Source organism: Mesorhizobium sp. CNPSo 4688, from assembly GCF_057784295.1.
On sequence record NZ_JBWLUY010000019.1, the window covers coordinates 1 to 56,879 of the forward strand.

The following is a 56,879-nucleotide window of genomic DNA, read 5'->3' on the forward strand; positions in this document are numbered from 1 at the left end:
GGGCCATACCGCTCGGGCAGATCGCGCCAAGGCGATCCGGTCCTCAGAACGTAAAATATGCCATTGACCACCCGCCGATCGTCGACCCGCTTCTTGCCCAAGCCATGTGGCGGCAAAAGCGGTTCCACGATTTGCCATTCTGCTTCGCTCAGATCGTAGCGTGCCATCATCGCCTCCTAATCAAAGGCGTTGAATCACTGCTTCAATGGCCATGCAAGGGTTGAGTACGCGCCCTAGGATCCATGCCGTGACGCTTGAGCGTCGAGGCTGTGGAGATTTGTTCTGCACCGCTGCAATCGTCGGAAATGTAACGGAATGGATCCTAGGGTCGCCGTTCCGCTTCGCGTTCACTCCGCCCTAGGATGACGAAGCGAAGGGTTTAAGCAGCCTCAGCCCGGCACTTCGCACACGTCCCGCGAAACTCGATCACCGCCTTCTTGGCGGCAAACCCCGTCGAGCGCACCCATTCGTCGAGCCGGTGGTCGACATCATGGTCCGACATCTCCGTCACCTGGCCACATGTATCGCAGATGGCAAAGGCGGTCATCGAGTGGCTGTGATCGTGCGGCTCGGCGCAGGCGACGAAGGAGTTGAGGCTCTCCAGCCTGTGCACGAAACCTGACTTCACCAGGCTGTCGAGCGCGCGGTAGACCTGCAGCGGTGCACGGAAACCGCGCTCGCGCAGCTGGTCGAGAAGCGTATAGGCGCTGAGCGGTCCGCTGGCGGCCTCGAGCTTCTCGAGCACGCTCAGCTGATTCTTCGTCAGCACATCCCTTGCCGCCATGATCCTGTTTCCGATCTTTCCGCACCGCTTGCACGGCATTTCTGTCATGCGCAGTCTCTATCCCCTTGAGATAGCGATGAACCGGGCTTTTTGCCACTGTTTCCGTTATCGCCATCGACACCATGACCGCCACCCCCGGTTGACGGCACAGACCACATTCAAAATACTGACAAAATTCCCAACGAGGGGTAGCGCAGTTGGAAATTCGATCGGGCTTGGGGAAGCAATCATGATCAAATTGACACGACGGACGCTGCTCGTCGGCACGTCGGCGCTTGTGGCCGCCGGTACGGTCTCGTTCCGCGCCCTCGCCGCCTCGCGCACCTACCATGCGCTGCTGGTTGCCTGCACCGACTATCCCAACCTGCCGCAGAAGAACTGGCTGATCGGTCCGAAGAACGATGCCGGCCTGGTCCGCGACTATCTCCTGAAGAACACGCCCGATCCGGTGAAGTTCTCGGCCGAGAACGTCACGTTGCTTGCCAAGGATGTCGAAGGCGCCAACGGTCCGCCGACCCATGCGGCGATCAAGGCCGCCCTTGCCGATCTCGCCGGCAAGGTGCAACGCGACGATTTCGTCTATCTGCATTTGTCCGGCCACGGCGCCCAGCAGCCGCAGGCCAAGGCGGGCGACGAGACCGACGGCCTCGACGAGATTTTCCTGCCCTCCGACATCGACAAATGGATCAACCGCGAAGAGGGCGTGCCGAACGCGCTGGTCGACAATGAGGTCGGCGCCGCACTCGACGCCATCCGCGACAAGGGCGCCTTTGTCTGGGTCGTGTTCGACTGCTGCCATTCCGGCACCGCAACGCGCGCCGCGCAAGTCGACGACGAACTGGAGCGCAAGGTCGAATTCGCCGATCTTGTCGGTGGCGATGACGCGGCCAAGGCTGCAGCCGTGAAGGTCTATGACGACATCTCGGCCACCGCCTCGCGCGGTTTCGACGAGAATGGCGGCCGCAAACCGGCGTTCAACCTGACGCCGACCGGCGCCGAGCCGATCGCCAGGGGCAAGCTGGTTGCCTTCTATGCCGCGCAGACGGTCGAGACGACGCCGGAAATGCCGCTGCCCAAAGGTACCCCCGACGCGCCGCGTTTCGGCCTGTTCACCTTCACCATCCTGTCGAAACTGGCCGAGAACCCCAACGTCACCTACCGCCAGCTCGGCCAGGCCGTTCTCCAGCAATATTCTGCCGACGGCCGCACAAGGCCGACGCCTTTGTTCGAGGGTGAACTCGATGCCCGCGTCTTCGGCACCGACAAGACCGACGCCGTCATGCAATGGCCAATTGCCGTCAAGGATGGCGACGTCGCGATCGGCGCAGGGCTGCTGCAGGGGCTTGCCCCCGGCAGCAAGCTCGCCATCCTGCCTTCGGCGCTGTCGAGACTGTCCGACGCGGTCGGCTATCTCGAAGTGCAATCGGCCAGGAACCTGGAAAGCAACCTCAAGCCAGTCGAGTTCGACGGCAAGCCGGCACTCGCGGCAACAGAGGTACCTGCCGGCGCCTATGCGCGCGTCGCCGAACTCGCCGTCGACTACAAGCTGCTGGTGGCGAAGCCGGCGCCGACCGCAGGGCTCGAAGAGGAAACCGAACTCGTCAATTCGGTTCTGGACGAACTGGCGGCAAAGCCCAATTCCGGCTTCCACATAGCGCTGGTCGAGCCCGGCAAGAGCGCCGATCTGCGTCTGGCGGTGCTGCGCGAAAAGTCCATCACCGGCGCCGCCGCAGATGCGACCGACGAGCCGGCGCTATGGTTCCTGCCGGCGTCGGGCGACATCAGCTTGAAGGACGGCAGCAAGCCGCCGCGCATCGTCATCCATCAGGATGGCCGCGATAAGCTCGCCGAAAACACGGCCAAGAACCTGACCACGATCTTCCGCGCCACCGGCCTGTCGCGGCTCGCCGCCGCTTCCGGCTACCGGCCGGACGAGGTCAGCGTCCAGTTCCTGATCAAGCGCCAGGACAGCGGCGCGATGGAGCCGATCGAATCCTCAACCGTGCCGCGCGTTTCGCCGGGCGACCAGGTGCACATCGCGGCCAGGAACGAGTCCGACGAATTCGTCGACATCAACGTGCTCTATATCGGCAGCGACTATTCGATCACCCACATCGTCTCCGAGCGGCTGGCGCCGATCAACCAGCAGGCCGACCAAGGACTTAAGGAAGGGCTGCTCGCCTTCACCGACACCAGCTTCGGCATGGAGCGGATGATTGCCGTGCTGACCGAGGCGCCGCCGCAGAGCGAAAAAGAAGATCTGAGCTTCCTTGCCCAGGAGGGCGTGCGCGCTGTGACGCGAGCCGCCTCGGGAACACCGGGCTTCTCCGACATGCTGGCCGACATCGGCATGGCGCCGGCGACACGCTCGGTGATGCGACTTGCCGACAAGAGCGGTCCGAAGGGCGCGGTGATGATCTTCCCGATGGAGACGGTGCCGCGCGCCTGAGCTGCAACGGACCGACATCCGTTGTCGGCTCTTGCGCCAAGGCCATGATATATGAACATTTCCCGGCTCGCGGCGCCTCGATGTGCCGCGGCGGGATGCAAAAGATGAGGACATCCGTGACTATCCCCGTGCTTTCCTGGCGTGCAGCGACTGCCGGCCTTGCCGCCGGCCTGTTGCTGGCCGCCAATGCCTCGGCGGACGAAACCTGCGGCTTGTGCGTCAAGCAGGTCGTCACCAATTCCGAGCTCGCCACCTGCTTTCTCGACCAGTATGACCAGATCGCCAAGACCGGCAGCACGGCCGTCGTCGTCGATCTCTCCAACTGCGCCTCGCGCGGCGTGGTCGAGCCCTTGCCGTCACCCAACAAGGCGGCTGCCGAACCGGACGTGCAGTTCATGATTTCGCGCACGCAGCTCGATTGCCTGAAAAAGAAACTGGAGGCGCCCGGCATCGTGCTCGATCCGTCCGCCACCATCCAACTGGACAGCTGCGGATGAAAAAGCCGGGGGGCACTGCAACACAAAAACGGCCGGCCCTGCCGGCATCGAACAAGAAGCCGGAGACCTTGCCGGAAACCACCGAAGGTTTTCCGTGGCCGAGCAGCCACGAGATCAAGAAGGAATCCAACCCGTTCACCGACCGCGACTGGCGCATGCTGGCCTATGCCTGGTCGGGCCTCGCCGTGCGGCTGGCGATCATCTTCACCCTCGCCTTCTCGGTCTTCCAGTTTCTGGCAAACCAGGAACAGAAGCGCGTCGAGCAGACGATGTCGCTGGTCGAACTCTGGGAAAGCAAGGATTTTCAGCAGGCACAACGCGCGCTCAAGGAGCGGCTGGCGGCGCTCAACGCCAAATATGACAATCTGCTCAGCGCCACGCCGTCGCCAACCGAGGAACAGGTGTTCCGGCAACGCGTCGGTATTGAGGCGATGACGGCCGGGGGCGGCACCATGCCGATCGCCGATTTCAACGACAGTTTCGACCGCATCGTCTATTTCCTCAACCGTCTTTCCATCTGCGTCGAGGGCAAGCTCTGCTCGCGCGATGTTGCCGACGCCTATTTCCGCGACTATGCGGTGTCGTTCTGGAGCTACTTTGCCGGCTACATAGAAAAGGAACGCAAGACCGGTTCCGCGAACTATGCCCAGGCGATCGAAAACTATGTGCGCCTCGGCTCGCCTCCCGCTGAATCCAAATAGCGGCGCAACGAAGATGCCGGGCCGCTCCCATCCCTTGCGTGCTTTCCGGTTGCTGATCATGCTCGGTCTTTTCGTGCTGGCGTCAGCAGCCCGTGCCGAAGACCTCGATTTCCACCTCGATCTCAACACCGGCGGTCACAGTGCGAGGGTGACCGACCTTGCCTTCACGCCGGACGGCCAGGAACTGGTCTCGTCGTCGGACGACAAGACCATCCGCATCTGGGACTGGCAGAGTGGAGTGACGCTGCGCACCATTCGCGGCTATCTCGGTAACGGCAATGACGGCAAGATCTTTGCGATCGCCGTTTCGCCGGATGGCAAGACCATCGCCGCCGGCGGCTATTTCGGCGCCGGCATCGGCGACAAGCCGCCCTATGGCGATGTCAGGCTGTTCGATTTCGCTACCGGCAAGATCAAGGCCGTGCTCAAGGGCGCCGACTACGCGATCTATGATGTCGCCTTCTCGCCGGACGGAAGCATGCTGGCCGCCGGCGGTGGCGATGGCTTCGTCTATCTCTGGCGCGAGGATGACAAATCCGCTTCGGGCTGGACGCTGGCCACAAAACTCGATGCCGATACCTGGCGCGTCGAGAAGCTCGCCTTCGCCGCAGCGGGAACCCGGCTGGCAGCGACGACCACCGACAATGGCATACGGCTCTGGGACGTCGCCAGGTCAGAGGAAATCCCGCTGCCCGCCGAGGCCGAACCGCTGCGCGACGTCAGCGTCGCCGCACTCGCTGTCTCACTGGATGGCAGCCTCTTCGCCACCGGCAGCAAGGATGGTGACGTCCAGCTCTGGCAGGCCATCGACGGCAAGTTCGTTCGCGCCATGCCGAAGCAGGATTTCCAGATCGGCGCGCTGAGCTTCGCTACAGGTTCGCGGCTTGTGGCGTCGTGCAGCTATCGCTGCGCTGACAAGCACCGCACGGTGGTCTGGAATACGGACAGCGGCGAGCAAGTTCACGACTATCGCGGCCATGACGGCACGGTCTTTGCCGGCGCCAGCAATGCCGACGGTTCGCTGGTGGCGACCGCCGGCGGCACCCGCAATGCCATCCAGGTCTGGGACCCCGCGACCGGCGAGCGCAAGGCGCTGTTGCAAGGGGTCGGCGAACCGGTGACGGCGGTCGGCATCGATGCGGTGAGCAACTCCATCGCCTGGGGCAATGCCAACCCCTGCCCCGAGCGCGTGTCCTGTCCCGAGTTTCAGGGCACGCTGGATAAGACGCTGGCGCTGCCGACGGCCGAGCGGTTCTTCGAGGACCCCGAAGCGTTGTCGGAACAGGGCGCCTTTGCCCGCGCCGCATTGGCCGACGGTCAGTGGTCGCTTCGCGCCGTCCCCGGCGGCAAGGACGGCCTGGAAGATGCCGTGCTGGAAATCGCGAACGGCGGCAAGGTGGTGCACAGCATCGAGAACGCCGCCACCAACGGCTTCGTCCATTCGGCCTACACCCTGATTAGCAACGGTCTTGGCCTGGTCACCGGCGGCAGCGACGGCACGCTGCTGGAGTACAAGACCGCGACCGCCGCGGTGTCAGGCGAATTCACCGGCCATACCGGCGAAATCAACGCTATTGCCGCCTCCGAGAAGGAAGGACTGCTGATCACCGGCAGCGCCGACCAGACCGTGCGGCTGTGGAACTCGAAGACGCATAGGCTGATCGTGTCGATGTTTTTTGCCGGCTCTGAATGGATCGTCTGGATGCCGCAGGGTTACTATTATTCCTCCGCCGACGGCGACAAATTGATCGGCTGGCAGGTCAATCAGGGCCGCGATCATGAGGGACGTTTCATCAGCGCCGGCCAGTTGAAGAAATACCTCTGGAGCCCGGAAATGGTGCGCCGGGCCATTGTCCTGCGCAGCGCCGAACAGGCCGTCCAGGAAATGCGGCCCGGCATCGACCGCGAGTTGGAAAGGCTGCTTTCGCGCAAGCCGCCGGAATTCGGCATCAAGCTAGCTGACGACCAGAGCAATGTCCGCGAGGGCTATGTCGCCGTCGAGATCACAGGCGCGCAGGAAGCCGGCGCTGATGTCGCAGGCTTTTCGATCCTGTCGAACAGCCGCAATGTCGGCGATGTCACGGCGCGCTCGGCCGATGGCGGCAAAAGCACCATCGTTGAGGTGCCGGTCGAGAATGGCGAAAACACCATCCGCATCACCGGCACCAATGAATTCGGCTACCTGACCGAGCGCAGCGTCACAGCCTTGGCCCGGAAAACCGAGAAGCCCGCAAACAAGGGCAAGCTCTACGTCGCCGTGATCGGCGTCGACAAATATCCCTTCCTCCCCGATGCCTGCGCCGGCCGCGCCTGCGATCTGCGCTACCCCGTCGACGACGCCACCGAATTCCTCAAGGTGATCTCGCAGAAATCCGCACCTTTGTTCTCGTCGATGGAGACGCTTGTGCTGGTCAACCGCGAAGCGCTGGATGAGGCGCCCGACGCCGGCAAGGACGTGTTCAAGGTCGCCAGCGCCGACAGCATCCTGGAGCCGGATTCCGACACCATTGATGACCAGCTTGCCGATTTCCTCGACAAGCCCGGCGAGAACGACACGACCATCATTTTCGTCGCCGGTCACGGCATCAACATCGACGAGGACTATTATTTTATCCCCACCGATGGCCGCAAACAGGATGCCGATCGCTGGAAGCGCTCCTCGCTGGTCGACTGGGGCGACATCCAGAAATCGGTCGAGCGGGCCAAGGGCATGCGCTTCATGCTGCTCGACACCTGCCATGCCGCCAACGCCTTCAATCCGCGCCTGGAAAAGGACGCGCAGGACGCGCGCATCGTCGTCTTCTCGGCCACCGCCGCCAACAACACCGCCGCCGAACTGCCCGAACTCGGCCACGGCGTCTTCACCTATTCGATCCTCGAAGGCCTGCGCGGCCGGGCCAAGACCTCGGATGGCGGCGTGACGCTGTTCGGCCTCGCCGACTACATTTCGCGCGAAGTGCTGCGGCTGACCGCGTCGAAGCAGAAGCCGTTCTATTATGTCGGCGGCGTTGAGAACATTGTGCTGGCCGAGCCGTGAGAGTGAAGCGCCAGCGCCTGGGCACTCCCCTCTGCCCTGCCGGACATCTCCCCCGCAAGGGGGGAGATCAGCTATCGCCTCAGGTTTCGCCAATCATCGACGTCTCAAATGAAGAGCCGGCGACGAGGAGATTAATCTCCCCCCTTGCGGGGGAGATGTCCGGCAGGACAGAAGGGGGTGTCTGGGCGCAGACCGTTGTTCTGCTGATCTTCGCTGTCGCCTTCCTATTTCCGCTCCAAGCATTCGCAGCCCCCATCCCCTGCCCGCCAGGCGACGCCAATTTCCCATCTTTCTATGACGACACCGCGCTCTTCAACGACGCCATCTCTGCGGTCGCCAAAATCGAGCCCTCCAACCAACGTCTCACCGGCATCACCGTGCCGCATCATTTGCTCGCCGCCGATCTGGTCGCGCTCGGTTTCCACGCCGCGTCCGGCTTTCGCTACAAGCGCATCGTCATGCTGTCGCCGGATCATTTTCACAAGACGCAGAAGCTCTTCGCCACCACCACGCGCGGCTTTGAGACCGTGCTTGGCCCGGTTTTCGCCGATACGGCAGCTGTTCGCCTTCTCGAGGCGAACAGCGACATGGTCGAGGAGTCCTGCCTGTTTGCCAAGGAGCATGGCGTGCAGGCCATGCTGCCGTTCCTGCACCACTATTTTCCAGAGGCCGAAATCGTGCCGGTGGCGATGTCGGTCAAGGCCAAACGCGGCGACTGGGACCGGCTGGCGGAGGCGCTGAAGGCGATCGTCGACAAGGGCACGCTGATCGTCGAATCCACCGATTTCTCGCACTATCTGCCTCAGCATGAGGCGCGGCGTTTCGACCAGCAGACATTGAACATGCTCGCCGCCGGCTCGCTCGACGGCATTGCGGCGCTGCAGCAGCCAGCGCACGCCGATTCGGTCGGCGCGCTCTACATCCAGACCAGGCTGCAGCGCGAACTGTTCGGCGCTGCGCCGTTGGTCGTCGCCAACGAGAATTCGCAGGCGCATTCGAGCGACTATGTCGAGCGCACCACCAGCTATGTCGTGGCCCTGTTCGGCGCCTTCGGTCCCGGTTTCAACAACCCTGCCCGGCCCGATGACAAGCTCTATTATTTCGCCGGTGACGTGAATTTCGGCCGCGCCATGAAAAAGGTCCTGGTCCGCGACGGCATTGCCGAGGAGATCGTCGACAGCGTGCTGGCTTTGACCCGATCGCGGCCGCTGATCGTCAACCTCGAAGGCGTCATCCTGCCCAACGTTCCCGAAGCGATCGACGACATGACACTGGCAATGCCAACGGACCTCGCCATCGGCATGCTGAAGAAATTGCAGGTCGCCGCCGTTAGCCTTGCCAACAATCACGCCTACGACCTCGGCCCTTCCGGCTATGCCGAGACTCTGGCCGCACTCGATGCGGCCGGTATCGCCCATTTCGGCCAGGGCGAGACCGAGGCGCTTGCCGATCTCGACATTGTTGGACTGACCGACATCGATACCAATGGCTCCAGCAACACCGACCTTTTGACGCCTGCATTGCTCGACCGGCTGCTACACGACAATGCCGAGCGGCCGGTGGTCGCCTTTGTCCATTGGGGCCGTGAGTACAAGACCGAGCCGTCACCACGCGAGGAGATGCTTGCCGACCAGATGCGGCTGCGCGGTGTCACCGCCATCGTCGGCGGCCATCCGCATGTGTCGAGCGAAGCGATCCTGCCGCTCGCCGGCGGCGATGTGGCCGAGATTTATTCGCTCGGGAATTTCCTGTTCGACCAGAAGGCCGAGCGATCGTCCGGGTCAATGCTGGAACTCAGGGTGTTCAGCCAGGGCACGATCTTTGCCCGGCTGATCCCGCTGCCCAACTATTTCGAGATGGGCTCGAAGTAATCAGCAGCCCTGCAGGTCTTCCGGCAAATAGCACACGGCCGGCTTGGTCTTGGTCTCGAAAAGAGACCGCTTCGGCTTGAAATAGAAGAATGTGGCGGGCTTGCTCTCGCGCGTGCTGCCGTCGGCGAAATGGGCGGCGATGCTGAAGCGATGGATCGACGACATCGACGACCACATCTTCAGCCGCGCCGTGTAGGCGCTGAGATTCTTGTTGCCGCGCACCGGCATGGGGATGCTGTAGTCGGTCTTGCCGATCGGAAATTCGATGTTTTGGTAGCGCAGGGCTTCGGGCGACGCGCCGCCGCCATCGCCGCACTCGGCGAGCGATTCCGGCACCTCGATGCTGACCAGCGAGACGACGACGCGAAACGGCTCGCTCTGCAGAGAGACATTGCCCTGATCGTCGGCCCAGGAATAATCGAGCTTGCCGATCCCGGTGACGCTCATCTTGTCGACGCTGCCGCTGATATAATCGGCAACATCGCCGAACTTGACCTTGTTGGCCACCTGGGCGCGGCAGACGTCAAGCGCGTCCCTCGACGGGCAAGTGAAGCGCTGGGTCTCGAGCGTGGTCGTATCGACGCCGGCCTCGGCCAGCACATTCTTGACCGAGACGTCGACGCCGTCGCCGAAATTGCCGATGTCCTTCGTGAACATGCGGCTCGGCTCGCCGGTCACGTTGTCTTCCTCGTCGGTCCTGGTGAACTGGATCGACATCTTCATGTCCTTGACGTCGCCCCAGCCATTGTTGACGATCGAAAAATCGGGGCGGTATCCGATACAGCCATAGTGCTCGCTGATCGACAGCATTGGTTTGCGATAGGCTTCGCTGGAAGCAACTTTCATTTCCAGGCTGTCAAGCTTGACCCGCGACTGATCGGTGGTCTTGAGGTCGACTTCGGCGAAGGCCGGCGCCTGCTCCCAATCCATGCCGTCATAGACATTGCCGGTACGAACCTGCCCGGTGCCGTTCCAGGCATCGTTGTATTCGTCCGACACTGGATAGATCGCGATGTCTTCGTCGCGCACCAGATGCTGGTACTGCATGTCGGCCTGCTGCGTCATGCGCTGGTCGACTGCAATGCCGATCTCGACCTTGTCTGCGGCGCCGCCGCCGGTTTGCGCCTTCAGCAGCCCGCCCACTCGGGCATCGGCCAGCACGTCGGGACGCGCGCCGCCGATCTCCTTGCCCATCGCCCATTGCGACCAGTAGACGGTGCCGCCCGGCAGCCGGGTGCGGCCCTTCCCGTTCTTCAGCCCATCGGTAAATGAGCCGACGAATATTTCGCCCGTTTTCGTCTCCAGCCGGCCCTCGCCATTTGGCACACCGGCCGTGAATTGCCCTTCATAGCGATTGCCGTCGGCGTCGATGTGGGTTCCGTGGCCGTCGAGCTGGCCGGCGACCCAATGGCCGTCGAGTATCTCGTTTGAACGCAGTTCCAGCCGTCCCCGCCCATCGGGCCGGCCATTCCTGATCTCGCCGAAATAGCTGGAATAGATGGTCTTGGGGTCATAGCTGGCGGAGCCGCGCACGCGCCAGACCAGCCTGCCCTTGCCGTTGACGGTGCCGTCGGCCGCTACCGTCCGATCCGGAGACTGGCCGGCGGCCGGCTCCCAGACGAAATCCAGGCCCAACTCCGGATTGAAATCCCAGACCCGAACGTTCTTGCGCAGCACCGACCGCGTATCGCTCTGATAGAGTATCTGCACCCGCTCGGCCCAGGCGCCATCAGGCGAGGCGGCACCTTGATCGGCCATCGCGGAAAAACATGTCAGTGCGGCCAGCATGGATGCAGCCGCCATCGCCCTGACCCCGAAGATCATTCCTGCCCGCGCCATCGTTCCCAACCCCTTGGATCGCCTAGCGTAAGCGCCGCCGCAAAACTGTGCAAGGGAGCGATTTCGATGCAAAAAACCGGCGACGGGAAGGTCCCGTCGCCGGTTTGGTATTGCCGGTTCTCGCCGCCGTTTGCCGGCGAAAGATCGGGCCTTATTTGTACAGGCTGTTGATCCACTGCACGTTGGCGGCGTTCAGGCGCACGGCGGTGTTGGCATTCGGGCTTTCAGCCACGTTTACGCCGGTGACGACGCGCTGCTTGGCGCCATTGTCATAGGCGTAGACCGAGCTGCCGCTCGACCCCGGATAGGTGTCGCAGTCGTATTGGAAATACTCCACGCCGATGTTTTCGGCGTGCACTTCGCAGGTCGCCTTCCACATCGTGCCCATCGGCTTGTCGCCGGGATACCCGATAATATTGGCGGTGAAATCGCCCAGGTTCTCGTAGTTGGCATAACCCAGCCAGCCGAGATTGGTGCCGATATCCTGCTTCAGCGTGATGATGCCGAGGTCCCACGGAATGACCGAGCCGTAGTAGCCCTGATAATTGTCGATGAAGCCCTGCAGGATATAGACGCTCTCATAGCTGAAAGCGCCGAACGGTGCATCGTCTGCGGTATTGCCGTTGAGCGACGGCACGAAGATGACGTCGTCGAGCCAGGCCTTGTCTTCATTGCTGTAGAGGCAATGCGCGGCGGTGAGCACCGTGCGCGGACCGATCAAGGTCCCCGAGCAGCTGCCATAACCGCTCTTCGCTTTGCCTTCGATATAGCCGATCGCGGTGAACGGGTAGGTCTTGGTGTTCTTGATCTGCTCGCGGTCGTCTGCCCCGAACACCTGGCGGCCGGCTTCGTCGCCGCCCGTCAGCCCGGTCTTGTCGGCATTCGGTGCGTTGGCCGGCGCATTCAGTTCCTTGATGACAAGATCCTTCAGCGTCTCGCCGGCATCGATCTTGATGTCCTTGCCATCGGCGGAACGGCCGACGATGCCATAGGATTTGACCGCCGTTGCCTCGTCGGTCAGAGGCGCTGCCCGGCTGGCTTCATCTTCGGTCAGCTTCGGCGGGGCGATCGGCTTTGCCCGGCCGGGCTGGTAGTCGCCCGTCCCGACATCGCGCATGCTTTCGCCGTTGCCGGCATTCGCGGAACCGGGATCGGCGGCGAAGGCGGGCAGCGTCCACATTGCGGTGGATAGCAATGCGGACACAATGATAGTGCTTGTCAGTTTTGTCATGGTGAGACTCTCCCAAAAGTCAGCAAGGAGTGGATCAAAATACAGAAATATTGTCGAGATCGTGGTGGCGTTAAAGAATCAGTTTGGTTACCCGCCCGTGTCAGATCATCGTTCCGGACGGCCTCGTTAAAGCCCTCCGCCAAACGCATCCGCGTCGATATACTGCCTAAAATAATCCAACATTGGCAATGACAAATCGCTTCCACGTAGCCCGTGGGGGGCTATAGGGTTTGGGTGGGTTCTGCCCGACGGGGCACGATTAGCAAAAGTGGTGTTTCGGTTTTATGACCGCTCGCGCGCCGTTCGATATGGCGCAAGGTGCGAACGGCGTACCGGTTCGCTCAGGCTGATTTTGCGCTAGCTTGGCATCGCCCGCCAGTTTTCATCTCAGGAGGTTTCAAGGTGAACATGTTCCATCGGTTCAGGCCACTCGCCGCTGCATCGCTATTGGGCATCGCGGCTGCTTTTCCCGCCTTCAACGCGCTGCATGCGGCAGACGCCACCGTCAGGCCGGAAGCGGCGGTCTCGCCGATGCAACGCGTCGCGGAAGCCCGGGACAAGGCCAAGGCCGAGAACCCCGACGGTGCCGACCGCGTCTATGGCGGCAAGGAAGCCGACAAGGGCGCCTATCCGTTCCAGGTGGCGCTGCTGACCACCGCGCGGCTGGATCCCAGCCCGGCCTCACAGCCGAACGCGCAATTCTGCGGCGGCAGCCTGATCGCGCCGCAATGGGTGCTGACGGCCGCGCATTGCCTCAACGACAAGGGTCGGCCGATTTCGCCCGAGACGGTCACCGTGCTGACCGGCGCCACCGATCTCACCGAAGGCAAGCGCTACAAGGTGGTCGAGGTCATCGTCAACGAGAACTACAGCGAACAGACGCTGGACAACGACCTCGGCCTGCTCCGGCTGGCCGAGCCGGCTGACGCACCGGCCATCAAGATCACGCGTGAGCCGACGCCCGACAGCGGCAAGACCACGGTTATCGGCTGGGGCAAGATGCAGGACGGGACTTTCCCGACCGCACTGATGGTCGCCGATCTCGATCTCGAGCCGAGCGCTGCCTGCAACAGCGGCATCAAGTCGATCTATGCGCATGACCTCAAGGCGGCGCTTAGCGACCTCTCGCACCGCATGCGTTATTCGGAAAAAGGCATCGATGCCGCCGCCAATGCGATTGCCGCCGACATGTCGGATCCGCTGACCGACAATATGATCTGCGCCGGTACCGACAGCGGCGAACGCGACGCGTGCAACGGCGACAGCGGCGGTCCGCTGTTCATGACCGGCGCCGACGGTCCGGTCCAGGTCGGCGTCGTCAGCTGGGGCGAAGGTCCGTCCGACGGCACCGCCGCCTGCGGCCACAAGAACGCCTATGGCATCTACACGCGGCTGGCCAACTACACCGGCTGGATCGAAGCCAAGATGACGACCCCGGCTCCGGCCGCCGCGGCAGCGCCTAAGGCTGGTCTCGGCACCGCCAAGAAGCCCTGAGGCAAGAACGGTTCATCGTTTCATGAAAACGCAAAACGGCGGGATCCTCCCGCCGTTTTGACTCGTATCGTTTGCCGGCTGTGTTTTTAGCTCACTTGCGCGGCGGTCCCTTGCGTTCCGCCGAAGCCGCCCACAGATTGATGTCGGACTCGCGGGCATAAGTGTCGATCTCGGCGAGCTCGGCATCGCTGAACTCGAGCACCTTGAGCGCACCGACGCAATCCTCGACCTGTTCCGGCCGGCTGGCGCCGATCAGAGCCGAGGTCACCCGGCCCTTGCGCAGCACCCAGGCCAAAGCCATCTGCGCCAGCGTCTGGCCGCGGCGGCCGGCGATCGCGTTCAGCGCCTTGATGTTGGTGATGGTCTTGTCGTTGATGAAGGCGGGACGCAGCGACTTGCCTTGGGCAGCGCGGCTGCCCTCGGGAATGCCGCCAAGATATTTGTCGGTCAGCATGCCTTGCGCCAGCGGCGAGAACACGATCGAGCCGACGCCCAGCCCTTCCAGCGTATCGAGCAGCCCATCCTCTTCGACCCAGCGGTTGAGCATTGAATAGCTCGGCTGATGGATGATGCAGGGCGTGCCGAGCTGCTTCAAGATGTCGGCCGCCTCGCGCGTGCGCTGCGAATTGTAGGACGAGATGCCGGCATAGAGCGCCTTGCCCGAACGGACCGCATGGTCAAGCGCGCCCATCGTTTCTTCCAGCGGCGTATCCGGATCGAAGCGGTGCGAGTAGAAGATGTCGACATAGTCGAGCCCCATCCGCTTGAGGCTCTGGTCGAGGCTGGCCAGCACATATTTGCGGCTGCCCCATTCACCGTAGGGACCGGCCCACATCTCGTAGCCGGCCTTGGTCGAGATGATCAGCTCGTCGCGATAGCCGGCGAAATCGGTGCGCAATATGTCGCCAAAGGCGATCTCGGCCGAGCCGGGCGGTGGACCGTAATTGTTGGCGAGATCGAAATGGGTGATGCCGAGATCGAAGGCCTTGCGCGCAATCGCCTGCTTGGTCTTGTGCGGCGTGTCGTTGCCGAAATTGTGCCACAGGCCGAGCGAGATCGCCGGCAGCTTCAGGCCGGATCGCCCGCACCTGTTATAGACCATTTTCTCATAGCGGTTTTCAGCCGGCTGCCAGCGCATGGGTACATATCCTGGATTGAATGGGTGTCGGCGCGAGCGCGCCGACACCCTTCTACCTCATTTCTTCTTCGCCAACAGCCCTTTTGCGTCCTTGACGCCGAGTGCAGCCGGCCGCTCGCAGGTGGTCTGCATGGCGACGAACTTGCCGGTCTCGCCCGACCGCAACAGGCCGGTCATGACATCGACGGCATGCAGCGCCAGCTCCATCGAGCAGCGATGTGGGCGGCCCTCGGCGATCGACAGCGCCATGTCGGCAAGGCCTGCGGTGCGGTAATTGGCCATCATGCCCTGACCGTGCATTTCGTTCGGCACGCCGAACGGATGCTTCCATTTCGGCAGTTTCTTCACCGGCTTGGCCGCCTCGGTGATGCGCACGTCGCCGCCGAAGAAATTCGGATCCGGCACATAGACCGTGCCGGCCTCGCCATAGAGTTCCATCGGCGCATGGCCATGGCTCCAGACATCCCAGCTGGTGTTGAGTGTAATCACCGCGCCATTCTCGAACTCGAGCAGACCGTGGATGGTCGTCGGCGTGTTGACCGGGATCCTTTCTCCCGCACGCGGCTTTGAGCTGATGATGCGTTCCTTGGCAGGGGTCGTCGCAACGGCCGCCACCTGTTTCACCGGGCCGATCAACTGGATCAGGTTGGTGATGTAATACGGTCCGATGTCGAGCACCGGACCCGCACCCGGCTGGAAGAAGAAATCCGGATTGGGGTGCCAGTGCTCCATGCCGTGACCCATCACGTGGCAGGTGCCGCTGGTGATCTTGCCCAGCGCGCCATTGTCGATGAGGTTGCGCACCAGCTGGTGCGCGCCACCGAGGAAAGTGTCCGGAGCCGAGCCGATGCGCAGACCCTTCTTCTCGGCGCGGCTTTTCAGGTCGAGCCCTTCCTTGATCGACAGCACGAACGGCTTTTCCGAATAGACATGCTTGCCGGCGTCGAGGATCTGCTTCGACACCTCGTAATGCACCGCCGGGATGGTCAGGTTGACGATGATGTCGATCTCGTCGTCCTTGAGCAGTTCGTCGACAGTCTCGGCGCGCAGCTTGAACTCTTTCGCCCGTGCCTTCGCCGCGTCCATGTTGATGTCGGCGCAGGCGCGCATCTCGATGCCGCGAAACAGCGGCGCCAGCGAAAAATACGCTTTCGAGATATTGCCGCAGCCGATGACGCCGATACCCAGTTTCTTTGCCATGATGATTGTTCCTAGTAAGCCTTGACGGAAGCGAGCGAGCGGCTGGCGAAGCGCTCGATGTCGTTGGGGTTGTCCTGTTCCATGACGTAGTATTTGGCCGGGGTCTTGGCGCGAAGTGCTTTGATCAGGCCGGCCCAGTCGATGGTGCCGTGGCCGACATCGGCCCAGCCGTCCTCGTCGAGGCCTTCGCCCGGTTTGGCCATGTCCTTGACATGGACGGCGCTGATGCGCTTGCCGTGCTTTTCGATCCACGGCAGCGGATCGACGCCGCCGCGGACCACCCAGGCGACGTCCATCTCCCAGCCGATATCGGGTGCGGCTGACAGGATATGGTCCTGCGGCACCGAGCCGTCGGCGAGTTTCTTGAACTCGAAATCATGGTTGTGCCAGGCAAAGCCGTAGCCTGCCTTTTTTGCGGTTTCGCCGACCTTGGCAAGGCGCTCGCCAAAGCCGCGCCAGCCGGCGGCATCGGCCGGCCGCTGTTCGGCCATTAGATAGGGACAGATGACCAGCGTGATGCCGAGCGCGTCGGCCGTTTTGCGCACGCCGTCGAAGTCGTTCTCCAGCGCATCGATCGAGAAATGCCCGGTCGGCATAGCAAGCCCGTTCTTGTCGAGTTCGGCACGGAACGCCTTGGGGTCCTCATAGACGCCGCCGAAGCCTTCAACTTCCTTGTAGCCGACCTTGCCCAGCATTTTGAGGATGCCGTCCCAGGGCAGGAAATTGCGGGCGCTGTAGAGTTGGAATGACCAGTTCATCGTCTTTGTCCGTTTCTTGGGTGGTGGGTCTTGGGGGATCGTTCTCGAGGTGTGATTGGAATGATTTTCAAAAATTACAGGCGGTTGCCGGTGGCGGCATCGAACAACGAGGCGCGCGCCGGATCGAAACCGAACTGGACCGGGTCGCCACTGCTCAGCGTCCGCTCCGCCTCGACGCGGAATGAAAGGTTGCGGCCGCCGAGCTTGGTCCATACCAGCGTGTCGGACCCCATCGGCTCGACGATCTCGACGGAACCGCTGGCGGAAAACGGCATCGACTTCGCCGCGTCACCGAACGCGATGTGTTCAGGCCGGATGCCGAGCACGCAGGCGCCGGTGGGACGCTCCGTGCCGTCAAAGGCGTAGCGCTCAAGCGGCACCGAAACACCGTCTGTCTTGAACGTCGGACCGGCCTCCAGTTCCCCTTCAAGGAAATTCATCGCCGGCGAGCCGAGGAAGCCGGCGACGAAGCGGTTGACCGGCCGGTTGTAGATCGTCTGCGGCGCGTCGAGCTGCTGGATGACGCCGCCTTTCATCACCGCAATGCGATCGGCCAGCGTCATTGCCTCGATCTGGTCGTGGGTGACGTAGATCATGGTGTTCTGCAGATTGCGGTGCAGAAGTTTGATCTCGACCCGCAGCTCGGCGCGCAGCTTGGCATCGAGATTGGACAGCGGCTCGTCGAACAGGAAGACGTCGACGTCGCGCACCAGCGCCCGCCCGATCGCCACGCGCTGGCGCTGACCGCCGGACAAGGCGGCCGGCTTGCGCTGCAAGAGCGGCTCGATCTGCAGGATCTCGGCGGCGCTCGCGATGCGCTTGGCGATCTCGTCCTTTGGCACGCCGGCAACGCGCAGGCCGAAGGACAGGTTCTTCTCCACCGTCATTTGCGGGTAGAGCGCGTAGGACTGGAACACCATGCCGATGCCGCGGTCCTTTGGCTCCTCCCAGGTGACGTTCTTGCCCTTGATGAAGATGCGGCCATCGGAAATGTCGAGCAGGCCGGCGATGCAGTTGAGCAAGGTCGACTTGCCGCAGCCCGAGGGACCGAGCAGCACGATGAACTCGCCCTCGGCGACATCGAGGTTGAGCGTCTGCAACACCGACACAGAGCCGAAATTGAGCGACAGGTCCTGGATCGAAACGCTGGTGCCGTTGGCTGCCGTCATACCCATCACCCTTTCACCGCGCCGGCGGCGATGCCGCGCACGAAAAGCTTGCCGGAGATGAAGTAGACGATGAGTGGCACGAGGCCGGTCAGGATGGTTGCGGCCATGTTGACGTTGTACTCCTTCACGCCTTGTACCGAATTGACGATGTTGTTGAGCTGCACCGTCATCGGATAGGTGTCGGGGCGGGTGTAGACGACGCCGAACAGGAAGTCGTTCCAGATGCCGGTGACCTGCAGGATGATGGCGACGACGAAGATCGGCAGCGACATCGGCGCCATGATACGCAGGAAGATGCCCCAGAAGCCGGCGCCGTCGACGCGCGCCGCCCGAAACAGTTCCTCCGGCATCGAGGCGAAATAATTGCGGAACAGCAGCGTCAGGATCGGCATGCCGAAAATGGAATGCACGATCACCAATCCGCTCAGGCTGCCATAGAGGCCGATCTCGCGCAGGATGATGACGATCGGATAAATCATCACCTGGTAGGGGATGAAGGCGCCGACGATCAGGATGACGAAGAATGTGTCGGCGCCCTTGAAGCGCCAGTTGGCGAGTGCATAGCCGTTGACCGAGGCAATCGCGATCGACAGCAGCACCGACGGCACGGTGATGCGCACCGAATTCCAGAAGCCGCGCGAAAGCCCGTCGCAATTGAGGCCGGTGCAGGCCGTCGCCCACGCCTTGACCCACGGCTCGAAGGTGATTTCGAGCGGCGGCGAAAAGATGTTGCCGAGCCGTATCTCGGGCATGCCCTTGAGCGAAGTGACAACCATCACGTAAAGCGGCAGCAAATAGTAGACCGCCATCACGAACAGCGTGCCATAGAGGAAGATGTTGCGGCGCGAGAAGACATGCCGCGGCCGCGGTCCGCTCGGCCCCAAGGCTTCGCGCCCGACGGCACCCGCGCCGGCGGGCAAGGAGACGACCTGGTCAGCCACGCTTCTTGCCTCCGAATTCGAGATAGGCCCACGGCACGATGACGATCACCACCGAGAGCAGCATCATGGTCGAGGCGGCAAAGCCCTGGCCGAGATTCTGGGCGAAGAACATGTAGTCATAGACGTACTTCGCCGGCACTTCGGAGGCGATGCCCGGGCCGCCGCTGGTCTGGGCGACGACGAGGTCGTAGACCTTGACGATGCCCGAGGCGATGATGACCAGCGTGGTGATGAAGACCGGACGCATCATCGGAATGACGATGAACAGATAGGTCTTCCACATCGGGATCCCGTCGACGCGCGCAGCCTTCCATATGTCCTCATCAATGCCGCGCAGGCCGGCCAGCATCAGACACATGATGAGACCGGTGCCTTGCCACAGCGCCGCGATCGAAATGCCGTAGATGACGATGCTGGAATTATAGAGCGGGTCGAAGCTGAAGCTCGTCCAGCCGAGGTCCCGCACCACATGCTGGATGCCGAAATCCGGATTGAGCAGCCACTGCCAGACCAGGCCGGTGACGATGAAGGAGAGCGCGAACGGATAGAGGAAGATGGTGCGGAACGTGTCCTCGAAGCGGATCTTCTGATCGAGAAGTGCGGCAAGCAGGAAGCCGATGACCAGCGAGAACACCAGCGAGATCGCGCCGTAGATCAACAGATTCTCGATCGAGATCAGCCAGCGCGGCGTCGACCACAGCCGGTAATACTGATCGAGCCCGACGAAATTCAGCCGCGGCAAGAGCTTCGAATTGGTGAAGGAATAGAGCACCGTCCACAACGTGCCGCCAACGAAGACCACCGACGCGGTGAGGATCATCGGGATCGAGGCGACCTTCGCATTGAGGTTGCGGAACAGCGGGTTGGGGCGTTCGCTCTTGCTCATCTCGTCAGCCGGCTGGGTAAGGGCGGTACAGTCCCGGCCCTGCTTGCGGCAGGGCCGGGAGCGAGGGGAATTGCCTCCAACGTCAGTCTGCCGCCGCGATGAGGTCGGCGAAGCGCTTCTGCGCCTCTTCCACCGTCATGTCCGGCTTGGCGAAGAATTCGGCGAAGAGATCTTCCTTCTGCTTCTGGGTGTCCTGCGACATCAACTGGTCCGTCCACGGGATGACGGCACCCTTGGCGAGGATGGCGAGGCCCTTCTTCATGCAGTCATTGGCGGCGTTCAAGTCGACATCGCCGCGTACCGGCAGCGAACCCTTCTTGAGGTTGAAGGCGACCTGCGTCTTGGGGTCGAGCAGCGTTTCGGCCAGCACTTCCTGCGCCTTGGACTTGTCGGCATCCTTGAGCAGCGGGAAGTAGAAGGCGTCGCCGCCGGTGGCGATGACTTCGTTCAAACCGAGGCCCGGCAGGCAGGTGTAGTCCTTGCCGGCGACCTTGCCGGCAACCTGGAATTCGCCCTGCGCCCAGTCGCCCATGATCTGGCCGCCGGCCTTGCCGGTGATGACCAGATTGGTCGCCTGGTTCCAGTCCTGGACATTGGTGTTCTTGGCCATCTTGCGGGCATCGTCGGCGGCCTTGAACACCTTGGCGATCTCGGGGCCGGCGGCAAACTTGGCGTCCTTGTCCTTGTAGACCTTGAGGAATGCATCGGAGCCGCCCACGGCCGCCAGCAGCACATCAAAGGCGCCGGAGGACTGCCAGGCCTGTCCGCCGACGGCGAGCGGGATGATGCCGGCCTTTTCCAGGGCGGGCGCAGCCGCGACGAATTCATTCCAGTCCTTCGGCAGCGGCACGCCGGCCTTTTCGAAGGCCTCGTTCGACAGCCACAGCCACTGCCAGGAATGGATGTTGACCGGCACGCAATAGATCTTGCCGTCGATGGTGCAGCTGTCGAGCAGGCTCTTCGGCCGCACGATTTCCGTCCACTTGCCCTTGGTGGCGACATCGGTGAGGTCGCGCATCAGGCCGGCCTGCACCAGCTCTTCGGCCTGCCGGCCGTGATTGAACTGGGTGGCGCCCATCGGATCGCCGCCGGTGATGCGGCTGATCATGATCGGCCGCGCCGTGCCGCCGGATCCGGCGATGGCGCCGTCGACCCAGTGGTTGCCGGTAGCATCGAAGGCCTTGGCGAATTCCGCAACCGCCGCCGCCTCGCCGCCCGACGTCCACCAATGGGTGACTTCCAGGTCGGTCGCGGCTGCCGGGCCGGCAAACTGCAGAGCGGCCGTCGCGGCAAAAGCAGCGGTCAAAAGTTTATAGCGCATTTCGGTTCCTCCCAGAATCTGAAACGTTACAGATTTTCGATACGGCAATTGTGCGGTGCGCGCAACCCCTCGGAGAAAAGCGGTTCAATATTTTTTCGAGGCGCGAACAAATTCCTTGCATGCAAGCCGGCAAACTCCGTGCAAAAGCGGTTGTTGCGCCGCGAATTCATGCTGCAGTGCAAGAAATCCACTTCGAGCCTCGTTTCTCGCGCGACTTGGTCCGGGCCTGAAATCCCGGCCAGAACCATGAATTAGGCGGCGTTCGGCGGCAAGATTGGCAATCTGTAACGTTTCAGTATACTGACGCTCAACGAGTGAACTGCCGTGCCACATCGTCATGGAAGCGATTGTCGGCAGAGCCGGCGGCTGCTATGCGCCTGACGGGGCGGGACGAATGGACAGGGACCAGACGGACAAGGACGACGAGGCGTCGGCGCATGAGCGCCCGACGTTGAAGACGCTTGCCTTCATGACCGGGCTCGGCGTCACCACCGTCTCGCGTGCGTTGAAGGATGCGCCCGAGATCGGCGCCGAGACCAGGCGCCGCGTCCAGCTCGTCGCCAGGCAGATCGGCTACCGGCCAAACCGTGCCGGCGTGCGCCTGCGGACCGGCAAGACCAATGTCATCAGCCTCGTGCTCAACACCGAGCGCGAGATCATGAGCTTTGTCTCGGACATCATCTACGGTGTCTCGGAGGTCATTGCCGACACGCCCTATCACCTGATCGTCACGCCCTATTCGCGCTCGCAGGATCCGCTGGATCCGGTGAAGTATCTGGTCGAGACGGGATCGGCCGACGGCGTCATCATTTCGCGCACGCAGCCCAATGACCCACGCGCCCGCTACATGCTGGAGCGCGGCATTCCCTTTGCCACGCACGGCCGCACCGATATGGGGCTTGTCCACCCCTATCATGACTTCGACAATTACGCCTTCGCCGCCGAGGCGGTGCGCCATCTGGCCGGCATCGGCCGGCGCCGGCTGGCGCTGGTGACACCGCCTGTGGGGCTCACCTATTACGGCCACACGGTGAACGGCTTTGTCGATTCGCTGGGTGAGGTCGACGCCAGCGAAGTGCCGTTCAACACCGTTTCAATCGACCAGTCGATCGATCAGATCAGGACGCGGACTGCCCAGCTGATGCGCCGGGAGGTCAGGCCGGACGGGTTCGTCAGCAGCGCCGCCGCGGCAACGCTGGCCGTCGTCGCCGGCATCGAGGATGCCGGCCTGAAACTCGGCCGCGACGTCGACGTGGTTTCGAAACAGTCGTCGGAACTGCTGCATCTGTTCCGCCGCGAATTGCTGGTCGTCAACGAGGATTTCCGCCTGGCCGGCACCGAGCTTGCCCGCGCCGTGCTGGGCTGGATAGGGGGCGCGGCACCCGGCTCCCTGCAGACCGTGGTCAAGCCGGGCGACGTCGTCGCTTATCGAGGCTGACTGGCTCTACCTGAGAGGCAGGTCAGGCCGAGTCGAAAATGACTGATACCGAGAACCGGAGCGGAGCGTACTTTTGTACATGAGCACCGGAAGCGCAGGTATCAGCCATTTGCAGGCCGGCCTCACCTGTCTCTAGACGCCCGCGCCGCTGCCCCATGGGCCGTGGAAAGCCCCCTGCTCGCCGATGCGCTCGAAGCCATGCGCGCCGAAGAAATCACGCTGTGCCTGGATCAGGTTCGAGGTGCCGCGGCCCTGGCGATAGCTGTCGAAATAGGCGAGTGCCGACGCCAGCGCCGGCACCGGCGATCCCGCTTCCGATGCCTTGGCGACGATGCGCCGGAGCGACGGATGCGCCTCCTGCATCATGGCGATGAAAGCCGGCGCCATCAGAAGGTTGGTCGATGCGCCGCCGGAGCCGAAGGCTTCCGCCATCGTGTCGAGCATCTGCGAGCGGATGATGCAGCCGGCGCGCCAGATCTTGGCGATGGTCGGCATCGGCAGGTTCCAGTTGAACTCCTTCGAGGCGCCGCTCATCACCGCGAAACCTTGCGCATAGGCGGCGATCTTGCCGGCGAGCAGCGCCAGCTCCAAATCTTTCAGAAGTGCCGCCTTGTCGCCGGAGATCTTGGTGACGCCGATATTGCCATAGGCCTTTTCCGCCGCCTGGCGCTCATCCTTGATCGACGACAGCACACGTGCCGCCACCGCCGCCTCGATCGCCGTCGCCGGAATGCCGAGCTGCTGCGCCTCGATGACCGACCATTTGCCCGTGCCTTTCTGGCCGGCGCGGTCGAGGATGATATCGACCACCGGCTTGCCGGTCTTCGGATCGTCGGCGGCCAGCACCTTGGCGGTGATCTCGATCAGGTACGAATCGAGCCGGCCCTTGTTCCAGTCTTCGAAGACCTTGCCGATCTCCTTCGGCCCCATGCCGAGACCGTCACGCAGGATGCCGTAGATCTCGGCGATCATCTGCATGTCGGCATATTCGATGCCATTGTGGATGGTTTTGACGAAATGCCCGGCGCCGTCGGTGCCGAGCCAGGCGGCGCAGGGCTCACCCTTGAACTTGGCCGAGATCGCGGTCAGCACGCTTTCGACGCGCTTCCAGGACTCTTCGGTGCCACCGACCATGATCGACGGCCCGTGGCGCGCCCCCTCCTCGCCACCGGACACACCCATGCCAATGAAGGTGAGGCCCGAGCCCGACAGCTCGGAAAAGCGCCGCATTGTGTCGCGGAAATTGGCGTTGCCGGCATCGATGACGATGTCGTTGGCCGACAGCACGCCACGCAGCGCTTCGATCTGCTCGTCGACCGGCTTGCCGGCCAGCACCATGATGATGATCGGACGCGGCGGCCGGATGGCTTCGGCGAGTTCCTCCAGGCTGTAGCAAGGCACCACTCTGTCCCGTAGCGCACCGGCGCTTTCGAGGAAAGCATCCGTGCGCGCCCTGGTGCGGTTGAAAACGGCGATGCGGTGCCCATGCTCGGCAATGTTGAGCGCCAGGTTGGAGCCCATCGTGCCAAGGCCGATCAGGCCGATTTCGGCTTTTTCCATCGTTTCTTCCCTGTTTTCGGATCTTTTGTTGAGGCGCGTTTTACCGGGATGCCCGTTCTTCGGCGAGATGATTGACGGGCCTTTCGCGCCGCGTCAACCGCTTCGCTGAATTGTGACGACCCGCGCTGCGTGAGATTGAGATCAGGCCGAGCAGGGAAGCGTCCGTTGGATGACCAGGCGACGCCTTGCCGATTGGACACATGGCGGTAGATTGGACTTATGGCGCTCAAACGGATGGACAATGTCGGAATCGTCGTCGAGGACCTCAAAGAGACGGTTGCCTTCTTTCGCGAAGTCGGCCTCGAGTTCGAAGGGCGGGCCACGATCGAAGGCGAATGGTCCGGACGTGTCACTGGACTGGGCGATCAGCGCGTCGAGATTGCCATGATGCGCACGCCGGACGGCCACAGCCGGCTCGAGCTCTCCCGCTTCCTCACGCCGCCTGTCGTCGCCGATCACCGCAACGCCCCGGTGAACGCTCTGGGCTACCTCCGCGTCATGTTTACCGTGGACGACATCGACGACACGCTTGAAAGGCTCCGCAAGCGCGGCGCGCAACTCGTAGGCGAAGTCGTCCAGTACAAGGACGTGTATCGGCTCTGCTACGTCCGCGGGCCTGAAGGGCATCTCATCGGACTAGCCGAGGAGCTCGGCTGAGCGCAGGTATTACTCAGCGCGGATATCGATCGGCGCCTCTATCTTCACAATGTCGAAGTCCGAAACCAGGATATCGAGCCGCGCCGTCCATCGCCCGGGAATCGGGATGACGAGATTGTCGACCCGCCAGGTGCCGTCGCCGGGTTTGGTTGCCGGACGCTTGATCGGTTCGATGCCGGAATCGGGCTTCGACAGCACCAGCGTCACTTCCTTGGCGTCGAGCGGTCCGAAATCGCCGGTCATGATGACGATCGAGGCGGTGACCTCCCCGGTGTGGCCGGGCGTGATGTCGATGTCGGCCATTGCCTTCAGCGTGTGGATGTGGATCGACGCTGGCTGTGCCGCGGCGATGGCCAGCGCCCGCGGTGGCGGCGTGAAGCGCCAGCCGGCGGCAACGCCGAAGATCAGGAGCACGATCAGCATTTCGACCGAGATCGAGCGGCTGAGCCGTCGCCGCACTTCCGTCGCTCCGGCCTCGGCCAAGGCGGTGAGCCGCCAGCGATTGACCGCTGCCAGCGTGAACAGAAACACCAGCAGCGCCAGCTTGATCAGCAGCAGCTGGCCATAGGCCGTGTTGACCAGTGCCGCCAGCGTCTGCACCTGGATGATTGCGAGCACGATGCCGGCAACAGCCAGCACCGCCACCACAGGCATGATCGTGCGTGAAAACCGCCGCAGAAACACGCCGGCGTCGGCCGATTGGCTGTTCAGCGCCAGGCCGAGCGGCAGCAGCGCTCCGGCCCAGAAGGCGATGCCGGCGCCATGCAGGAAAACCATCGGCCGCGTCAGCCATTGCGGCTCGGCAGCACTCGCATGGCCGCTAGCCGCAACGGCGGCGCCGACACCCACAAGTCCGGCAAGCGCCAGCGGCCTGGCACCGGTGCGCGACCCGGCCAGCGACAAAAGGCCAAGCCCAAGCGCCACCAGTGCGATCAGCACCGTCCAGCCGAAACTGGTGGCGAGCCCGGTCCGCCAGACCACCGGTTGCCCCAGCCGGGCGAGCGGCGCGCCCAGCGCATCCAGCCCCTGGAACCCGAGCGACAGTGGGGCGGCTGCCAGACCGCACAGGATTGCGGCAATGACGAAACGCTGGCCCCAGCGCACGCCCTGCGCCAGCCATGTCAGCGCGAAGGCGCCGCCGACGCCGAGGAAAAGCCCGATGTAGAGAAGAACCTTGCCGGTCCAGATCGCCGACCGCAAATCCATATCGACAGCTTCCGCCACTGCCGGCGCCGCGCTTGGCGCGCCGACGGAAAACAGCACCGAGCCGCCGACCGGATGGCCGTCGGCGGAAATCACCCGCCAGCTCAAGACATGTGTGCCCGACCCGAGCTTTTGCGGATTGTCGATCGCGACCGTCTGGTCGCTGAGCCGGAAAGAGGTCAGCGCGACAGGCGTACCGTCGGGCCGCACCAGCGTCAGCACCAGCGGCGACACCGGCTCGCTGAAGGTCAGCGAAAATTGCGTAGGCGTTTGCGCCAGCACAGCGCCGTCGGCCGGGTCGGCCTTGATCAGCGCCGCATGGGCAAAGGCCTGGTTTGGCGTGGCGAGGACGGCAAGCAGCAGGACCGTGGCCAGCAGGCCGAAGCACCTGCCGACTGTCCGTTCTATCCGCTGGAAACAGACCACGCTCATGCCATCCACCAAAACGGTGGCGCGCCGCTTCGAAGCAGCGCGCCGCCAATGCATCACTTCTTGGGCAGCAGGTTGAGGCCGGGCGCCGGATCTTCCAGCGCATCCTCATCCTGGCCAGCAGCCGGAATCTCTATCCAACGCGTCGTGGCGCCATCGCATTCCTGCACCACCGGAAAATAGATCTTCTGGCCGACCGGCAGATCGGCGGCCAGCGTGCCGCGGAAGACGAATTCGTCGTAAAATTCATCCGGCAGGCTGCCGCCACTCCAGTCGACCTCCTTGACGCCCGAGGTCACCGCCTCGCCATAGAGCTGGTAGGATTTCTCGTATTTGCCGTTCTTGACCTGCAGCGTCCAGCCGGGCTTGGGCATCGGCTTCACCCCGATCACCCCTTCCGGGATCTGCACGCGCACGGCAATCGTCGCCTTGCCGTCGCAGCCGTGCGGCACCCGCAGCACGGCCTTGTAGGTCGAGCCGACCGCGGCCTCCTGTGTCTCGAGCGTGATATGGGCGAAGGCGGCACTTGTCACCAGGACGAGACATGCAGCCGCGGGCAAAAGATACTTGTTCATGATGGTCCCTCTCCGAAAAATCGGTTGGCAATAATTGGTCAGTCGTTGTCTTCCTGGGGCGGCGCGCTGCCTATGGCTTGAACGGCGAACTCGACGGTCACCGCCCCGGCCTTCTCGAAGGTCAGCGTGGCGGCAAACATCTGGCCCTCTTTCGGCGGCTGCTTCAAATCCATGAACATTATGTGGTACGCGCCCGGACCGAGCGTCACCTTGCCGCCCGCCGGGATTTCCAGTCCGCCCTCGACCGGGCGCATGGTCATGACGCCATCCTTCACCCCCATTTCATGCAGTTCGGCCTTGCCCGAAATGTCGGAGGCAATCGACAGCAGCCGGTCCGGCGCGCTGCCCTTGTTGACGATGGTGAAATAGCCGCCGGCGACCTTGGCGCCGGCCGGCGTTGCGCGCGACCAGGGATGCTCGATCTCGATGTCGCCGGCCTTGAACTCATGCGCAAGGACGGAGTGCGCGCCGACGAACAACAGCGCGAAGGCGAAGACCACGCTGCCGAGACGCTGCTCGATCGTGCGGAAGAAAGGCGTGCTGCGGCGCAACGCGGCGGCACGAAGTAAACGGGACATGGGGAAGCTCCATGAATATGAGGTCGCGCCGTTTCCGGTCGCGAACGATATCGGTCATTGGATGATTGTCGCTCGCGCAGGTTACGCGAGATGCCGCAGTTTCAGGCCGTAAGCGGCGGCGCGCGCGGATTTGCCGGAGAACGCTCGCGCGTGAAATCGAGATGCCCGACAGAGGCAAGCACAAAAGCGACGGTCTCGAAGGACAGGCTGACCGGCCCTATGCCGACACCGGGCGGCGGCGCATAGGCAACCGGGGCCATGCTGCAGCCAAGCATGCAGCATGCCGGCATATGCTGCTGGTGCGGATCGCCTCCGGGAAGCTGGACCGCTCCCTCATGAGTGCAGATAACGTTGCCGAAGGCGTCGAGCTGCGAGGCATCCGGCGCCGTGCCGAAAGCAAAGGCGCCGAGCGTCGACTGGAGCAGCAATACACAAGCCGCGACAAACGCGGCCGTCGTGCTCCATCTTTGGCGCCGGATGTTCAAGAACCTGCCTCTTCACGCAGCAACAGCAGATACCTAGCACGCGCTATGCGGCCCGAAAATCGCCAAATCATTGCTGCGGCAACGCGGCGCGTTAAGACGCGATCCGACCGGGTTCCGGAATCGAGGTCAGCAACGTGTTGCGCGCCGACTTCAGATGCTTGCGGCAGGCGGTATCGACCTTGCCGAGATCGCGCGATTTCAGCGCTGCGATATAGGCGAGATGCTCGCCAACCGCGACTTCGTTGCGCTCGCGCTCCTGCGCCTTGTTCCACTGGTAGTGGTAGTGGAAGATCATGGCGATGACGTCGTAGAAATCGACAATGAAGCGATTGTGCGAGGCGCGGTGGATCAGCCGGTGGAAGCGCTCGTCCAGCTCGGAGAATTCGTTGAAGCGGGTGGCGATCTCGCTGGCCAGTAGCCGGTGCTCGTCCTCCAGGCGGTCGAGATCGGCCCACACCGGGCTGTCCTGCGGCAAGGCGGCAAAGGCTGCCGCAGAGCGTATCTCGAACATCTCGCGGATTTCGGTCAGCTCAAGCGCAAAGGCGCGCGTAAAACCCTTCAGCACCCAGTGGCTGTTGCGCCGCTTCTCGATCAGGCCGAAGCGGGAGAATCGGATCAGGAATTCGCGCACGCTGGTCGTGCCGACGCCGATCTCGCGCGCCAGTTCGAGCTCGTTGATCTGCATGCCGGCCTCGGCGCCGCCGGCGAGCAACCTGCGCATGAACGAGCGCTCGATGATCTGCGCCAGCGTGTCGGTCTCTTCCTCGGGGAAGAAATCGTCAGGCTTCGGCGCCCTGAGCACGGTCTTGCTGCGCTTATTCCAGGCGATAAGCCCGGTCTCTTCCATACGCGCCAGAATGGTGCGCACGGTGGTGCGGCTGACGCCGAGCAGGGTGCCCAACTCCGGCTCGGACGGCAGGCTCTGCGTTTCATCGAGCAACCGCAGACCCCTGTTGTAAGCATCCTTGTAGACGTTGTTGCTCTTCGACATCCCTGTCCCGTTGCGCACCGGCGCTTGCTGTGGCTGGCTTGAAGCGCGATATCACAGATGTTTCCTAGCGCATGACCCGGCAAAGCAAAACGCTTTGCGTGTCAGACGCGGCTCCCTACAACCCACGCGTCCATCGGATGCATGGGGTCTCCTCCTGAAAAAACAAATTGACGCACAAATGTTTTTTCCCGATAAAAGACATTATATGGAAACAGACGCGTGTCAATCCGCGCATCCCCCAGGAACAGACCCAGGAAACTGCCCGTGAACGCCTCGAACAGCATTCTTCTGTCCCCCGCCGACAATGTCGCGGTCGCCAATGGCCGCATAGAGATCGGCACCACTCTGCCCGGCGGCGCCGTCGCCACGGCCTTGATCGAGCCCGGCCACAAGGTGGCGATCAAGCCTATCGCCGCCGGCGAAGCGGTGGTCAAGTATGCGCAGGCCATCGGCCGCGCCACGCAGGACATCGCACCTGGCGAGCACGTCCATTCGCACAATCTGGTTTTCGAGAGCGGCCGCCTGCCGGTGGTGCCGCCGAGTGAGGCCGAGCACGCGACGGAAGCCGACCGCGCCCGCACCTTCATGGGCTACCGCCGCGCCGATGGCCGAGCCGGCACCCGCAACTTCGTCGGCATCATTGCCAGCGTCAATTGTTCGGCCACCGTCTGCCACGCCATTGCCGACGAGGCCAACCGCGTGCTGTTGCCGAAATATCCGGGGATCGACGGCTTCGTACCGATCGTCCACGGCCAGGGCTGCGGCATGAGCGCCACCGGCGACGGCATGATGGTGCTGCACCGCACGCTCGCCGGCTATGCCCGCCATCCGAATTTCGGCGGCGTGCTGATGGTCGGTCTCGGCTGCGAGGTCAATCAGCTCACCCTCTACGGCCAAAAGGGTGCGGCCGCCGGAAAACGCCATTTCAACATCCAGGACGCCGGTGGTTCGCGCAAATCGGTGGAGAAGGCGATGGGCGTTCTGGCTGAAATCGCCGAGGAAGTCGGCACATTGCAGCGTGAGCCGATCCCGGTCAGCGAGATTGTTGTCGGCCTGCAATGCGGCGGCTCCGACGGCATGTCGGGCATCACGGCCAATCCAGCACTTGGTGCGGCCGTCGACATCCTGGCCGGCGTAGGCGGCATCGGCATCTTGTCCGAGACGACGGAGATCTATGGCGCCGAGCATCTGCTCGCCTATCGCGCGGCAACGCCGGAGATCGCCAAGAAGCTCGACGGTTTCGTCAAGTGGTGGGAGGACCATGTCGCCAAGCATGGCGCCTCGATCGACAACAACCCTTCGCCCGGCAACAAGCGCGGCGGCCTGACCACCATTCTGGAAAAGTCGCTGGGCGCGGTTGCCAAGGGCGGCCAGACGCCGCTCAACGGCGTCTTCGGCTACGCCGAGAAGGTCACCGGCAGCGGCCTGGTGTTCATGGACACGCCCGGCTACGACCCGGTCTCGGCGACCGGCCAGGTGGCGGGCGGCGCCAACATCATCGTCTTCACCACCGGCCGCGGCTCCTGCTTCGGTTGCCGGCCGACACCGTCGATCAAGGTCGCTACCAACTCGACCATGTACCACCAGATGGAAGAGGACATGGACGTCAATTGCGGCGTCATCGCCTCCGGCGAAAAGACAATCGCCGGTATGGGCCGTGAGCTGTTCGAACTGATCGTCGAGACGGCGTCGGGCCGCAAGACCAAGAGCGAGGCGTTCGGCTACGGCGACAACGAGTTCGTGCCGTGGCACCTCGGCGCAACGCTCTAAAACACTGACCAAAAAACTACGGGCTGCAAAAGTGAGTCCGCAAGGGAGGCTTTGGATGGACAAACGCCGCATCGGCACGACTGCGCTCGAGGTCACCGAGATGAGCTTCGGCGGCGCGGCGATCGGCGGCCTCTACCGGGCCTGCCCGCGCGAGGCGGCGATGGAGACGCTGCAGACCGCCTGGGAAGCCGGCCTGCGCTATTTCGACACCGCGCCCTTCTATGGCTTCGGCCTGTCGGAACGGCGGACCGGTGATTTCCTGCGCTACAAGCCGCGAGACTCCTATGTGCTGTCGACCAAGGTCGGGCGCCTGTTTCGCCCCGTGCCGGAAGATCAGGTTCCCGATCATTCCTATGTCGACCCGCTGCCTTTCGCGCTCGACTACGACTATTCCTATGACGGCATCATGCGCTCGGTCGAGTTCTCCTATGCGCGGCTCGGGCTAAACCGGATAGACGTCCTGTTTGTTCACGACATCGGCACCTACACGCATGGTGTCGAGAAGACGAAAGTGCACTTTCGCCAGTTGATGGATGGCGGCTTGAAGGCTCTGGAAGAGCTGAAATCGTCCGGCGTCATTTCCGCCTATGGGCTCGGCGTCAACGAGGTGCAAATCTGCCTCGACGTGCTGCGCGAAGCCCCGCTCGACTGCATCCTGCTCGCCAGCCGCTATTCGCTGCTCGATCGCTCGGCCGAGGCCGATCTTTTGCCGCTCTGCAGGCAGCGGCAGACTTCGCTGATCATCGGCGGCGTCTTCAACTCCGGCATCCTGGCGACCGGCCCCGTACATGGCGCGCATTTCGACTATCTGCCGGCGACGGAGGACATCTTGGAGCGCGTCGGCGCGATGGAGAAAATCGCCACCGAGGGTGACTATCCGCTGGCGGCGGCCGCGCTGCAGTTCCCGCTGCACGAACCGGTCGTGGCCAGCGTGCTGACCGGAACAGCCAAAGCCGCCAATCTGACACGCAATCTCGACCTGTTCGACGTCGAGGTGCCGCAAACGGAATTCGCAAAATATGCTCCTTACACCGTCGTTCAGGAACTCGGATGACGACGATCGCGTGATTCTCAAGAAAGAATGAACATTCCATATTGACTAGATGATGGAATTAATATTCCATCGCAATCAAGGAGGATCGGGAGCGTCTGGACGTGGCATTGAGGATCGGCAAGGAGGCTTCTCCGCCGAGCCATGTGCAGGCCGATATGAAACACCGCTTGCGTCGGCTGGATCGATGCACTATCAAAAAGCGGCAACTGTTTTTTATTGATAAAGTTCTGTTTGGGCCGCGCCTATCCGAATGGAGCTTCCGTAACCTTCACCGGGCGATCTAGGGAGGATTCCTAATGAAATTCATGACCAGCATTCTCAACCGCCGCTCACTCGTCGCGCTCGCTGCCGCCTCGATGCTTGCCGGCGCGCTGCACACGGCGCCGGCTTCGGCGGCGGATGTGACCATTCCGATCATCGTCAAGGACACCACGTCCTTCTACTGGCAGATCGTTCTGGCCGGCGCCCGCAAGGCCGGCAAGGATCTCGGTGTCAACGTGCCGGAACTCGGCGCTCAGGCTGAAACCGACGTCAACGGCCAGATTTCGATCCTCGAAAACGCCGTCGCCGGCAACCCGGCCGCCGTCGTCATTTCGCCGACCGAATTCAAGGCGCTCGGCAAGCCGATCGATGAAGCAGCCAGCAAGGTCAAGGTCATCGGCATCGACTCCGGCGCCGACTCCAAGGCCTTCACCTCGTTCCTGACCACCGACAACGTCCAAGGCGGCCGCGTCGCCGCTGACGGCCTTGCCGCGGCCATCGGCGAAGCCAATGGCGGCAAGGTCGAGGGCAAGGTTGCGCTGATCACCGCGCTTCCCGGCGCCGGCTCGCTCGAACAGCGCGCGCAGGGCTTCAAGGAACAGCTCAAGGCCAAGTATCCCGGCCTCGAACTGATCGCCGACAAATATGCTGACGGCCAGGCCACCACCGGCCTTAACATCGCCACCGACCTGATCACCGCCAATCCGGACCTGAAAGGCATCTTCGCCTCCAACCTGATCATGGCGCAGGGCGTTGGCCAGGCGATCGCCGAGAACAACCTTGCCGGCAAGGTCGGGCTGATCGGTTTCGACAGCGACGAGAAGCTGATCAAGTTCCTCAATGACGGCGTCATCTCCGGTCTCGTCGTCCAGGACCCGTACCGGATGGGCTATGACGGCATCAAGACCGCGCTCGCCGCCTCCAAGGGCGAGAAGGTCGAAGCCAATGTTGACACCGGCGCCAACCTGGTCACCAAGGCCAATATGAAAGAGCCGAAGATCGACGCGCTGCTCAATCCGAAGCTCGACTAAGCCTTTCCACAAGCGCATCGTTTCCGGGGCCTCGTTGCCCCGGAAACACCCTCACCGGCCCTTACAGAAGCCGGCCGAATGCCTTGACGATGCAATCCGACAGCATCGCTGCGTGCCCATTCGTAAGACCAATCTGGGAGGATTGTCATGACGTCGACGGCGCAAGACCTGCACCCCGCCCCCACGCTGGAGCCTGGCAGGACGATCCTCGAACTGCACGGGCTGGAAAAGCGCTATCCCGGCACACACGCGCTGAAGCCGGTCCACCTTGCCTTCAAGGCGGGCGAGATCCACGCCATCGTCGGCGAGAACGGTGCCGGCAAATCGACCCTCATCAAGCTTCTGACCGGCGTCATGCCGCGCACCTCCGGCGATGTCATCTGGGAAGGCAAGCCGGCGGCACTCGCCACCCCGCACGAGGCGATGGCGCTCGGCATCAATGCCGTGCACCAGGAAGTGGTGCTTTGCCGCCATCTTACCGTCGCCGCCAACATGTTCCTCGGCGAGGAGAATTCGCGCTTCGGCATCCTGCAGCAGCGCGCCATGGTCAAGGAAGCGCAGAAGATCATCGACGATCTCGGCTTCGACCTGCCGGCGCATGTCACGCTGGGCGATCTCACCATCGGCCAACAGCAATTGATCGCCGCGGCCCGCGCCACCGTGCGCGGCACCAAATTCCTGATTTTCGACGAGCCGACCGCTTATCTCACCCGCAAGGAAGCCGACCAGCTGTTCACGCTGATCCGCCGGTTGAAGGGCGAAGGCGTCACCATCATCTACATCAGCCATCGCATGGAAGAAGTCTTCGAGCTCGCCGACCGCGTCTCGGTGCTGCGCGACGGCACGCTGGTCGGCACCCGCAACATTGCCGAGACCAACGACGCCGAGCTGGTCAAGCTGATGATCAACCGCTCGATCGAGCAGGTCTATCACAAGGAGCATTTCACGCCGGGTGCGACCATCGTCGAAACGAAGAACCTCTCCGGCAAAGGGTTCGAGAACGTTTCGATGAGTGTCCGCGCGGGCGAGATCGTCGGCCTCTACGGCCTGATCGGCGCCGGCCGCAGCGAGTTCGTCACCACGCTTTATGGCCGCCACAAGAAGTCGGCCGGCCAGATCCTGTGGGAAGGCAAGCCGGTGCTGATCAACTCCGAACACGACGCGATCAAGCTTGGCATGGCGCTGGCGCCGGAAAGCCGCCGCGACCAGGGTCTGTGCCTCAATTTGCCGGTCGCCCTCAACCTCAACCTGCCGATCTACAAGCGCATTTCCAGCAACATGCTGATCTCCGGCGCCAAGGAGAAGGCCGAGGCCGACCGCCAGATCGCCGGCCTCCGGATCAAGACGCCGACGCGCGGCGCGCTGGCGTCCAGCCTGTCTGGCGGCAACCAGCAGAAGATCGTCATCGGCAAATGGCTGGCGCATGGCGCCAAGCTGTTCATCTTCGACGAGCCGACGGTCGGCGTCGATGTCGGCACCAAGGCCGAGATCTATCGCCTGTTCGGCGCGCTTTTGTCGAAAGGCGCCGGCATCATCCTGATCTCGTCCTATCTGCCGGAAGTCTACGAACTGGCCGATACGCTGCACGTCTTCCGGCGCGGCAAGCTGGTCGCCACACATGGCTTCCGCACCGCCGACCACGAAGAGATTCTCACACAGGCGCTCGCCGAGAAACAAGAAAAGCTGGGAGGACAGACATGAGCACCGAAGCCGTTCCTGCCGAAAAGCCGAAACGCAATTACAACGCCCTGTTCGGGCTGACGCTGCTGGCGCTGCTGGTTCTGTTGTGGGTGATCCTGTCGGTGGCGACGCAGAGCTTCGCCTCAGGCAACAACATATCGAACCTTTTGCGCCAGGGCTCGATGATCGCCATCCTGGCGGTCGGCCAGACCTTCGTCATCATCACCGGCGGCATCGACCTGTCCGTCGGCGCCGTCGTCGGCTTCGCCACCGTCATCGCTGCCATGCTGATCAATGCCGGCGTGCCGGTCTTTATCGCCATCCTGCTGACTCTGCTCGTCGGCGTCGCCATCGGCCTGTTCCATGGCTTCGGCATCGTCAAGATGGGCCTGCCGCCCTTCATCATCACGCTGGCGACACTGACCTCGCTGCGCGGCATCGGCCTGTTGATGACCAACGGCAACTCGATCTCGATCAACAACGACGCCTTCCAGGAGTTTTCGCGCAACTCCTTCATCGGCGTCCCCAACCTTTTCTGGATGGTGATCCTTGTCGGCATCCCGGCCTACATATTCCTGCATCACAGCCGCTGGGGCCGCTATCTCTTCTCGGTCGGCTCCAACGCCGAGGCCTCGCGACTCTCCGGCGTTAACGTCCAGCGCACCATCTACATGGCCTACACGCTGTCTGGCCTCTGCGCCGCCTTCGTCGGCGTGCTCCTGGCGTCGCGCATCGGCATCGGCAATCCGACCCAGGCCGAGGGCTGGGAGCTACAGGCGATCGCCTCGTCGGTCATCGGCGGCACCTCGCTGTTCGGCGCTGTCGGCTCGGTGCATGGCCCGCTGCTCGGCGCCTTCATCCTCGCCACCATCAACAACGGCGCCAATCTCCTGAACGTCAACGCCTTCTGGCAGCGCATCATCACCGGTGTGCTGATCATCGTCATCGTCTACTTCGACGGCTTGCGCCGTCGCGGCAAATAATCCTCCCTGACTGTCTTCGCCGGTCCGCTCGACGGACCGGCGCCTTTTTTGAACACTGGAATTGCTGAATGAAAGCCGTCGTTTGCCGCTCGCCCGGCGACCTTGTCCTTGAAGACCGCGCCGCACCTGGCGCTCCGCCTGCCGGCTGGGCGCTGATCGCGGTCAGCCATATCGGCATCTGCGGCACCGATTATCATATTTTCGAGGGCAAGCACCCGTTCCTCGCCTATCCCCGCATCATGGGCCATGAGGTGTCGGGCACCATCGTCGAGGCCGGTGAAGGCGTCGAACTCGCCGTCGGCGAGCCCGTCATCATCAACCCCTACCTCGCTTGCGGCAAATGCATCGCCTGCCGGCAGGGCAAGCCGAATTGCTGTGTGCGGATCGAAGTGCTCGGCGTGCATCGCGACGGCGCCATGGCCGAGCAGATCCTGGTGCCGGCGCAGAATCTTTATCCGGCAAACGGCCTGTCGCTGGCCGATGCCGCAGCCGTCGAATTTCTCGCCATCGGCGCGCATGCCGTGCGCCGTGCCCGCGCTGAACCAGGCGCCCGCACGCTGGTCATCGGCGCAGGGCCGATCGGGCTTGGCACGGCGATCTTCGCCCGCATTGCCGGGCTCGATGTTAGCCTGCTCGACATGAGCACGGAGCGGCTGGATTTTGCCAAAGGCGAACTCGGCTTCGCCACGCTCGACGGCTCGCAAAAGGCGGCAGCCGAACTGGTGCGCGATGCAACCGGCGCCGAAGGCTTCGACGTGGTTTTCGACGCCACCGGCAACACCGCCTCGGTGCAATCTGCCTTCGCCCACGTCGCGCATGGCGGCACGCTGGTTCTGGTGAGCGTTGTCAAGGACGACATCGTCTTTTCCGACCCCGAATTCCACAAGCGCGAGATGACCTTGGTCGGCAGCCGAAATGCGCTCAAGGCCGACTTCGACCACGTCGCCGCCTCCATCCGCAACGGCGCCGTGCCGCTGGCAAAACTCGTCACCCACCGCACCACGCTGGCCGGCACACCGCACGATCTCGCCCGCTGGGCGCATGAGAAATCGGGGCTGATCAAGGCCGTGATAGAGATCGCATAAGGCCAGCAGGCGGCTTACAGCGCCGACAGTTTCAGCTCCACCCGCTCCGCCGGAAACCGCGTTTCGGAGAACTGGATCGGTCGGCCATCCGGCGTGACGTTGACGGCGACGGCGACCAGCACGATGGCCCCCGGCTGCAAGTTGAGGTCGGCAAGGTCGGCGGCATCGGCATGGTGTGCCGACAGCACCGTCGATTGCCTGAGATAATCATCCACGCCGAAACGCCGGAGCGAGGCGGTGATCGAACCGGTCTCCGCCATCACGGCATCGATGCCTGCGAAACGCTTTGCCTCGTACCAGCTGGCGGCGCGCGACACCGGCCGTCCGTCGGCTTCGCCGCGCGTCTCCAGCCGGATCACCTCAGTGCCCCTCACAAGCCCAAGCCCGTCGGCGACGCGCTGGCTGGCCGGCTCGACCGCTGATGTGAGCAGCACGATATGCCGTTCCGATGTCTGCCCTTGCAGGCCCGTCGAGAACCGTGTGCGGGCGCCGATCGGGTAGGACAGCCGCTTGCGCGACAAGACGAAGGTGCCGCGCCCCTGTTCGGCTCGCAGCACGCCTTCCTGAACCAGCGCTGATATGGCGCTGCGTACCGTGTGGCGGTTGACGCCGTAGCGTTCGGCCAGCGCCACCTCTGGCGGCAGCGCGGCATTCTCGGCAAAATCGCCGGCGGCGATCGAGTGCAGGATCTGGTCGGCGATCTGCCGCCACAATGAGACGCCGCTGCGCCGTTCAATGCTGCTCGCCATCTGTTGCCCGGCCATTTTTGCCCCCGATCACGCCCCTGTCATCCACCCGTCATGGACACGGGTTAGATAATAGGTATAATTTGTATAGTTGTCTATATCACTAGATAAATTTTACACGTTAAGGGAGTTGCTGCATGCGAGGACAGGAAGCCCGCGACCAGGCCGAGCGCAAAGCCGTCATGGCGACGCTGGCGCAGGCGGGCGGCGACGACATCGCCCGGCTCTGGAACGAAGCCGGCCTGACCTCGGAAGCCGAGCTTTTGCGCGGGCCGGAAACCGGCCTGGTCACCGTACGCGGCCGCATCGGCGGCGGCGGCGCGCCCTTCAATGTCGGCGAGACCACGGTCACCCGCGCCACCGTGCGGCTGCCGACCGGGCAGGTCGGCCACAGTTACATGCTCGGCCGCGACCGGAAGAAGGCGAAGCTGGCGGCGATCGCCGACGCGCTCTGGCAGGACCCAGCCCAGCGCCAGACGGTCGAGACAGCGCTGGTCGCGCCATTGCGCGCTGCCCAGGCCGAAGCGCGCGAAAAGCGCCACGCCGAGACGGCGGCAACGAAAGTGGATTTCTTCACCATGGTGCGCGGAGAAGACTGATGGACATCGCAGCCCAATCGATCGACGGCGGTTTCGCCGATCCGGTGTTCAACGCCCAGACCGTCTTCCGCGCCGTCATGGATGCCATGGCGCGGCCGGGCAGCGTGCAGCCTCTGCCGGTCTTCGCGCGCCCGCCGGCGCCGCTGTCGGCCACCGCCGGCGCCATCGCGCTGGCGCTGTGCGACAACGACACGCCGCTCTGGCTCGACCCCGCTCTGCAGGCGTCCGCGGCGGTCAAATCCTGGCTCGGCTTCCACACGGGTGCGTCGCTTGCCAACACGCCGGCCGATGCGCATTTCGCCCTGATCGCCAACCCGGCGGAGATGGCGGCGCTCGACGGCTTTTCGCAAGGCACGCAGGACTATCCCGACCGTTCGACGACACTGATCCTGCAGGTCGGCGATCTCGTCTCCGGGGCGCCGCTGCTGCTCGAAGGTCCCGGCATCGAGAAGACCGCGACCATCGCCCCGGCGCAGATGCCGCGTCATTTCGTCGAACAGTGGAAGCAAAATGTCAGCCGCTTTCCACGCGGCGTCGACATCATCCTCGCGGCCCCCGACGGCATCGCCTGCCTGCCGCGCACAACGCGCATCAAGACGATGGAGGCGTAGATGTATGTCGCGGTAAAAGGCGGCGAAGCCGCAATTGCCAATGCCCACAGCCTGCTTGCCGACCGCCGGCGCGGCGACCGTTCGGTGCCGGCACTGCGCCTCGACCAGATCGTCGAGCAGCTGGCGCTCGGCGTCGACCGGGTGATGAGCGAAGGCTCGCTTTACGATCGTGAACTGGCCGCGCTCGCCATCGTCCAGGCGCGCGGCGACATGATCGAGGCGATCTTCCTGGTGCGCGCCTATCGCACGACGCTGCCGCGCTTCGGCTACAGCAATCCCATCGACACCGGCGCCATGCTGGTCGAGCGGCGCGTGTCGGCGACCTACAAGGATTTGCCCGGCGGCCAGTTGCTTGGGCCGACCTTCGACTACACCCACCGGCTGCTCGACCCCGAGGTTGCCGCCGGCGCCGATGTCGCCGAGCCGTTGCAGCGCGTTGGTGAAGCGGAGGCGATGCCGCGCGTTTCGGCGATCCTTGCCCGCGAAGGCCTGATCGAGCCGGACGGCGAGATGGCGCAGGACCATGTTCCCGGCGACATCACCCGTGAGCCGCTGGAATTCCCGATGGCGCGCGACATCCGTCTGCAGGCACTGTCGCGTGGCGATGAAGGGTTCCTGCTGGCGCTCGGCTATTCCACCCAGCGCGGCTATGCCCGCAACCATCCTTTTGTCGGCGAGATCCGCATCGGCGAGGTCGAGCTGGAGCTCGACGTGCCGGAACTGCCCTTCGCCGTGCCGCTCGGCCGTGTTCGCGTCACCGAGTGCCAGATGGTCAACCAGTTCAAGGGCTCGGCCAAGGCGCCGCCGCAATTCACCCGCGGCTACGGCCTGGTGTTCGGCCAGAGCGAGCGCAAGGCGATGGCCATGGCGCTCTGCGACCGCGCGTTGCGCGCCGCCGAACTCGGCGAGGATGTCGTCGCCGCTGCGCAGGATGAGGAGTTCGTCATTTCACACTCCGACAATGTCCAGGCGACCGGCTTCGTCGAGCATCTGAAGCTGCCGCATTATGTCGACTTTCAGGCCGAGCTCGACCTCGTGCGCCGCATGCGCGCCGCGTACGAAGCGCGTGAGAACCCCATCGCGATGGACGAAAAGAAGGAGGCCGCGGAATGACCGCCCAACCGACCGACATCGCCACCTACAACTTCGCCTATCTCGACGAGCAGACCAAAAGGATGATCCGCCGGGCGATCCTCAAGGGCATCGCCATCCCCGGCTATCAGGTGCCGTTCGCCTCGCGCGAAATGCCGATGCCCTATGGCTGGGGCACTGGCGGCGTCCAGGTCACCGCCTCGATCATCGGCCCCGACGATGTGCTGAAGGTCATCGACCAGGGCGCCGACGACACCACCAATGCCGTCTCGATCCGTGCCTTCTTCAAGAAGGTCGCCAATGTCGCTGTCACTACCGACACTGCCAGCGCCTCGATCATCCAGACCCGCCACCGCATCCCCGAACATCCGCTCAGCGCCGGGCAGGTTCTGGTCTATCAGGTGCCGATCCCCGAGCCGCTGCGCTTCCTCGAGCCGCGTGAGACCGAGACCCGCAAAATGCATGCGCTCGAGGAGTACGGGCTGATGCATGTCAAGCTCTACGAGGACATCGCCAAACACGGCCGCATCGCCACCACCTATGCCTATCCGGTCAAGGTCGAGGGCCGCTATGTCATGGACCCGTCGCCGACGCCGAAATTCGACAATCCCAAGATGCACCGCTCGCCGGCCTTGCAGCTGTTCGGCGCCGGCCGCGAAAAACGCATCTACGCCGTGCCGCCCTTCACCGATGTCGTCAGCCTCGACTTCGAGGACCATCCGTTCGAGGTGCAGACCTTCGACCAGCCCTGTGCGCTGTGCGCGGCCGAAAATGTCTATCTCGACGAGGTCATCCTCGACGACCATGGCGGCCACATGTTTGTCTGCTCCGACACCGACCATTGCGAGAAAAGGCGCAACGCCCCTACCTCCCCCTTGTGGGGAGGTCGCGCCGAAGGCGCGGGTGGGGGTCTGGATCAATCCACGTCCCTCTCAACCCCCACCCCGGCGCTACGCGCCGACCCTCCCCACAAGGGGGAGGGTAAGGAGGCGCAATGACCGACGAACCGCTGCTGCGCGTCTCGGCGCTGTCCAAATTCTACGGCTCTCGTGTCGGCTGCGAGAACGTCACCTTCGACCTGTGGCCGGGTGAAGTGCTGGCTGTCGTCGGTGAGTCCGGCTCCGGCAAGACGACGCTGCTCAACTGCCTGTCGACGCGGCTGTTGCCCTCTTCCGGCACCGCCAGCTACCGCATGCGTGACGGCCAGTTCCGCGAGCTCTATCGCATGAGCGAGGCCGAGCGCCGCTTTTTGATGCGCACGGACTGGGGCTTCGTCCATCAGAACCCGGCCGACGGATTGCGCATGACGGTGTCGGCCGGCGCCAATGTCGGAGAGCGGCTGATGGCGGTCGGCGACCGCCATTACGGCAAGATCCGCGCCACCGCCGTCGACTGGGTGTCTCGGGTCGAGATCGACGAGGATCGTATCGACGATGAGCCGCGCGCCTTTTCCGGCGGCATGCGCCAGCGCCTGCAGATCGCCCGCAACCTCGTCACCGGCCCGCGGCTGGTGTTCATGGATGAGCCTACCGGCGGCCTCGACGTCTCGGTGCAGGCACGCCTGCTCGATCTGTTGCGCGGCCTGGTCACCGATCTGGGCCTGGCGGCCATCGTCGTCACCCACGACCTCGCCGTTGCGCGGCTCCTGTCGCAGCGCATGATGGTGATGAAGGACGGCCGCGTTGTCGAAAGCGGTCTCACCGACCGCGTCCTCGACGACCCACGCGCGCCCTACACCCAGCTTCTCGTTTCCTCGATCCTCCAGGTGTGACCATGGCTACGCCCCTCGTTGTCTCCGACGTCGCCAAGAGCTTCACCATGCATTTGCGCGACGGCATCAAACTGCCGGTCGTCGCCGGGGTCTCGTTTTCGATCAGGGCCGGCGAATGCGCCGTGCTCGGCGGCCCCTCCGGCGCCGGCAAGAGCTCGATCCTGAAGATGCTCTATGGCAACTATGCCGTCGATGAAGGCCAGATCATCGTCCAGCATGAGGGCGGCCTGATCGATCTCGCCACGGCCAGCCCGCGCACGCTTCTCTCGGTACGCCGCCAGACGATCGGCTATGTCAGCCAGTTCCTGCGCACGGTACCACGCGTCTCGGCGCTGGACGTTGTAGCCGAGCCGCTGGTCGAGCGCGGCGAGGAGCGCGAGGTAGCGCGGACGAAGGCGCGGTCGCTTTTGGCGCAGCTGAACCTGCCGGAAAAGCTCTGGGCGCTGCCGCCGGCGACCTTCTCCGGCGGTGAGCAGCAGCGCGTCAACATCGCGCGCGGCTTCATCACCGAGCATCCGGTCCTTTTGCTCGACGAGCCGACCGCTTCGCTCGATGCCAAAAACCGGGATGTCGTTGTTGCGCTGATCGCCGCCAAAAAGGCGGCGGGCGTCGCTTTGCTCGGCATCTTCCATGACCTGGATGTCCGTGACGCTGTCGCTGATCGCATCATCGACGTCACCTCTTTCGCCGCCGGAAAAATCGCCGCATGAGCAGGAAATTGTCGGAGGCGCCATTCGTCCACGAAACGGCGCAGGTCGAAAATTCGACATTGGGCCGCTGGACCGAGATCGCCGACCGCAGCCGGGTGTCCGAGAGCATCCTCGGCGACTATTCCTACATGATGCAGGACTGCGCCATCTGGTGCGCGACGATCGGCAAGTTTTCCAACATCGCAGCAAGCGTGCGCATCAACGCCACCAACCACCCGACCTGGCGCCCGACGCTGCATCACTTCACCTACCGCGCCTCCGACTATTGGGACGACGCTGAGCATGAGAGCGAATTCTTCGCCCAGCGGCGTGCCAAGCGCGTCACCATCGGCCACGACACCTGGCTCGGCCACGGCTCGACCATCCTGCCCGGCATCACCGTCGGGGACGGCGCCGCGGTCGGCGCCGGTGCGGTGGTGTCTAAAGATGTCGCGCCCTACACCATCGTCGGCGGCGTGCCGGCAAAGCCGATCCGCGAGCGCTTCGACCGCCGCACGGCGGAGCGCTACCAGGCACTCGCCTGGTGGGATTGGGACCATGCCAGGCTGCGCGCCGCGCTCGACGATTTTCGCGAGCTAGAGGCTGAGGCGTTCCTGGAAAAATACGGCGGTTAGCGCCGACCCCTCGCGCGTTTTCGCCGGTGTTCAGGAAATGCGCCAATGCTAATATACAGGATGTTTGAGGGTTTCATGCAGCCTTTGCGAAGGGACGTTTCCGCACCTCCGGCCTCTGGCGTGAAGCCCGGAATCGTGACAGCCTTCGTCGTTCTGATCTTTTTCGGCATCCTTGCCGCGATCTGGCTTTGATCCATCCCACACGGGTTCTTGACCGTGCCGACCATTCGTCCCGCCACGCCGGCCGACGCAGATGCGATCTGGTCCATTCTCGAACCCGTCCTGCAGGCCGGCGAAACTTATGCGCTGCCCCGCGACTGGAACCGCGACCAAGCGCTGGGCTACTGGTTTTCCGATGGGCACGATGTGTTCGTCGCGGAGGAAGCCGGCGACGTGATTGGCTGCTACTATCTCCACGCCAACCAGCGCAGCGGCGGCGCGCATGTCGCCAATTGCGGCTACGTCACGTCGGCGGCATCGAGCGGCCGAGGCGTCGCCACGGCGATGTGCCTGCATTCGTTGCAGCAGGCTGCCGAGCGCGGCTTCCGCGCCATGCAGTTCAACTTCGTCATCAGCAGCAACGAGCGTGCGGTGAAGCTGTGGCGTCGGCTGGGCTTCGAAATTGTCGGAACGATACCGCAAGCATTCGACCATCCGCGGCTGGGATATGTCGACGCTTTCGTGATGCACCGCATGCTGTAGTAGAGGTGTGCGGGTTTCATACCCTTGACACATGACTCGGACAGGACGCCATCTCCCCAAGGAGATCGCTCATGCTCGCCACAGTCAAACCCTCGCTTGCCGGATTCTTCGAAGGCACCAATCCGGCGCCGCCGGTGCATCTCGGCACCCGTTACGACACATCGGGCAACTTCCTCCTCGAACCCGGCAACACGGTGGTCAGCCACCTCGTCCAAGGCTCTCCTTCCGAAGCCGTGGTCATCGAGGTACGCGAGCGCATGCGCGCCATGCCGGATGCCGACCGGCTCGCCTTCACGCCCATCTCCAGCCTGCACATGACGCTGTTCCAGGGCATAATCGAATATCGCCGCCGCCTGCCTTACTGGCCGCAGGACGTGCCGCTCGACACCAGCATCGACGCCATGACCAGCCTCTATCTGGAGCGCTTGAAGGGCTTCCGGAGCCGCGGCCCATTCAAGGTCGAGGTGATCGAAGTCGTGCCGACCGGGCTCACCGTTGCCGGCGCAACGGAGGAGGACCGGCGCGTCATGAGCGCCTGGCGCGACGCGCTGTCAGTACCGTTCGGCTACCGCCACCCCGATCACGACACTTACGCCTTCCACATCACGTTTGCCTACCCGATCCAGCGCCTCGCCGACGACAGGGCCACCGCTTGGCAGGACTTCTTCGACGACAGTCTCGCCGAGTTCGCCCGCAAGGCGCCGATGATCGAGTTGCAGCCGCCGGCCTTCTGCAACTTCAAGGACATGAACCATTTCGAGGAGTTGCTGGTGCTTGGCTGACCAGCGGCAGCACCACCGGCGCACGGGTCTGTGGGCGGTAACAAAACTGACATCAATCCGACACCGCAGGTTCATGCGGCTGCGCTAGCGAGGGTTAACAGACCTTCAAACTGCGACCGGACTGAAAGTTAAGCCATGTCAGCAACGCTCGAAATCCGCGGCGTGTCCCGCCGATTTGGCAAGAACACCGCCGTCAGCGCCATCGACCTGTCGATCCCGCAGGGCCAGATGGTCGGCATCATCGGTCGCTCCGGCGCCGGCAAGTCCACCCTTCTTCGCATGATCAACCGTCTCATCGACCCCAGCCAGGGGTCGATTTTTTTTGACGGCGCTGAGGTTTCCCGGCTGCGCGGCTCGCCGCTCAGGCGCTGGCAGCGCGATTGCGCCATGATCTTCCAGCAGTTCAACCTTGTGCCGCGCCTTGACGTCCTGACCAACGTTCTGCTCGGCCGGCTCAATCACCGCTCGACCGTCTCCAACCTGCTGGGCATGTTTACCCGCGCCGAATGCGCCGAGGCGGTCGCAGCGCTCGAGCGCCTCGACATCGCCCGCACCGCACTTCAGCCCGCCGGCACGCTGTCCGGCGGCCAGCAGCAGCGTGTCGCCGTTGCCCGCGCCATGATGCAGCAACCGAAGGTGCTGCTCGCCGACGAGCCGATCGCTTCGCTCGACCCGCTCAACGCCAAGGTGGTGATGGACTCGTTGCAGGACATAAATCTGCGCGAAGGCATCACCGTCGTCACCAATCTGCACACGCTGGACACGGCGCGGGCCTATTGCAACCGCATCATCGGCATGGCCGCCGGCAAGGTCGTGTTCGACGGCGCGCCGGAAGAGCTCAACCGCGAAGCGGTGCGCCAGGTCTATGGCGCCGACAGCAATGGCGCTGAAATCTCCGAGGCCATCACCTCGACCAGCATCGCCTACAAGCAAAAGATCGAAGCATCCGCCAGCCCGCTCGAGCCGGCATTCCCCGGGTACTGATCCATGATCCCGAAAAGTGGATACCGGTTTTCGGAAAAGATCATGGACAAGAACTGAGCGACTGGGATCGACCGCCCGCGTCAAGGGCACCTGCAAAAATCAAGAACGCTGCCGGCGCGGGGCCGGAACTTACAGGAGAGATAAAATGTTCAGGAAGATGGTATTCAGCGCCGTATCGGTGCTCGCCATGGCAACCAGCATGGCCCACGCGGCCGACCTCAAGGAATTCCGCGTCGGCATCCTCGGCGGCGAAAACGAAACCGACCGTCTGCGCAACTACCAGTGCCTGGCCGACCATCTGAAGACCGAATTCGGCTTCGAAAAAGTGTCGCTGTTCCCGGCCGCCGACTATGACGGCGTCATCCAGGGCCTGCTCGGCGGCACGCTCGACTTCGCCGAACTCGGCGCCTCCGGCTACGCCAGCGTCTACATCAAGGACCCGAAGGCGGTCACCCCGATCCTCACCAGCCAGCAGACCGACGGCGCCACCGGCTATTATTCGATCGGCCTGGCGCTGAAGTCCTCGGGCATCACCGACATCAAGTCGGCCAAGGGCAAGAAGCTCGGTTACGCCGATCCGGATTCGACCTCGGGCTACCTGATCCCGCTGACCCAGATCCCGAAGGACACCGGCGCCTCGAACGAAACCTTCTTCGCCTCGACCCAGTTCAATGGCGGCCATGAGAACAACATCCTCGCTGTCCGCGACGGGAAGGTCGACGTGGCGGTGGACGATTCCTCGGGCATCGGCGACTTCAAGAACGGCTACACCTCCGGCACCTTCCACAAGGAAGTCGCCAAGGGCGCCGTCGATCCCAACGACTTCGTCGAAGTCTGGCGCTCGGGCCTGATCCCGAACGGCCCGCTGGTCGTGCGCACCGCACTCGGTGACGACATGACCGCCAAGCTGACCGCGTTCTTCACCGACCTGCCGAAGAAGGACAAGGCCTGCTTCGAAGGCGTCGAGGGCGGCGATTTCACCGGCTACGTCCCGGTCAAGCCTGACTTCTACAGCGTCATCGTCGAAGCCCGTAAGGCAGCCATCGGCGGCTAACGGCGAAATCGAAAGGGGCGGTGCTCGAAGCACCGCCCTTTTTGCATCTCCGATCATGACCCTTTCCGTGACAGCCCCCTCCGGCGCCCCTCACCAGACGGCCGATGCCTGGCGACGCCAGACATCGCTGCGCCGGCTCTACACCGTGCTCGGCGTCGGTCTGCTGCTTGCCGCGATGCTTTCCAGCATGTGGTTCGCCGACGAGGCCAACGCCGGCCACTTCTGGGACCGGCTGCCGCACATCCTCGATTTCCTCAGCTGGCTGATCCCCAAGGACTGGAACGACGTCTGGCGGGCGCTGTTCGACATTGCTTCCCCACATGACACCGGCACCCAGGAATTCAACTTCCCGCTCGGTCGCGTCTACATCTGGGGCGGCTTCTACATCCCCGAATATTTCGAGCTGATGCTGACCACGGTCAACGTGGCGCTGGTCTCGACCTTCATCGGCTTCATCTTCGCGGTGCCGTTTTCTTTCATCGCCGCGCGCAACCTGACGCCGCATCCCGTGCTGCGGCTCGTCGTCAAGCGCTTCATGGAATTACTGCGCGCCTTTCCGGAGATCGTCATTGCCGGCCTGTTCGCGGCCATCGTCTCGACCGGGCCGATCGCCGCCATCATCGCGATCGGCCTGCATTCGATCGGCGCGCTCGGCAAGCTGTTCTACGAGATCAACGAGAACATCGACATGCGCGCCGAGGAAGGCCTGAAAGCGGTCGGCGCTAACTGGTTCGAGCGGGTGCGTTTCGCCGACCTGCCGCAGGTGCTGCCCAATTTCATGTCCTACACGCTGCTGCGCGTCGAAATTAACGTACGCGCCTCGACCATCATCGGCGCCGTCGGCGGCGGCGGCATCGGCGAAGAGTTGAAGCTCTCCATCTCGCGCGGCTTCGGCGCCAAGACGCTGGCGCTGGTGCTGCTCCTGTTCACGACCATCTTCATCATCGACCAGTTTTCCGCGTGGCTGCGCCGCAAGCTGGTTGGCGAGCAAGCCTTTTTGATGGGCGGGGCCTGACTATGGCGATGACCGCCGACGAGATCAAAGCCATCGAGGACCGCTATCCGCATGTGTTCCATCGCCCGTTCCACCAGCGCTTCTGGCCGCTGTTCCTGGTCGCCGGCACCGTGCTTTACCTCATTTACGCCTTGTGGTTCTTCAACCTGCCGCAAGTGATGCGGGAATCGCATTGGGAGCGCCTGCCGCTCTTCCTGTCGCAATGGATCAGCTACGATCTGCAGCCGGAATTCCGCCTCGACCAGCCCGAGATCACGCCGAAATACCCGCGCTTTTCCGCCCTTGGCGACAACCCCAATCCAGACTGGGTCGTCCGGAATGCGGACGGCACCTTCACGGTCCTGATCGACGGTCAGGCCAAATCCGTCACCTTCGACAAGACCAAAGCGACGATTGTCGCTAATGGCCAGACGGTGCCGGTCGCGCTGACCAGCGGCAAGCCGGTGATTTCGGGGCCGGTGCCCGACTGGATCACCGCGCATGACGACGAGATCGTCGCCAAGATGGGCTTTGTCGGCGAGGTGCGCGTCACTGTCGATCGCGTGAAGGTGCGCAAGCGCTTCCTCGGCTGGGCGAATTTCGTCTTCGACACGCGCTCGCCCTTCTTCGGCAAATCGGCCGGTGAAGTGATCTCGCTGATCTGGTCGGGACCCGAACTGAAGCTCGGCACCTCGAACCTCGCTCTGGCGGGCGACAACATCTGGAACAATGCGCAGTGGCAGCATGGCGACGTCTGGACGAAACTGCTGCAGACCATCGTAATGGCGTTTCTCGGCACCTTGCTCGGCGCTTTCGTCGCCTTTCCGCTGGCCTTCTTCGCCGCCCGCAACATCACGCCGAGCGGGCTGCTCAGCCAGGTGCTAAAGCGCTTCTTCGATTTCATGCGCTCGGTCGACATGCTGATCTGGGCGCTGTTCTTCACCCGCGCCTTCGGCCCCGGACCGCTCGCTGGCAGTGCCGCGATCTTCTTCACCGAGATCGGCACGCTCGGCAAAACCTATTCGGAAAGCCTGGAAAACATCGACGACAAGCCACGCGAAGGCATCAAGTCCACCGGCGCCAATGGCCTGCTGGTGCAGCGCTACGGCGTCATGCCGGAAGTGATCCCGGTTTTCATCAGCCAGACGCTCTACCAGTGGGAATCCAACACAAGAGGCGCCACCATCATCGGCGCTGTCGGCGCCGGCGGCATCGGCCTGAAACTGTGGGAAGCGATGCGCACCAATTCCAACTGGGCCAACGTCTTCTACATGGTGCTGTTGACGCTGTTTGTCGTCTTCGTCTTCGACAACATCTCGAACTTCCTGCGCCGCAGACTCAGCCGGACGATCCATGATTACAACAGGATCCAGGCCGAGCAGGGGTAGCCAAGCCGAAGCCATCAGTGCCGGCGATCAAGTGGCGGCGGCCACCGCGCCTTCGTCATCCACGGGCGAAGCAAGGAGCGAAGCGACGCAGCGCAGACCCGAGGATCCATGCCGGGACGTCTGTGCTAGAATGCTTCGGTGCAAAAAGAGACGCCCATTCGCATCCCCTGCCTGCACCGCTGCGGCGCTTGACAGTCGCGGCATGGATCCTCGGGTCTCCGCGTCCGCTTCGCTCCCGCTCCGCCCGTGGATGACGAAGTGAATGGCTACGCCGCCTTCCTCCACCCATCCCTGATATGCCTGTACCCCTCGCGATACACCGCTTCCGGGCTCTCCGAAAAATCCCGCCACACCTTGGTCGCCGCCGCGAGATCCTTCAGCGACCTGCCAAACGCCTCGATCGTCAGCCAGTCGTCATAGCCGCTCTTGCGGATCGCCGAAAACGTCTCGGCCCAGGGAATATTGCCGCGCCCCGGTACGCCGCGATCGTTCTCAGAAATATGGATATGCACGACGTTCCGCCGATGCTTCGTATAGGCGCCGATCGGGTCGGCTTCCTCGATATTGGCGTGGAAGGTATCGTACATCGCCTTGATGTGCGGCCGGTCGATGGCGTCGATGTGCTCGGAGAGGTCGGCCATCGTGTTGAGCAGGTAGCATTCGAAACGGTTGAGCGCCTCCAGCCCGATCGTGACACCCCGCTTGCCGGCATGATCACCGATGGCGCGCTGCGAGGCGATCGAGCGTTTTTTCTCCGCAGCGGTCGGCCCACTGCCGGAAAAGGCTCCCAGCGTCGAATGCAACGGACCGCTCAGCCTGTCGGCACCGAGCGCCACGCTGCAGTCGATCGCCCATTTCATGTACTCGATGCCGGCCTTGCGGGTGGCAGCATCCGGCGAAATCAGGTTCATCGCCGGATCGCCCATCGCCGTCACAGCGGTGCGCTCCAGCCCGATGCGGTCGAGCATCTCGCCGAGCTTCTTGAAGTCGTCAGGCGCGCCGGCAAAGACCGGGATCTCGACCCCGTCGAAACCTGTCGCCTTGATGTCCCTGAGCAGCGCCCCGTGCTTCTTCGAGACACTGGTCGTCCACAAGAACATGCACATGCCGATTTTCATCGACATTCCCTCCCCATGTGACGGCGCGCAGGTCTCATTCGCCAGCTTCGCGCCATGCCCCCTCATCCGGCCGCTTCGCGCTCGTTGACAGGCGGCGCGCCTAAAGTTTCGTCCACGCCCCATTCTTCTTCGACGACTTCACGCAGGCTTCGATAAACGCCATGCCTTCGACGCCGTCCTCGATCGTCGGGAACACCACATCCTTGCCCGGCTTGCCGCCCTTCTTGCGTGCAGCCCGGATCGCCCGCGCGGCTTCCTGGTAGATGTTGGCGAAGCCTTCGAGATAGCCTTCCGGATGCCCCGACGGCACGCGGCTGACGCGGCCGGCGACCGGGAGCGCGCCGGCGCCATTGCGGGTCAGCAGCTGCTTGGGCTGGCCGAACGGCGTGTACCAGAGATAGTTCGGGTCGGCCTGTACCCATTCCAGCCCGCCCTTCGAACCATAGATGCGCAGCTTCAGCCCATTCTCGTGGCCGGGCGCCACCTGGCTCGCCCAGATCATGCCCTTGGCCGGATGTGTCTTGCCGACCGGTTTGAAGCGCAGCATGACGTTGACATTGTCGTCGAGCTGCCGCCCCGGCACGAACGCGTCGAGATCGGCCGAGAGCGAATCGAGTACCAGCCCGGAGACGAAGCGCGCCAGATTATAGGCGTGCGTGCCGATGTCGCCCAGTGCACCGCCCGCCCCTGCCTGCTTGGGATCGGAGCGCCACGCCGCCTGCTTCTGGCCGGTGGCGGCAAGGTCTTCGGTCAGCCAGTCCTGCGGGTATTCCGACTGCACGATGCGGATGTCGCCAAGCTGGCCCTTGGTCACCATCTCGCGCGCCTGCCGGATCATCGGATAGGCGGTGTAATTGTGCGTCAGCACGAACACCTTGCCGGTCTTCTCGACCAGCGCGGCAAGCTTCTTGGCCTCAGCCAAGGTCGTCGCCAACGGCTTGTCGCAGATCACGTGGATGCCGGCTTCGAGGAAAGCTTTCGCCGCCGGCACGTGCACATTGTTGGGGGTGACGATCGCCACCGCCTCGATGCCGTCGGGACGCTTTGCCTCGGCCTTGGCCATCTCGGCATAGGACGCATAAGAACGCGCCGGGTCGAGACCGAGTTCGGCGGCCGATGCCTTGGCGCGCTCGGGATTGGCCGACAGTGCGCCGGCCACCAGCACGAAGTCATTGTCCATGCGCGCCGCGATCCGGTGCACCGCGCCGATGAAGGCGCCCTGGCCGCCACCGACCATGCCATAGCGGATCGGGCCGCCTCCCGTTTCAGCTTTCGATGCGCCGACCATGATCGTCTCCCTCGTCTTGTGCGTTCTGCTTTTGGCGTCTGCCACTGCCGGCGAAGCCGGTCAGATTCCCATCATCGCACGCAGCATCTTCTTGTCCGTCGTGCCGCCGGCGAAATCGTCGAATGCCTTTTCCGTCACGCGGATGATGTGGTGCTGGATGAAGGGCGCGCCTTCAGCAGCGCCGTCTTCCGGATGCTTGAGGCAGCATTCCCATTCCAGCACCGCCCAGGAATCGTAGCCATACTGGGTGAGCTTGGAGAAGATGCCGCCAAAATCGACCTGTCCGTCGCCCAGTGAGCGGAAGCGGCCGGCGCGGTTGGTCCAGCTCTGGTAGCCGGAATAGACACCTTGCCGCCCCGTCGGATTGAACTCGGCGTCCTTGGCGTGGAATGCCTTGATCCGCTCGTGATAGATGTCGATGAATTCGAGATAGTCGAGCTGCTGCAACAGGAAATGCGACGGGTCGTAATTGATGTTGCAGCGCTTGTGGCCGCCGACCGCGTCGAGGAACATCTCGAAGGTCGCGCCGTCGAAGATATCTTCACCGGGATGGATCTCGTAGCCGACATCGACGCCATTTTCGTCATAGACGTCGAGGATCGGCTTCCAGCGCTTGCCAAGTTCGGCGAAGGCCTCCTCGATCAACCCGGCCGGCCGCTGTGGCCAAGGGTAAAGGTAAGGGAAGGCCAGCGCCCCGGAAAATGTCACCGAGGCCTTGAGGCCCAGATTCTTCGACGCCTTGGCGCCGAACTCCATCTGCTCGACCGCCCATTTCTGCCGCGCCTTCGGGTTGTTGTGCACCGAGGCCGGCGCGAAGCCGTCGAACTGCGCGTCATAGGCGGGATGAACCGCCACCAACTGTCCCTGAAGATGCGTCGACAGCTCGGTGATCTCGACGCCAGCGTCAGCGCAGATGCCTTTCACCTCGTCGCAATAGGTCTTGGAAGACGCCGCCTTCTTGAGGTCGAACAGGCGTGCGTCCCAGGTCGGGATCTGCACGCCCTTGTAGCCGAGACCGGCCGCCCATTTGGTGATCGAAGCCAGCGAATTGAATGGCGCGGCATCGCCCGCGAACTGCGCCAGAAACAGCCCCGGACCCTTCATTGTCGACGGCATCGGCATCCTCCCAATTCATTTTTCCAGGGACCAAGCATAGCGCCTGATGAAAGCAGGGCCAGCCTCTTTGGTCTTTTGTGATGTGCATTCTCGACTTGCCATTCTGGTATTACCAAATACCGGAAATGGGTCAAGCCATTTGACTCGCAAGAGCAGCAGCCGACGCACCCCAAAATGGGGAACATATGCAAGCATAATCAATACAGTAAATGGATGTCGCGATCGCACAGCGGCAGTTCTTGCCGCGTGACAAAAATTGCTGTAGACCTCCATTCAGGCCCAATTGGTCGAACCAGTTTGCGTAAAAATGCTGGAGCGCCTTGGGGAGGAATCATGAGACGCGCTTCGGCAAGGCGCGTCGCAGGCGAACTGGTACAGACGAATTCTGGGAAGGATAGACCATGCATCTTTCGACGCACAACTGGATGCGCGCGGAGCCGTTGGAGGTGACGCTGAAGCGCATCAAGAAATTCGGCTACGAGTCGATCGAGATTTCCGGCGAGCCCGAGCAGTACAAGACCAACGAGACCCGCGCGCTGCTGAAAGAACACGGCATACGCTGCTGGGGTGCTGTGACGCTGATGCTCGGCGAACGCAACCTCGCCGCCAGGGACCAGGGTCAGCGCGAACGCTCGGTGCAGTACGTCAAGGACGTGCTGACCATGATCAGCGAGCTCGACGGCGAGATCATCACGCTTGTGCCCGCCACCGTCGGCAAGGTGGTACCGGACGGCACAGAGGAAGAGGAGTGGAAGTGGGTGGTCGACGCCACCCGCGAATGCTTCACCCATGCCAAGAAAGTCGGCGTCAAGATAGCCGTCGAGCCGCTCAACCGCTTCGAGACCTATCTGTTCAACCGCGGCGCGCAGGCCCTCGCCCTGGCCGATGCGGTGAGCCCCGAATGTGGCGTCTGCCTCGACGCCTACCACATCCACATGGAAGAATTTAACGTCTATGACGCCATCCGCCAGGTCGGCAAGCGCCTGTTCGATTTCCACGTCGCCGACAACAACCGCTTCGCCGCCGGCCTCGGCCAGATCGACTGGCCACGGATCGTGCAGACGCTGAAGGAAGTCGGCTATGACGGCGCGCTGACCAACGAGTTCGTCGCGCCAGTCGACCGCACGCCGGCCGCGCCCTATCCCGACATGGTCGAGCGCCACCCGGTCGACATTTCTCCCGAACAGCTGAAGTTCATCCAGGATCACGGCTCCAGCGTGCTGACGGAGAAATTCTACACCGACCAGATGCGCATCACCGCCGAAACGCTGTTGCCGCTGATCAAGTAGCCGATCCGATTTGGAGGCGCCCTTCCGCCTGCCGGCGGCGGGGCCGGGGATGACCATGCGCATCAGAAATGTCCAGGCCTGGTGGGTCCGCATACCGATCGAAGTCGCGAAGCAGCATCGCAGCGACTTCGGCCAGGTGACGACTTTCGACGCCGCCATCCTGCGCATCGAGACCGATGACGGGCTGGTCGGCTGGGGCGAAGGCAAGAACGCCGCCGGCAGCGCCGGCAGCTATGGTGCGCTGGTCCACATGCTGAATCATGAGGTCGGGCCGCAGCTGATCGGCCGCGACCCCGCCGACATCGGTATCATCTGGGAGATGCTCTACAACGGCGTGCGCCACGAGACAGCCGCGCATGCCGGCCACGCCATGCCGCAACTGGCGCGGCGCGGCATGAGCGTGGCGGCAATCAGCGCCGTCGACATTGCGCTGTGGGATATCCTCGGCAAGTCGCTCGGACAGCCCGTGTGGCGGCTTATCGGCGGCCGCAAGCTCGATCGCATGCAGGCCTACGCCTCCGGCGGCTGGGCCGCGGCTGACGCCATCGGCGAGCAGCTCAAATCGTACATCGCCAAGGGTGGCTTCAAGGCGCTGAAGATGCGCGTCGGCGCCATGGACGGCGCCCCGCATATCTCGGCTGCCCGTGTCCGTGCCGCCAGACAAGCGCTCGGCCCGGATGTCGAACTGATGGTCGATGCGCACGGCACTTATACGGTGGCCGAAGCCAAGCGGTTCATCCACCTCGCCAGCGATCTCGACCTCGCCTGGTTCGAGGAGCCGGTCATCGCGGACGACAAAGCAGGCATGGCCGAGGTGCGCGCTTCGGGTTCGATCCCCATCGCCACCGGCGAAAGCGAGGCGACACGCTACGCCTTCCGCGATCTCGCCGTGCTGAAATCGGCCGACATCTTCCAGCCCGATCCGGCCTTTTGCGGCGGCATCAGCGAGGCGATGAAGATCGGCACCATCGCCAGCGCCTTCAATCTGCGCTTTGCCCCGCATCTGTGGGCCGGCGCGCCGTGCTTCTTTGCCGGCCTGCATGTCTGCGCTGCTTCGCCGGCTAGCTTCACCGTCGAATATTCGCTCGGTGCCAACCCGATGATCCACGATCTTGTCGAAGAGACTGTCGAAGCAAAAGACGGTATGATAGCGATCCCTGAAAAGCCGGGTCTGGGATTCACCATTTCGGAGCGGTTCCTGGAGGCGCACGCGCAACGCAGTTGACGATGAAAGAAAAGAACCTTCTCGCCGAACTCGCCGCCTATCTGTTCTCCCATTCGGACAAGGAGACGGGCCGCACCCCCTCGGAGCGCGAACTGGCCGAGCATTTCAGCGTCAGCCGCGGCCAGATCCGCGAGGCGCTGGCCATCCTCGAAGCCATGCGCATCGTCGAGCGCCGCGCCAAATCCGGCATCTATGTCGACACCAGGCAGGCCAGCGTAGAAGCCTTGGCCCTTTTCGCCCGCGCGGGCCTGCCGCTCGATCCGGTGCAGATCTACGAGACCGTCGAACTGCGCAAGATCCACGAGATCAAGGCCGCCGAACTCGCCTGTTCGCGCGCCACAGAGGAGAATTTCGAACGCCTGCGCGAGATCCTGAAAGCCTCGGAGGAGCGCATCGCCGCCGGCGAGGGTCTCGCCAAGGAGGACCGTGAATTCCATCTCGAAATCGTGCGGGCAACCAAGAACGGCGTCTTCCACAACATCTGCAGCGTCTACTATCTGATGGGCGAGTTGCGCCTGCCGATCTACTTCAACGACCCCGAGCGCTCAGTGCGCTCGCATGCCGAGCACATCCAGATCTACGAGGCGCTGCTGCGCCGCGACGGCAATCTCGCCCAGGCGCTGATGAGCGCCCATCTGCAAGGCGCGGAAAGCTACTGGAAGGGGATCATCGAGGGCCGCGGCGTGGAGCAGAAAAACTCCACGCTCGAAAAGGTCTAGAGCAATTCCAGGAAAAGTGTGAAACGGTTTTCCCGGGAAAAGCGCGCAGCGCTTTCCCTTGGGAATTGCGACTAAGAACGAGAGCTCCATGCCCAGAATCCTGTCGACGCACACGCTGCATCCGCGTGCCTCCGCCATGCTGGTCGGCGCCGGCGAACTCGTCGTCGCCTCCGCGCTTGACGCCGAAACACTGACCGCGGAGGCGAAGAACGCCGACGTCATCATCGTGCGCGCGCCGCTGCCGCCGGCGCTGTTCGAAAATGCGACCAAACTTCGGGCGGCAGTCCGTCACGGCGCCGGCCTCGACATGGTGCCGATGGAGGCCGCCGCCGCGGCCGGCGTGCTGGTCGCCAATGTGCCGGCGGTCAATGCGCGCTCGGTCGCCGAATATGTGATGTTCGCGGCGCTTGCTTTGCTTCGCCGCTTCCGCTCGGTCGACCGCGACTTGCGCGCCAAAGGCTGGAATGCCGGCCGCGACCACGCCAGCCATGCCAGCGAGCTTGCCGGCAAGACCATCGGCATTATCGGCTTCGGCGCCATCGGCCAGGCGGTCGGCCATATCGCCGCGCACGGCTTCGGCCTCAACGTGGTGGCGACGACACGCAGCATGCAGCCGGCCCCCGACAGGATCGGCTTCCTGTCGATCGACGCGCTGGTCGAACAGAGCGATTTCATCGTCTTGTGCTGCCCGCTGACGCCGGAAACGCGCGGTCTGATCAACCGCGAACGCATCGCCCGCATGAAGCCGGATGCGCTGCTGATTAACATTTCGCGCGGGCCTGTGATCGATGACGACGCGCTGATTGAGGCCTTGCGCAAGGACCGCATTGGCGGCGCCGCGCTCGACGTCTTTGCCACGCAGCCACTGCCGGCAAATCACCCCTATTTCGGCTTCGACAATGTCATCGTCACCCCGCATATGGCGGGCATTACCGAGCAGTCGATGATGCGCATGGGCGTTGGTGCTGCCGGCGAAACGCT

At 63.3% G+C, this 56,879-nt stretch carries 51 protein-coding genes and 1 pseudogene (1 of these 52 running past the window's edge); 31 read left to right on the top strand and 21 right to left on the bottom strand.

The annotated features are described in order from the left end of the window. Positions 1-167, bottom strand: a 167-nt coding sequence (locus AC04SH_RS28240) for a transposase (RefSeq protein ID WP_488577520.1), incomplete at its 3' end; no start/stop codon positions are given. A 212-nt stretch (positions 168-379) separates the two neighbouring features. Then, the gene (locus tag AC04SH_RS28245) at positions 380-784 is read right to left on the bottom strand and encodes a Fur family transcriptional regulator (protein WP_112562754.1); all 405 of its coding nucleotides are present in this window, start codon (positions 782-784) and stop codon (positions 380-382) included. Between the two features lie 229 nt (positions 785-1,013). Here AC04SH_RS28245 and AC04SH_RS28250 point away from each other — a divergent pair, with 229 nt between their 5' ends. The 5 genes from AC04SH_RS28250 to amrB all read left to right on the top strand — a co-directional run bounded on the left by AC04SH_RS28250 (position 1,014) and on the right by amrB (position 9,339). Continuing rightward, positions 1,014-3,233 (top strand): caspase family protein, encoded by a 2,220-nt coding sequence (locus AC04SH_RS28250; protein ID WP_488577442.1) that lies wholly within the window; start codon positions 1,014-1,016, stop codon positions 3,231-3,233. Positions 3,234-3,337: 104 nt separating this feature from the next. Beyond that, positions 3,338-3,730 (top strand): hypothetical protein, encoded by a 393-nt coding sequence (locus tag AC04SH_RS28255; RefSeq protein WP_477233309.1) that lies wholly within the window; start codon positions 3,338-3,340, stop codon positions 3,728-3,730. Continuing rightward, the gene (locus AC04SH_RS28260; RefSeq protein WP_488577443.1) at positions 3,727-4,431 is read left to right on the top strand and encodes a DUF4760 domain-containing protein; all 705 of its coding nucleotides are present in this window, start codon (positions 3,727-3,729) and stop codon (positions 4,429-4,431) included. The genes AC04SH_RS28255 and AC04SH_RS28260 overlap by 4 nt, the downstream gene beginning before the upstream one ends. Positions 4,432-4,489: 58 nt before the next feature. After that, positions 4,490-7,468, top strand: a complete 2,979-nt coding sequence (locus AC04SH_RS28265; protein ID WP_488577444.1) for a caspase family protein — start codon at positions 4,490-4,492, stop codon at positions 7,466-7,468. Positions 7,469-7,623: 155 nt separating this feature from the next. Next, positions 7,624-9,339, top strand: coding sequence for an AmmeMemoRadiSam system protein B (amrB, locus tag AC04SH_RS28270; protein ID WP_488577445.1), 1,716 nt, complete (start codon positions 7,624-7,626; stop codon positions 9,337-9,339). Here amrB and AC04SH_RS28275 read toward each other — a convergent pair whose 3' ends face one another. Continuing rightward, positions 9,340-11,178 (bottom strand): MORN repeat-containing protein, encoded by a 1,839-nt coding sequence (locus AC04SH_RS28275; RefSeq protein ID WP_488577446.1) that lies wholly within the window; start codon positions 11,176-11,178, stop codon positions 9,340-9,342. A gap of 151 nt (positions 11,179-11,329) precedes the next feature. Then, positions 11,330-12,409 (bottom strand): trypsin-like serine peptidase, encoded by a 1,080-nt coding sequence (locus AC04SH_RS28280; RefSeq protein ID WP_488577447.1) that lies wholly within the window; start codon positions 12,407-12,409, stop codon positions 11,330-11,332. 408 nt (positions 12,410-12,817) lie between these two features. Between AC04SH_RS28280 and AC04SH_RS28285 the strand changes: the two genes are divergently transcribed. After that, the gene (locus tag AC04SH_RS28285; protein ID WP_488577521.1) at positions 12,818-13,903 is read left to right on the top strand and encodes a S1 family serine peptidase; all 1,086 of its coding nucleotides are present in this window, start codon (positions 12,818-12,820) and stop codon (positions 13,901-13,903) included. A gap of 91 nt (positions 13,904-13,994) precedes the next feature. Here AC04SH_RS28285 and mgrA read toward each other — a convergent pair whose 3' ends face one another. The 7 genes from mgrA to AC04SH_RS28320 all read right to left on the bottom strand — a co-directional run bounded on the left by mgrA (position 13,995) and on the right by AC04SH_RS28320 (position 21,316). Beyond that, complete coding sequence (gene mgrA / locus AC04SH_RS28290) at positions 13,995-15,041, bottom strand: L-glyceraldehyde 3-phosphate reductase (RefSeq protein ID WP_488577448.1); 1,047 nt, start codon at positions 15,039-15,041, stop codon at positions 13,995-13,997. Between the two features lie 57 nt (positions 15,042-15,098). Next, complete coding sequence (locus tag AC04SH_RS28295) at positions 15,099-16,241, bottom strand: Gfo/Idh/MocA family protein (RefSeq protein WP_488577449.1); 1,143 nt, start codon at positions 16,239-16,241, stop codon at positions 15,099-15,101. 11 nt (positions 16,242-16,252) lie between these two features. Next, entirely contained in the window at positions 16,253-16,999 is a 747-nt protein-coding gene (locus tag AC04SH_RS28300; protein ID WP_488577450.1) for a sugar phosphate isomerase/epimerase family protein, read from the bottom strand. Between the two features lie 74 nt (positions 17,000-17,073). Beyond that, positions 17,074-18,168 (bottom strand): ABC transporter ATP-binding protein, encoded by a 1,095-nt coding sequence (locus tag AC04SH_RS28305; RefSeq protein ID WP_488577451.1) that lies wholly within the window; start codon positions 18,166-18,168, stop codon positions 17,074-17,076. 5 nt (positions 18,169-18,173) lie between these two features. Beyond that, entirely contained in the window at positions 18,174-19,109 is a 936-nt protein-coding gene (locus AC04SH_RS28310; RefSeq protein WP_488577452.1) for a carbohydrate ABC transporter permease, read from the bottom strand. Continuing rightward, positions 19,102-19,995 (bottom strand): carbohydrate ABC transporter permease, encoded by an 894-nt coding sequence (locus AC04SH_RS28315; protein ID WP_142870207.1) that lies wholly within the window; start codon positions 19,993-19,995, stop codon positions 19,102-19,104. The genes AC04SH_RS28310 and AC04SH_RS28315 overlap by 8 nt, the downstream gene beginning before the upstream one ends. 82 nt (positions 19,996-20,077) lie before the next feature. Then, complete coding sequence (locus AC04SH_RS28320; protein WP_488577453.1) at positions 20,078-21,316, bottom strand: ABC transporter substrate-binding protein; 1,239 nt, start codon at positions 21,314-21,316, stop codon at positions 20,078-20,080. A gap of 394 nt (positions 21,317-21,710) precedes the next feature. Here AC04SH_RS28320 and AC04SH_RS28325 point away from each other — a divergent pair, with 394 nt between their 5' ends. After that, the gene (locus AC04SH_RS28325) at positions 21,711-22,754 is read left to right on the top strand and encodes a LacI family transcriptional regulator (protein WP_488577454.1); all 1,044 of its coding nucleotides are present in this window, start codon (positions 21,711-21,713) and stop codon (positions 22,752-22,754) included. Between the two features lie 132 nt (positions 22,755-22,886). Here the strand turns inward: AC04SH_RS28325 and gndA are convergent, their stop codons facing one another. Continuing rightward, a complete protein-coding gene (gene gndA / locus AC04SH_RS28330; RefSeq protein ID WP_488577455.1) occupies positions 22,887-24,314 on the bottom strand; it encodes an NADP-dependent phosphogluconate dehydrogenase in 1,428 nt (475 codons plus the stop codon). 219 nt (positions 24,315-24,533) lie between these two features. On the opposite strand from gndA, the gene AC04SH_RS28335 reads away from it, so the two are divergent. Continuing rightward, positions 24,534-24,971 carry a VOC family protein gene (locus tag AC04SH_RS28335; RefSeq protein ID WP_488577456.1) on the top strand — a complete coding sequence of 146 codons (438 nt, stop codon included), beginning with the start codon at positions 24,534-24,536 and terminating at the stop codon, positions 24,969-24,971. Between the two features lie 9 nt (positions 24,972-24,980). Here the strand turns inward: AC04SH_RS28335 and AC04SH_RS28340 are convergent, their stop codons facing one another. The 5 genes from AC04SH_RS28340 to AC04SH_RS28360 all read right to left on the bottom strand — a co-directional run bounded on the left by AC04SH_RS28340 (position 24,981) and on the right by AC04SH_RS28360 (position 29,232). Next, on the bottom strand, positions 24,981-26,606 hold the full coding sequence (locus AC04SH_RS28340) for a copper resistance CopC/CopD family protein (RefSeq protein WP_488577457.1): 1,626 nt from the start codon (positions 26,604-26,606) through the stop codon (positions 24,981-24,983). Positions 26,607-26,659: 53 nt separating this feature from the next. Then, positions 26,660-27,178 carry a YcnI family copper-binding membrane protein gene (locus AC04SH_RS28345; RefSeq protein ID WP_488577458.1) on the bottom strand — a complete coding sequence of 173 codons (519 nt, stop codon included), beginning with the start codon at positions 27,176-27,178 and terminating at the stop codon, positions 26,660-26,662. Positions 27,179-27,216: 38 nt separating this feature from the next. Next, entirely contained in the window at positions 27,217-27,756 is a 540-nt protein-coding gene (locus tag AC04SH_RS28350) for a copper chaperone PCu(A)C (protein WP_488577459.1), read from the bottom strand. Between the two features lie 101 nt (positions 27,757-27,857). Beyond that, positions 27,858-28,241: a DUF2946 family protein gene (locus AC04SH_RS28355; RefSeq protein WP_488577460.1), complete on the bottom strand. Its 384-nt coding sequence runs from the start codon at positions 28,239-28,241 to the stop codon at positions 27,858-27,860. A 91-nt stretch (positions 28,242-28,332) separates the two neighbouring features. Beyond that, positions 28,333-29,232: a GntR family transcriptional regulator gene (locus tag AC04SH_RS28360; protein ID WP_488577461.1), complete on the bottom strand. Its 900-nt coding sequence runs from the start codon at positions 29,230-29,232 to the stop codon at positions 28,333-28,335. 264 nt (positions 29,233-29,496) lie between these two features. Here AC04SH_RS28360 and AC04SH_RS28365 point away from each other — a divergent pair, with 264 nt between their 5' ends. The 6 genes from AC04SH_RS28365 to AC04SH_RS28390 all read left to right on the top strand — a co-directional run bounded on the left by AC04SH_RS28365 (position 29,497) and on the right by AC04SH_RS28390 (position 37,096). Next, positions 29,497-31,002, top strand: a complete 1,506-nt coding sequence (locus tag AC04SH_RS28365; protein ID WP_488577462.1) for a UxaA family hydrolase — start codon at positions 29,497-29,499, stop codon at positions 31,000-31,002. Positions 31,003-31,057: 55 nt separating this feature from the next. Beyond that, positions 31,058-32,056, top strand: coding sequence for an aldo/keto reductase (locus AC04SH_RS28370; protein ID WP_488577463.1), 999 nt, complete (start codon positions 31,058-31,060; stop codon positions 32,054-32,056). 296 nt (positions 32,057-32,352) lie between these two features. Continuing rightward, a complete protein-coding gene (locus AC04SH_RS28375) occupies positions 32,353-33,348 on the top strand; it encodes a substrate-binding domain-containing protein (protein ID WP_488577464.1) in 996 nt (331 codons plus the stop codon). A 147-nt stretch (positions 33,349-33,495) separates the two neighbouring features. After that, on the top strand, positions 33,496-35,049 hold the full coding sequence (locus tag AC04SH_RS28380) for a sugar ABC transporter ATP-binding protein (RefSeq protein WP_488577465.1): 1,554 nt from the start codon (positions 33,496-33,498) through the stop codon (positions 35,047-35,049). After that, positions 35,046-36,011: an ABC transporter permease gene (locus tag AC04SH_RS28385; RefSeq protein ID WP_488577466.1), complete on the top strand. Its 966-nt coding sequence runs from the start codon at positions 35,046-35,048 to the stop codon at positions 36,009-36,011. The genes AC04SH_RS28380 and AC04SH_RS28385 overlap by 4 nt, the downstream gene beginning before the upstream one ends. A 68-nt stretch (positions 36,012-36,079) precedes the next feature. Beyond that, complete coding sequence (locus tag AC04SH_RS28390; RefSeq protein WP_488577467.1) at positions 36,080-37,096, top strand: zinc-binding alcohol dehydrogenase family protein; 1,017 nt, start codon at positions 36,080-36,082, stop codon at positions 37,094-37,096. A 14-nt stretch (positions 37,097-37,110) separates the two neighbouring features. Here AC04SH_RS28390 and phnF read toward each other — a convergent pair whose 3' ends face one another. Then, positions 37,111-37,860 carry a phosphonate metabolism transcriptional regulator PhnF gene (gene phnF / locus AC04SH_RS28395; protein ID WP_488577468.1) on the bottom strand — a complete coding sequence of 250 codons (750 nt, stop codon included), beginning with the start codon at positions 37,858-37,860 and terminating at the stop codon, positions 37,111-37,113. Between the two features lie 119 nt (positions 37,861-37,979). Here phnF and phnG point away from each other — a divergent pair, with 119 nt between their 5' ends. The 13 genes and pseudogenes from phnG to phnE (AC04SH_RS28460) all read left to right on the top strand — a co-directional run bounded on the left by phnG (position 37,980) and on the right by phnE (AC04SH_RS28460) (position 49,143). Next, a complete protein-coding gene (phnG, locus tag AC04SH_RS28400) occupies positions 37,980-38,441 on the top strand; it encodes a phosphonate C-P lyase system protein PhnG (protein WP_488577469.1) in 462 nt (153 codons plus the stop codon). Beyond that, entirely contained in the window at positions 38,441-39,052 is a 612-nt protein-coding gene (gene phnH / locus AC04SH_RS28405; RefSeq protein ID WP_488577470.1) for a phosphonate C-P lyase system protein PhnH, read from the top strand. Before phnG ends, phnH begins: the two co-directional genes overlap by 1 nt. Further along, a complete protein-coding gene (locus AC04SH_RS28410; RefSeq protein ID WP_488577471.1) occupies positions 39,053-40,165 on the top strand; it encodes a carbon-phosphorus lyase complex subunit in 1,113 nt (370 codons plus the stop codon). It abuts the gene before it with no gap. Continuing rightward, a pseudogene (locus tag AC04SH_RS28415) lies at positions 40,162-41,001 on the top strand (alpha-D-ribose 1-methylphosphonate 5-phosphate C-P-lyase PhnJ); the annotation flags it as partial. The gene AC04SH_RS28410 and the pseudogene AC04SH_RS28415, both read left to right, overlap by 4 nt. A 137-nt stretch (positions 41,002-41,138) precedes the next feature. Further along, positions 41,139-41,915, top strand: coding sequence for a phosphonate C-P lyase system protein PhnK (gene phnK, locus AC04SH_RS28420; RefSeq protein ID WP_488577472.1), 777 nt, complete (start codon positions 41,139-41,141; stop codon positions 41,913-41,915). A 2-nt stretch (positions 41,916-41,917) separates the two neighbouring features. Further along, the gene (gene phnL / locus AC04SH_RS28425) at positions 41,918-42,625 is read left to right on the top strand and encodes a phosphonate C-P lyase system protein PhnL (RefSeq protein ID WP_488577473.1); all 708 of its coding nucleotides are present in this window, start codon (positions 41,918-41,920) and stop codon (positions 42,623-42,625) included. Beyond that, positions 42,622-43,239 (top strand): DapH/DapD/GlmU-related protein, encoded by a 618-nt coding sequence (locus AC04SH_RS28430; RefSeq protein WP_488577474.1) that lies wholly within the window; start codon positions 42,622-42,624, stop codon positions 43,237-43,239. The genes phnL and AC04SH_RS28430 overlap by 4 nt, the downstream gene beginning before the upstream one ends. Before the next feature lie 210 nt (positions 43,240-43,449). After that, on the top strand, positions 43,450-43,941 hold the full coding sequence (locus AC04SH_RS28435; RefSeq protein ID WP_488577475.1) for a GNAT family N-acetyltransferase: 492 nt from the start codon (positions 43,450-43,452) through the stop codon (positions 43,939-43,941). Positions 43,942-44,012: 71 nt separating this feature from the next. Beyond that, complete coding sequence (locus AC04SH_RS28440) at positions 44,013-44,723, top strand: DUF1868 domain-containing protein (protein ID WP_488577476.1); 711 nt, start codon at positions 44,013-44,015, stop codon at positions 44,721-44,723. A 135-nt stretch (positions 44,724-44,858) separates the two neighbouring features. Then, complete coding sequence (gene phnC / locus AC04SH_RS28445) at positions 44,859-45,707, top strand: phosphonate ABC transporter ATP-binding protein (protein ID WP_488577477.1); 849 nt, start codon at positions 44,859-44,861, stop codon at positions 45,705-45,707. Between the two features lie 145 nt (positions 45,708-45,852). After that, on the top strand, positions 45,853-46,761 hold the full coding sequence (phnD, locus tag AC04SH_RS28450) for a phosphonate ABC transporter substrate-binding protein (protein ID WP_488577478.1): 909 nt from the start codon (positions 45,853-45,855) through the stop codon (positions 46,759-46,761). Positions 46,762-46,816: 55 nt separating this feature from the next. Continuing rightward, positions 46,817-47,776, top strand: coding sequence for a phosphonate ABC transporter, permease protein PhnE (gene phnE, locus AC04SH_RS28455; RefSeq protein ID WP_477233347.1), 960 nt, complete (start codon positions 46,817-46,819; stop codon positions 47,774-47,776). A gap of 2 nt (positions 47,777-47,778) precedes the next feature. Next, positions 47,779-49,143 (top strand): phosphonate ABC transporter, permease protein PhnE, encoded by a 1,365-nt coding sequence (gene phnE / locus AC04SH_RS28460; protein ID WP_488577479.1) that lies wholly within the window; start codon positions 47,779-47,781, stop codon positions 49,141-49,143. A gap of 266 nt (positions 49,144-49,409) precedes the next feature. Here the strand turns inward: phnE (AC04SH_RS28460) and AC04SH_RS28465 are convergent, their stop codons facing one another. The 3 genes from AC04SH_RS28465 to AC04SH_RS28475 all read right to left on the bottom strand — a co-directional run bounded on the left by AC04SH_RS28465 (position 49,410) and on the right by AC04SH_RS28475 (position 52,665). Beyond that, entirely contained in the window at positions 49,410-50,261 is an 852-nt protein-coding gene (locus AC04SH_RS28465; protein WP_488577480.1) for a sugar phosphate isomerase/epimerase family protein, read from the bottom strand. A 100-nt stretch (positions 50,262-50,361) separates the two neighbouring features. Further along, positions 50,362-51,549, bottom strand: coding sequence for a Gfo/Idh/MocA family protein (locus tag AC04SH_RS28470; RefSeq protein WP_488577481.1), 1,188 nt, complete (start codon positions 51,547-51,549; stop codon positions 50,362-50,364). A gap of 60 nt (positions 51,550-51,609) precedes the next feature. After that, positions 51,610-52,665, bottom strand: a complete 1,056-nt coding sequence (locus AC04SH_RS28475) for a sugar phosphate isomerase/epimerase family protein (protein WP_192259230.1) — start codon at positions 52,663-52,665, stop codon at positions 51,610-51,612. Between the two features lie 401 nt (positions 52,666-53,066). Between AC04SH_RS28475 and AC04SH_RS28480 the strand changes: the two genes are divergently transcribed. The 4 genes from AC04SH_RS28480 to AC04SH_RS28495 form a co-directional block, all read left to right on the top strand. Further along, entirely contained in the window at positions 53,067-53,954 is an 888-nt protein-coding gene (locus AC04SH_RS28480; RefSeq protein WP_477233352.1) for a sugar phosphate isomerase/epimerase family protein, read from the top strand. Between the two features lie 55 nt (positions 53,955-54,009). Continuing rightward, positions 54,010-55,179, top strand: a complete 1,170-nt coding sequence (locus AC04SH_RS28485) for a mandelate racemase/muconate lactonizing enzyme family protein (protein ID WP_477233353.1) — start codon at positions 54,010-54,012, stop codon at positions 55,177-55,179. 2 nt (positions 55,180-55,181) lie between these two features. Beyond that, positions 55,182-55,898 carry a FadR/GntR family transcriptional regulator gene (locus AC04SH_RS28490; protein ID WP_477233354.1) on the top strand — a complete coding sequence of 239 codons (717 nt, stop codon included), beginning with the start codon at positions 55,182-55,184 and terminating at the stop codon, positions 55,896-55,898. Between the two features lie 88 nt (positions 55,899-55,986). Next, positions 55,987-56,879, top strand: partial view of an NAD(P)-dependent oxidoreductase gene (locus AC04SH_RS28495; protein ID WP_488577482.1) — the 5' portion only. 85 nt of this gene lie beyond the right edge of the window; 893 of the gene's 978 nt are visible here — the first part of the coding sequence; it begins with the start codon at positions 55,987-55,989; the stop codon falls past the right edge of the window.

What these genes read in the sequence shown, in the direction of transcription:
- AC04SH_RS28285 (WP_488577521.1), top strand. Translation starts at nt 12,818, where the DNA reads ATGTTCCATCGGTTCAGGCCACTCGCCGCTGCATCGCTATTGGGCATC.
- AC04SH_RS28390 (WP_488577467.1), top strand. Translation starts at nt 36,080, where the DNA reads ATGAAAGCCGTCGTTTGCCGCTCGCCCGGCGACCTTGTCCTTGAAGAC.
- mgrA (WP_488577448.1), bottom strand. Translation starts at nt 15,041, where the DNA reads ATGCGCTGGCAGCCGGCTGAAAACCGCTATGAGAAAATGGTCTATAAC.
- AC04SH_RS28340 (WP_488577457.1), bottom strand. Translation starts at nt 26,606, where the DNA reads ATGAGCGTGGTCTGTTTCCAGCGGATAGAACGGACAGTCGGCAGGTGC.
- AC04SH_RS28410 (WP_488577471.1), top strand. Translation starts at nt 39,053, where the DNA reads ATGTATGTCGCGGTAAAAGGCGGCGAAGCCGCAATTGCCAATGCCCAC.
- phnH (WP_488577470.1), top strand. Translation starts at nt 38,441, where the DNA reads ATGGACATCGCAGCCCAATCGATCGACGGCGGTTTCGCCGATCCGGTG.
- AC04SH_RS28350 (WP_488577459.1), bottom strand. Translation starts at nt 27,756, where the DNA reads ATGTCCCGTTTACTTCGTGCCGCCGCGTTGCGCCGCAGCACGCCTTTC.
- phnD (WP_488577478.1), top strand. Translation starts at nt 45,853, where the DNA reads ATGTTCAGGAAGATGGTATTCAGCGCCGTATCGGTGCTCGCCATGGCA.
- AC04SH_RS28485 (WP_477233353.1), top strand. Translation starts at nt 54,010, where the DNA reads ATGCGCATCAGAAATGTCCAGGCCTGGTGGGTCCGCATACCGATCGAA.
- AC04SH_RS28375 (WP_488577464.1), top strand. Translation starts at nt 32,353, where the DNA reads ATGAAATTCATGACCAGCATTCTCAACCGCCGCTCACTCGTCGCGCTC.
- AC04SH_RS28265 (WP_488577444.1), top strand. Translation starts at nt 4,490, where the DNA reads ATGCTCGGTCTTTTCGTGCTGGCGTCAGCAGCCCGTGCCGAAGACCTC.
- phnL (WP_488577473.1), top strand. Translation starts at nt 41,918, where the DNA reads ATGGCTACGCCCCTCGTTGTCTCCGACGTCGCCAAGAGCTTCACCATG.
- gndA (WP_488577455.1), bottom strand. Translation starts at nt 24,314, where the DNA reads ATGGAAAAAGCCGAAATCGGCCTGATCGGCCTTGGCACGATGGGCTCC.
- AC04SH_RS28320 (WP_488577453.1), bottom strand. Translation starts at nt 21,316, where the DNA reads ATGCGCTATAAACTTTTGACCGCTGCTTTTGCCGCGACGGCCGCTCTG.
- phnF (WP_488577468.1), bottom strand. Translation starts at nt 37,860, where the DNA reads ATGGCCGGGCAACAGATGGCGAGCAGCATTGAACGGCGCAGCGGCGTC.
- AC04SH_RS28275 (WP_488577446.1), bottom strand. Translation starts at nt 11,178, where the DNA reads ATGGCGCGGGCAGGAATGATCTTCGGGGTCAGGGCGATGGCGGCTGCA.
- AC04SH_RS28345 (WP_488577458.1), bottom strand. Translation starts at nt 27,178, where the DNA reads ATGAACAAGTATCTTTTGCCCGCGGCTGCATGTCTCGTCCTGGTGACA.
- AC04SH_RS28440 (WP_488577476.1), top strand. Translation starts at nt 44,013, where the DNA reads ATGCTCGCCACAGTCAAACCCTCGCTTGCCGGATTCTTCGAAGGCACC.
- phnC (WP_488577477.1), top strand. Translation starts at nt 44,859, where the DNA reads ATGTCAGCAACGCTCGAAATCCGCGGCGTGTCCCGCCGATTTGGCAAG.
- AC04SH_RS28245 (WP_112562754.1), bottom strand. Translation starts at nt 784, where the DNA reads ATGGCGGCAAGGGATGTGCTGACGAAGAATCAGCTGAGCGTGCTCGAG.
- AC04SH_RS28295 (WP_488577449.1), bottom strand. Translation starts at nt 16,241, where the DNA reads ATGGCAAAGAAACTGGGTATCGGCGTCATCGGCTGCGGCAATATCTCG.
- AC04SH_RS28470 (WP_488577481.1), bottom strand. Translation starts at nt 51,549, where the DNA reads ATGGTCGGCGCATCGAAAGCTGAAACGGGAGGCGGCCCGATCCGCTAT.
- AC04SH_RS28490 (WP_477233354.1), top strand. Translation starts at nt 55,182, where the DNA reads ATGAAAGAAAAGAACCTTCTCGCCGAACTCGCCGCCTATCTGTTCTCC.
- AC04SH_RS28305 (WP_488577451.1), bottom strand. Translation starts at nt 18,168, where the DNA reads ATGACGGCAGCCAACGGCACCAGCGTTTCGATCCAGGACCTGTCGCTC.
- phnK (WP_488577472.1), top strand. Translation starts at nt 41,139, where the DNA reads ATGACCGACGAACCGCTGCTGCGCGTCTCGGCGCTGTCCAAATTCTAC.
- AC04SH_RS28480 (WP_477233352.1), top strand. Translation starts at nt 53,067, where the DNA reads ATGCATCTTTCGACGCACAACTGGATGCGCGCGGAGCCGTTGGAGGTG.
- AC04SH_RS28475 (WP_192259230.1), bottom strand. Translation starts at nt 52,665, where the DNA reads ATGCCGTCGACAATGAAGGGTCCGGGGCTGTTTCTGGCGCAGTTCGCG.
- AC04SH_RS28300 (WP_488577450.1), bottom strand. Translation starts at nt 16,999, where the DNA reads ATGAACTGGTCATTCCAACTCTACAGCGCCCGCAATTTCCTGCCCTGG.
- AC04SH_RS28280 (WP_488577447.1), bottom strand. Translation starts at nt 12,409, where the DNA reads ATGACAAAACTGACAAGCACTATCATTGTGTCCGCATTGCTATCCACC.
- AC04SH_RS28385 (WP_488577466.1), top strand. Translation starts at nt 35,046, where the DNA reads ATGAGCACCGAAGCCGTTCCTGCCGAAAAGCCGAAACGCAATTACAAC.
- AC04SH_RS28260 (WP_488577443.1), top strand. Translation starts at nt 3,727, where the DNA reads ATGAAAAAGCCGGGGGGCACTGCAACACAAAAACGGCCGGCCCTGCCG.
- AC04SH_RS28465 (WP_488577480.1), bottom strand. Translation starts at nt 50,261, where the DNA reads ATGAAAATCGGCATGTGCATGTTCTTGTGGACGACCAGTGTCTCGAAG.
- phnG (WP_488577469.1), top strand. Translation starts at nt 37,980, where the DNA reads ATGCGAGGACAGGAAGCCCGCGACCAGGCCGAGCGCAAAGCCGTCATG.
- AC04SH_RS28250 (WP_488577442.1), top strand. Translation starts at nt 1,014, where the DNA reads ATGATCAAATTGACACGACGGACGCTGCTCGTCGGCACGTCGGCGCTT.
- AC04SH_RS28255 (WP_477233309.1), top strand. Translation starts at nt 3,338, where the DNA reads ATGAGGACATCCGTGACTATCCCCGTGCTTTCCTGGCGTGCAGCGACT.
- AC04SH_RS28325 (WP_488577454.1), top strand. Translation starts at nt 21,711, where the DNA reads ATGGACAGGGACCAGACGGACAAGGACGACGAGGCGTCGGCGCATGAG.
- amrB (WP_488577445.1), top strand. Translation starts at nt 7,624, where the DNA reads ATGTCCGGCAGGACAGAAGGGGGTGTCTGGGCGCAGACCGTTGTTCTG.
- AC04SH_RS28335 (WP_488577456.1), top strand. Translation starts at nt 24,534, where the DNA reads ATGGCGCTCAAACGGATGGACAATGTCGGAATCGTCGTCGAGGACCTC.
- AC04SH_RS28315 (WP_142870207.1), bottom strand. Translation starts at nt 19,995, where the DNA reads ATGAGCAAGAGCGAACGCCCCAACCCGCTGTTCCGCAACCTCAATGCG.
- AC04SH_RS28380 (WP_488577465.1), top strand. Translation starts at nt 33,496, where the DNA reads ATGACGTCGACGGCGCAAGACCTGCACCCCGCCCCCACGCTGGAGCCT.
- AC04SH_RS28360 (WP_488577461.1), bottom strand. Translation starts at nt 29,232, where the DNA reads ATGTCGAAGAGCAACAACGTCTACAAGGATGCTTACAACAGGGGTCTG.
- AC04SH_RS28370 (WP_488577463.1), top strand. Translation starts at nt 31,058, where the DNA reads ATGGACAAACGCCGCATCGGCACGACTGCGCTCGAGGTCACCGAGATG.
- phnE (WP_488577479.1), top strand. Translation starts at nt 47,779, where the DNA reads ATGGCGATGACCGCCGACGAGATCAAAGCCATCGAGGACCGCTATCCG.
- AC04SH_RS28430 (WP_488577474.1), top strand. Translation starts at nt 42,622, where the DNA reads ATGAGCAGGAAATTGTCGGAGGCGCCATTCGTCCACGAAACGGCGCAG.
- phnE (WP_477233347.1), top strand. Translation starts at nt 46,817, where the DNA reads ATGACCCTTTCCGTGACAGCCCCCTCCGGCGCCCCTCACCAGACGGCC.